This window comes from Pseudoalteromonas sp. 23_GOM-1509m (genome assembly GCF_000518425.1).
GTDB classification, from domain to species: Bacteria; Pseudomonadota; Gammaproteobacteria; order Enterobacterales; family Alteromonadaceae; genus Pseudoalteromonas; species Pseudoalteromonas tetraodonis.
The window spans coordinates 171,106-228,776 of sequence record NZ_KI912432.1; the positions used below are offsets into that span (position 1 = coordinate 171,106).

Below are 57,671 nucleotides of genomic sequence, written 5' to 3' on the forward strand. Positions count from 1 at the left end.
CGCGGTACTGCAATCGGCGCTGACGGCATGTCAGTCGGTGAAGTAGTATTCAATACGTCTATGACTGGTTATCAAGAAATTTTGACTGATCCATCGTACGCGGAACAAATCGTAACTTTGACGTACCCACATATCGGTAATACGGGTACCAACAGCGAAGACGAAGAAGCGAGTCACATTTGGGCTAAAGGCCTAGTGATCCGTGATTTGCCACTGCTAGCGAGTAATTTTCGTAACGAGCAATCGTTAGATGATTACTTAAAAGAACGTAATATTTTAGGTATTGCGGACATCGACACCAGAAAACTAACCCGTATTTTGCGTGATAAAGGCGCACAAAATGGCTGTATCGTTGCCGGTGACGAACTAGACGAGAAAAAAGCGCTTGAAGCTGCGCAAGCCTTCCCAGGCTTAAAAGGCATGGATTTAGCAAAAGTTGTCTCAACCAAGGAAAATTTTGAGTGGCGCGAATCAAGCTGGACATTAGGCGAAGGGTTTAAAACCTTACACGCTGACGATGAAAAGTTTCATGTTGTTGCCTACGACTTCGGTGTTAAACGTAATATTTTACGTATGCTTGTAGATCGTGGTTGTAAACTAACGGTTGTACCCGCACAAACCTCTGCCGCTGACGTACTAGCCTTAAACCCTGATGGTATTTTCTTATCAAATGGCCCTGGCGATCCTGAGCCATGTACTTATGCCATTGATGCAATTAAAACCTTTTTAGAAACCGATACGCCAATTTTTGGTATTTGTTTAGGGCATCAACTATTAGCGCTTGCCTCAGGTGCTAAAACAGTAAAAATGAAGTTTGGCCACCATGGTGGTAACCACCCAGTTAAAGATCTTGAGCGCGATGTCGTAATGATCACCGCACAAAACCATGGTTTTGCTGCAGATGAAGCCACATTACCAGATAACCTACGTGCAACGCATAAATCGTTATTTGACGGCACATTGCAAGGTATTCACCGTACAGATAAACCAGCATTTAGCTTCCAAGGTCACCCTGAAGCGAGTCCTGGTCCGCACGATGCAGCCCCATTATTTGACCACTTCATCGATTTGATGCAAGCGCGTAACCATTAATTTAACCGGAGTAATAATGCCAAAACGTACCGACATAAAAAGCATTCTTATCTTAGGCGCAGGCCCAATTGTAATTGGTCAAGCTTGTGAATTTGACTACTCTGGTGCTCAAGCGTGTAAAGCACTTAGAGAAGAAGGCTATCGAGTTATACTCGTTAACTCAAACCCTGCAACTATCATGACTGACCCAGAAATGGCCGATGCAACATACATCGAACCAATTCACTGGGAAGTGGTAGAAAAAATCATTGAAAAAGAAAAGCCAGATGCTGTCCTGCCTACAATGGGTGGCCAAACAGCATTAAACTGTGCGCTTGATTTAGACAAGCATGGTGTATTGGCTAAGCATGGCGTTGAGCTTATTGGCGCAACAGCCGATGCAATCGATAAAGCAGAAAACCGTGAACGCTTTGATGTTGCTATGCGTAACATCGGCCTTGAATGTCCACGTGCTGAGATTGCCCATTCAATGGATGAAGCGCGCGATACCATGACCCGTATCGGCTTACCGTGTATTATTCGTCCTTCTTTCACAATGGGCGGCACCGGCGGCGGTGTGGCTTACAACATGGAAGAGTTTGAAGAAATCTGTGAGCGCGGTTTAGACCTTTCACCAACCAGCGAGTTATTAATAGATGAGTCGTTAATTGGTTGGAAAGAATACGAAATGGAAGTTGTTCGTGACAAAAAAGACAACTGTATTATCGTCTGTTCTATTGAAAACTTTGACCCAATGGGTGTGCACACAGGTGACTCAATCACTGTGGCTCCAGCACAAACATTAACCGACAAAGAATACCAAATCATGCGTAATGCCTCTATGGCCGTATTGCGTGAAATTGGTGTTGAAACCGGTGGTTCAAACGTACAATTTGGTGTAAATCCCGTTGATGGCCGTATGGTTATCATTGAAATGAACCCACGTGTATCACGTTCATCAGCACTGGCTTCTAAAGCAACCGGTTTCCCAATTGCTAAAATCGCCGCTAAGTTAGCGGTAGGCTACACGTTAGATGAGCTTCAAAACGATATCACTGGTGGTAAAACCCCAGCATCGTTTGAACCGTCAATCGATTACGTTGTAACAAAAATTCCTCGCTTTAATTTTGAAAAATTTGCCGGTGCAAACGACCGTTTAACGACGCAAATGAAATCAGTGGGCGAAGTAATGGCGATTGGTCGTAACCAACAAGAGTCATTACAAAAAGCATTACGTGGTTTAGAAGTAGGCGCAACAGGCTTTAACCCAATTGTGGCACTTGATGACCCTAAAGCAAAAGAAAAAATCATTCGTGAATTACGTGAGCCAGGTGCAGAGCGTATTTGGTACATTGCCGATGCAATGCGCCATGGTATGAGCGTTGAAGATGTATTTGAATTAACTAAGATTGACCCTTGGTACTTAGTACAAATTGAAGATATCTTAAAAGACGAAGCTAAAATTTCAGAAGTCGGTATGGCCGGCTTAAATGCAGACTTCTTGCGTAAACTTAAACGCAAAGGGTTTGCAGATCCGCGTATTGCAGAAATTGCCGGTGTATCAGAAGCTGAAATCCGTAAAAAGCGTCATCAACTCAATATTGTACCTGTGTACAAACGCGTTGATACGTGCGCTGCCGAATTTAGCTCAGATACGGCTTACATGTACTCATCATACGATGAAGAGTGTGAAGCTAACCCATCTGATCGTGATAAAATCATGGTGATTGGTGGCGGTCCTAACCGTATCGGCCAAGGTATTGAATTTGACTACTGTTGTGTTCATGCTGCGCTTGCGCTTCGTGAAGACGGTTACGAAACTATTATGGTTAACTGTAACCCTGAAACGGTATCTACCGATTACGATACGTCAGACCGTTTATACTTCGAACCAATTACCCTAGAAGACGTGCTTGAAATTGTACGTGTTGAAAAGCCAAAAGGCGTTATCGTGCAGTACGGTGGTCAAACGCCACTTAAACTTGCGCGTGAGCTTGAAGCGAACGGCGTGCCAGTAATTGGTACTTCGCCAGATGCGATTGACCGTGCAGAAGATCGTGAACGCTTCCAACAACTTGTTGAGCGTTTGGATTTACTGCAGCCAGAAAATGCCACCGTAACCTCAACTGAAGAAGCTATTTTAAAATCAGTTGAAATTGGTTTCCCACTGGTAGTACGTCCTTCGTACGTATTAGGTGGTCGTGCGATGGAAATTGTATACGATGAGCAAGACTTACGTCGTTACATGACCGAGGCCGTATCTGCATCAAACGAAGCACCCGTGTTACTTGACCGTTTCTTAGATAACGCAATCGAAGTTGACGTTGATGCTATCTGTGATGGCGAGCAAGTCATCATCGGCGGCATCATGGAGCATATTGAACAAGCGGGCGTTCACTCTGGTGACTCAGCGTGTTCATTACCAGCTCACTCGCTAACGCAAGAAGTACAAGATGTAATGCGTAAGCAAGTAACTGATATGGCCCTTGAGCTTGGCGTAGTTGGTTTGATGAATACACAGTTTGCGGTTAAAGATGGCAAAGTGTATTTAATCGAAGTAAACCCACGTGCAGCACGTACAGTTCCATTTGTATCTAAAGCAACGGGTGTAGCACTTGCAAAAGTTGCGGCACGTTGTATGGCAGGTCAATCTTTAGCAAGCCAAGGCATTACTAAAGAAGTGATTCCACCGTACTACAGCGTAAAAGAAGTGGTATTGCCATTTGCTAAGTTCCAAGGTGTGGATCCTATCCGTGGCCCAGAAATGCGCTCTACGGGTGAAGTAATGGGTGTTGGTGATACTTTCGCCGAAGCGTTCGCAAAAGCACAATTAGGTGCAAGCAACACTTTACCACGTGGTGGTCGCGCGTTACTATCTGTACGTAATAGCGATAAGCCACGTATTGTAGAACTAGCTAAAACCATGACAGACCTTGGTTTTGAGCTAGATGCAACAGGTGGAACAGCTGCTGCACTTGAAGATGCTGGAATTACGGTTCGCCGTGTAAATAAAGTATATGAAGGTCGTCCGCACATTCTTGATAGAATCAAAAATGGCGAGTATAGCTATATCGTTAATACCACCGAAGGTCGCCAAGCGATTGAAGATTCGAAGGTGTTACGTCGTGGTGCATTGCAGCACAAAACCAATTATACTACGACATTGAATGCGGCATTTGCTAACTGTACTGCTAACCAAGCAGATGACCGCAGTAAAGTGACGTCTGTTCAAGAACTACACCTGCGATTGAACTAAGGAAATGTGCCAAGGCCGTAACCACGGCCTTGGGATTAAGTGAGAAAAGTATGCAATCAATTCCAATGACAGTTCGTGGCGCAAAATTATTGCGCGATGAACTTAACGAATTAAAAACTGTTACCCGTCCAAAAATTGTATCTGATATTGCTGATGCACGTGAACACGGTGACTTAAAAGAAAATGCTGAGTATCACGCTGCGCGTGAGCAACAGGGTTTTTGTGAAGGCCGTATTCAAGAAATTGAAGCAAAACTTTCAAACATGCAGATGATTGACGTAACAAAGATGCCTAATACAGGTAAAGTGATTTTTGGTACTACAGTAACCATCGTTAATGTTGAAACCGACGCTGAAGTTAAATATCAGATTGTTGGCGATGATGAAGCAGATATTAAAAGTAATTTAATCTCTGTTAATTCACCAATTGCTCGCGGCTTAATTGGTAAACAAGCGGATGACGCTGTGATTATCAAAACGCCAAAAGGTGATGTAGAGTACGAAATCATTGAGGTTGAGTATATTTAATTAGTTAACTCACTTTAACGTTTTATAAAAACCAGTGTTTAGCAATAAGCACTGGTTTTTTTATGTTTGGTTTTTATATTTGGTTTAGATACCGGTCAATTATTATTCATTGTTTGTAAATGTAGGCTATGTTGTTATGGTAGTAACCTATTCTTCAATAAGGAAATAATATGGCAAATATACTGTATCCAGCACCTTTAAAAGTGGGATCTAAAATCGCCGTGTGTTCTTTATCAGCGGGGATCAAATCAAAATATCACCCACGGTTAGACATCGTCATTAATGGCTTAAAACATCGAGGTTATGAGGTTGTTGAAGGGGAGTTTTTACGTCAAAACGAGCCGCGAACTCAACTTACTGCTAAGCAGCATGCCAAGCAATTAATGGACTTTTTATTGGATGATAAAATAGATGCGATTATGCCGCCAATGGGCGGAGAGCTGGCAATGGAAATATTGCCGTTACTTGATTTTGGCGCAATTAAAAATGCCAAACCTAAATGGTTGGTGGGTTATTCAGATGTCAGCACGATTGCTTGTGCACTGACAGCAAAATGTAATTGGGCAACACTGCATAGCGCCAATTTAATTCAGTTACACCCCGATGAAAAAGATCCGTATTGTTTACAAATTTTTGAAAGTCTAAGCTATGAGGCTAATAGTGAGTTTGAGCAAGCACCCTCGACTTACCATCAACATAACAAGCCTGATTATGCACAAAACCCAAACGTATTATTTGATCACAGCGCGCCAACCCAGTGGCAATGTTTAAATTACACCGATAAACGCAGTATCGAAATGTCAGGGCGATTATTTGGTGGATGTCTTGATACGGTTGGGCTGTTGCTTGATTCGCCTTTTTTAGCACTGCATGAGTTTAAAAAGCATAATGCCTCGCAAGGTATTGTGCTTTATTTAGAAAGCGCAGAGCTCACGCCTGCGACGGTTGCACGGTTTTTATTGTCACTCAAATTAGCCGGTATGTTTGATGATATAAACGGGGTGATTATTGGTCGCCATGTAACCTTACAGGGGCAAGATCCGGGGTTTGACTATCGCCAAGGCTTAAATGCCGCTTTTGGCGGGTGTTTGTTTCCGGTGATCATTGATGCCGATATTGGTCACATCCCTCCTAATTTAAATTTAATCAATGGAGCTTTATGCACTGTTACCGCAGATGTTGATCAAGGCAAAGTTATTAGTGCGTCTGTGGTCACAAAACTAGCCTAATAAAGTAAGCTGCTCACTAACAATTTAAAGTGAGCAGCTTTGACTTATAAAACCTGAATTACTTGTTCTTTGCTTAAACGTGATTTTGGCAGCTTAGCATTGTAGTCTTCTTCTGCATCATGGTAACCCAGCGCAAGTGCCACATCACAGATGTAGCCGTCTAATTCGCTTGCAAACTCTTCACTTATCAGCTGTGCATCAACGCCTTCCATAGGAGTGGTATCAATCCCTAAGCGTGCTGCTGCATGCATAGTATTGCCTAAAGCAATGTAGGTTTGTGCTTTGGTCCACGCGGCATTATTACCTTGCTCATCGGTATTTAAATCAACAAACGCAAAGGCGCCAAAAGCTTGCTCGCGGTTTTCTTTTTGAGTTCGGCCATTCTTTATATCGGCATCAATTACGTGTCCGTAATCTTCACGAGTATATTGCGGATTATGAGCAAATAAAATAATGTGCGACGCCGCTTTAATGTGTGGCTGATTAAATTGAAACTTATTAGCAAAGGTAGTGTGCATACGCTCTTTTGCAGCGTCTGATTCAATCACTACAAATTTCCAAGGCTGCGAATTAATTGACGAAGGAGAAAGACGCATAGCATCATACAATACCGTTAAATCGTCTTGAGAAATGCGCTTTGTCGCGTCGTAACGTTTAGCAGTATGGCGGCTTTCAAGGTCGCGAATAATAGGGTGAGTCATAGTCTCTCCATAATAAAAAAGGGCTAATAAACAGTGTTCACTGAGTGTATGAGCAACATAATACAATTTGCTTTATTTAAAATAAACAGCATAATTATTGAATCATTATCAAATAAAAATAGATAATATGCAGATTGATGACTTAAAACTGATTTTAAAAGTAGCAGAGTGTCGAAGTATTACTTTAGCTGCTGCTAAGTTAGATATGCGCACAGCAACCGCCAGTGCGGCTATTAAGCGCGTAGAATCAGCCCTTGGCTGCGAATTATTTATTAGAACAACTCGCCATTTGCGTTTATCCAGTGCAGGGGAGCGGTACATACCCCAATGCGAACAAGCTCTGGCTGTACTTGAAACGGCAAGGCAAAACCTCAAAGGAGAACATGATGCTATTGAGGGAGAATTGCGGGTGGCTACTTCATCTGATTTAGGGCGCAACCTAGTGATCCCCTGGATTGATGAAATTATGGATAGGTACCCAAGTGTGAGCTTGCGTACGCACATTAGCGATAGCAATATCGATTTTTTTCGTGATTCGGTTGATATTGCACTGCGTTATGGCTCCCCAAGTGATAGCAGTGTTTATGGATTTAAAATTTGCAACGTACCGCGACTACTCTGTGCTACACCTACCTATTTAGCTAAATATGGTGAGCCAGAGCACCCTGATGATTTAGCGCAGCATCACGGGTTATTTTATCAGCTGCAAGATATTATCAATAATGTATGGGAGTTTACCGATGGCCAAAAAAAATACAAAGTAAAAATGCAGGGCAGACGTGCCTCAAACGATGGCGATTTAGTAAGGCGCTGGTGTGTGGCAGATAAAGGTTTAGCAGTTAAATCGGCGTTAGATATTGCTGATGACTTATTAAATAAACGCGTTGTTACTGTGATGCCAAACTATCAGCACACCCAAGGGGAGCTGTGGCTTATTTGCCCAAGCAGACAATCGATTACTCCCGCTGTACGACTACTACGCGATGTGTGCAGAGAAAAAACCGCTCACTTATTGAATCAGCTAGTAAAAGAGGGAATTGTTGATAAACGTGTATTAATTAACGAGTAACAAATACACGCTTAGTAATGTTAACTTAAGTGGTTATTAAAAAATGCTAATGTACGCTGCCATGCAAGTTCGGCATTTTTTTCATCGTAGCGGCCAGTTGAATCGTTATGAAAACCATGATTCGCGCCTTCGTACATGTGCATAGTGTAATCAACATTGTTAGCTTTTAAGCTTTGCTCATACTCAGGCCATGTAGCGTTAACCCGTTTATCAAGTTCACCTAATTGAATCATTAACGGCGCTTTTATATTTTTGTGTAAGCTTTCACTTGCAGGTGTGCCATAAAAGGGCACGCCCGCAGTCAATAAATTACTGTCTACGGCAGCTAAATAGTTAACAATATAGCCACCAAAACAAAAACCAACGGCACCTAATTTACCATTACTATTTGGATGCGCCTTCAAAAAATGCGCGGCGGCAACAAAATCATTTTGTATTTTAACGCGATCCATCGTGCGCTGCATGGCTCGACCTTCATCGTCGTTGCCTGGGTAGCCACCCAGTGGGTGCAACGCATCAGGGGCAAAGGCAATAAAGCCGGCTTTAGCCAGTCGCCTTGCAACATCTTTTACATACGGATTTAAGCCGCGATTCTCGTGTACTACTAATACAACAGGTAGCTTGCCTTGTGTATTTTTTGGAACCACTAAATAGCCTTTGCCCGAACCATGGCCATCAGGCGAATCAAATTCTTGGTAAGTGGCTTTTATGTCATCGTCGTTAAATGAGACTTGCTCAGCTTGAGCGTAATTAGGTAATAATGCACCTGTAAGCACCGTCATCGAAAAGCCCAATGCGGCTAAGCCACCAAGCTTTTTCATGAACGTGCGTCTATCAATTAAACCATGAGCGTATTCGTCATACCAATCAAATGCTTCTTGAGGAATGTGTTCAGACTGAGGGGAGGTCATAGTTGTGCCTTATTTTATTATGATTATTAAATACCATAACGTAAAAGGTGTAAAAAACGAGCAGTTTTCCTTTAATTATTGTAATTGATATAAAACTACTCGTTAAGTAATAAAAGAATAGCCTCTCTTTGTTGCTTTGATATTAAAGCAACCATTTCAGGATGATTTAAACTTTTTACCTCGTTAATAGTTATATTTTTATTATTGAGAGTGTATAAATCACTATATGGACTTACTTTGTCAGCGTTACTTGCAAAGATGTAAGTTTTTTTAGTGTAACTAGGTGCACTAAGTATATTGAATAGATTAAGCTTGTAAGGCGGAACTCCACTTTCTTCAATTATTTTATTAGCCACTTCGTTCAAATAATCATCCCCTAAAAATGTGCTATAAATAGGGTGGGTTAACCTAGCTATAGTATTTAATGCAGTTTTAAAATTAATCATAGGAGCAATAAGTATGTGTTTATTAATATTCAGCTTGCCTATTATGTGATTGCTCGCAACTGCACCCATTGAATAGCTAACAAGAGATATATTTTCATATTTTTGCGACTTTATATATTCACTCACAATATTTGCATTTACTAAACCAAAGTCAAATGGTTCATTTTGGTTAGGCGAAGGGGCAACAACAACGTCGGCTCCTGTAAAATGAGCAAGCCAGCGTGATTGTATTCCATAGATTGTATAATCAATACCATAACCTGGAAGTAAAATGATTAAATGATTTTTTTTAACAGGGTGTTTATTTGTATGATTTAAGGTTTCCTCAAACGTTTTAATTGTTGTGCCATTTTTTAATTTAAAATTGAGTGTAACCGTTGAAATTATTTTGCCTTTATAAAGTATTGTTGGTGAGGTGTATAAAAAGTTTACACACTGTTTTTTACTTATACAGTATTGGGTTTTCTGGCCCGTTACATTGCTATTCAATACCGATTTATCAAAAATTACTGGTCTAACAGGCTTCGTTATTTGTTTGGCAATAAAGTTCTGGCATCCACTCAAAAGAACTATAAAAGACAGGATTAGTGTTATAAAGCGCATTAAAACTCCTTTTTCTATATATACAATTTTTGTAAAAAGCTAAAACCTTAATTGCCTAATATTTAAGAACCCATAGAATCTGAGTCAAAGTGAATTTGAATAATGTGAACTTATATAGCTTTGTAAGTTTTATTCATAATTAGTCCCTGATAATCCTTCATCAAACCCGAGTAAAAATCCCAATCCGGCAAATGAAAAAGAAATAGTTATTGCACCCAGCAGCGTAAAAAAACGAGCAGTTTACTATGCTCATCATAGGATCTTTTTAATCACGCAATTAAACGTTGAACAACATAGATAAAGCTAACCCAGTAATGAGTAATAAAAATCCGATAATTTGTGTTGCTATATCTCTTTTGCGAACGAGAGTTTCCGCTACAGGGCTAGTTAGTTTACGAGTAAGAAAGTTTGCAGGGATTAAGCGAATGCTTGCAAAGCCCATAAAACAAAAGCCAAAGCCAATGAGGAAGCTCGAATAGGTGGAGTCAATAATGCCACCGATAAACGTGAATAAGGCGATTAAATAAAGTGACATACTTGGCCAATGTATTACTTTTTTATTCATAGTTAGTCCTTGATAATCCTTCATCAAACCCGAGTAAAAATTCTAATCCTACAAATGCAAAAGAAATAGTTATTGCACCCAATAGCATTAAATTGCGGTTGTTCTTTTTGTAACCCAGAGTAGTCAATACGGCAAAGACGATAAATAAGATAAGCTGAAATGTGCCCATGGTTAATCCTTTAAGAGCAAAGTTTAGAGTTAAATTACCAGTAGGGAGACAAACTGGCAAATAGTTGAATGCTATTTTTTAACTATAAATAAAAAGCTCGGCATAATAATACCGAGCTTTTTTGGTTGGGATTTTACTTAATTTAGTGATTCGTCGTTGCTGGTTGGCCATCGACTAGGGCATCTTTACCGCGCCATTTGCGGATCAGGCGTTTTGCATCTTCAAGCGCAACATACTGACACGGTATAAGAATAAGCGTTATTACCGTGGCAAACAGCACACCAAAAGCGAGCGATACCGCCATAGGTATTACAATTTTTGCTTGTAAGCTGGTTTCCATAATAATCGGCATGACCCCAATAAAGGTGGTGATTGAAGTTAGTAATATGGCTCTAAAGCGACGTGCACCGGCTTGCATTACCGCTTGTTTTATTGCCACGCCTTCAGCACGCGCTTTGTTTACAAAATCTACCATCACGAGTGAGTCATTAACCACCACACCGGCTACCGCAATAATGCCAAACATCGATAAGCTGCTCATGGTCATACCTAGTACCATGTGGCCAAACATGGCGCCAACCACACCAAATGGAATGACCGACATAATAATTAATGGTTGCGAGTAAGAGCGCAGAGGAATAGCCAATAATGCAAAAATTATGATCATCGATAGCGCAAAGTCACGTAATTGCTCATCAGCGCTATCCATTTCCTCTTGAATACGACCAGCCACATTACTTTGTACCCCTGGGTAGTTTTTAAGTAATGAAGGTAAGTACTCATCACGAATTTGTTGTGCAATGGCAAAGGGTTCTACTTGGTCAGTATTTACCGCAGCCCACACGTTTACTGTACGTTTTGAATTTTCACGGCGAATACGATTAACCCCATCAACTAATGAAATATTAGCAACTTCACTTAATGGTACTTCAGCGCCTGTGGGGGTGATAATACGTACGCTGTCGATATCGCTGATTGAGTTACGCTCATCTTCTGGGTAGCGGATCATCACTTTAATTTCTTCACCTTCGCGAAGAATACGTTGTGCTTCTAAACCGTAATAACTAAAACTCACTTGTGAGGCCACATCGGCAAGGGTTAGCCCCATGCTGTAAGCAAGTGGTTTTAAATCTAGCTGTACTTCATCGGTAGCGCTTTGCATTGAGTCATTAACATCGCCTACGCCTTCCATACTTTGTAACTTGGTTTTAAGCTTACCAGCGACTTCTTTAAGTACTTGTGCATTTTTACCTTCGAGTTTGAAGCTTACATCGCCATCGTCTCGACCCCCGTTCATAATACTGTCTTGAATGGTTAGGGTTTTAACACCCGGTAAGTTAGGCATTTGTTCGCGCCATAAGGCACTCAGTGCAAAGGTATCAATAGGGCGCAGGTCGGGTTCAACTAAAATAGCCATAATGTTTGCTTGCGTTCGCCCACGTAAGCTAACTGATAAATCGCGGATCATCGGTTTACCGTATTGCTCTTTGAGCTGGTTATCAACGCTCAGTATTAGCTGCTCTACTTTTTTAGCTGTCTCAAGCGTTGCTTGCTCAGAAGACGCTAAGTTCATTTCTATATCAATGCGTGGAAAATCGTGCGGTATTTTAGGATTAGGCACAAATTTAACTAAACCACCGGCAAACATTCCCGCACTGACAATCAGTAAACACATAAAACCGACAATTACGGTATAGCGATAATGAATGCAGCGACCAACAAACGGGGTGTAGTAGTTATCAACAAAACTTTTTAGGCCGTTATCCATTACTTTACGTGCACGGTGAAGCGGGTTTTTTGGATTTGGTTTACGGTCTTTCATTGCCGCAATATGTGCCGGCAAAATAAGTTTTGATTCAATCAGTGAGAAAATTAAACATAAAATAATCACCCCACCAATGGCTTTAGAAAAAGCCGCACCAGGGCCTGTGGCAAGAGTTTGCGGTAAAAATGCCGCAATAGTGGTAAGTACGCCAAATGTGGCTGGCATTGCCACGCGTTTTACGCCGCGTACTACGTTATCGAGTGTATGGCCGTGTTTTTCTATTTCAGCACTAGCAGATTCGCCCACAACAATGGCGTCATCAACCACTATCCCAAGCACCAGTATAAAGGCAAATAACGAGGCTAAGTTAATGGTGACATCTAAAAAGCCAATTGGCATAAACAAAAAGGCACCTAAAAATGACACAGGTAAACCCATCATTACCCAAAAAGCTAAACGTAATGGTAAAAACAGCGCTAATACCAACATAACTAGTAAGCCACCCCAAATCATATTGTCGACCATCATATCGAGGCGACCTTCGAGGTAGTAAGTTAAATCAACAATAGGAGAGAGCTTAACACCTGCAGGCAGTTGCGATTCTTTTTCAGCCATATAGGTTTTAAGTACTTTAGCAACATCGGTAATATCTTGATCTTTAGAGGCGTTTACTTCAAACGACAATGAGTTTTTACCATTGTATTTTGAGTATTGCAGGCCTTCTTCAAAGCCATCATTTATGGTGGCAACGTCACCTAAATAAACTTGCGCGCCATCGGCAAGGGTGATCAGTGGTAGTTTTGCAAACTCGCTACCACGGTAGGCTTGTTTTTCAACGCGCATTGAAATGTAGCCATTTTCAGAGCGAATTTGCCCAGCTGACATATTGGCAGAAAAGCTTTGCACTGCACTGGCAATATCTCTAAACGTTAATCCATAAGCACGCAGTTTGTCTGGGCTTACTTCAATACCAATTTCGTAATTAAGGCCACCATTAAAGTTAACTAAATTAATATTAGGCAGTGCCTGAAGCTCGTCTTTTATATCGTTTCCGAGCTCTTTAAGTTGGTAGTTACTCATGTCACCGTAAAGCGCAAGTATCATTACTTCTTGTTCGTATTTATCGCGACGAACAATAGGGCGCTCCATACCCGCAGGAAACGTATTAATTGAATCTACTTGTACTTTAATTTCATCGAGTACTTCTTGCGGGTCAAACTGCTCTTCTATTTCAATCCACGCTTGTGAAGAGCCTCTATTGGAGTAGGTGATAAGGCGCTTTATTCCCTCTATACCCTCAAGGTTCTCCTCGACTTTTATGGTAATGCCCTCCTCAACCTCTTGCGGGGCTGCGCCAGGGTATACCGCGGAGACACTGATCCAGTTACTTTCAAATTGTGGAAACATTTGTTTGCGAATAGTAAACGCCGTTAAAATGCCACCAATAAGTATAAATATCATCAATAGATTTGCTGCAACAGGGTTGCGCGCAAACCATGCAATTAGGCCTTTTTCACGTGTAGACATAAGTTACTCCTGTTTCAATGCAAGTTGAGTAACGTCTGGGGTTGTTACAACGTCTTCAATTTTTACCGCCATTCCCTCGGTAGGGTATTCAAGGGCAGAAGTAATTAGCTGTTCACCTTCATTAAGCCCTTGGTCTGCGATCACCATGCCGTTTTGTTCACGTATAATATTGAGAGTTTTAAACGACAGGGTTAAATCGTCATTTAATATCGCAATTTTATTTTCTTTGACTAAATGATGTGGCACAACAATGGCGTTATTAACTGCACGACCTTCTATGCTAGCGTTAACATAGGAGCCAAAACGCAATGGTTGAGTTTTGTTAGCATATGGGGTTGGTAATTGTGCCACTAAGTAGCTCATACGGCTTTTTTGATCTATCACCCCTTCACTGCGAACAACTTCTGCCTGCCATGTGGTTTCTTTGCCCGCGAACTGCGCACTAAATAACACTGTTGCACCAATACCGCCATTATTTAAGTATTGAAGCTCTTTATCGGCAACCGGTAAACGTACTTCAGCGACCGAAGTGGCGCTGAGTGAGCCAAAGCTATTACCTGGATTTACAACAGAACCCAAACTAATGCTGCGCGCGTTTATAATTGCATCGTAGGGGGCTTTAATATAAGTGCGTTCTAAATTACGTTTAGCACGTTTTACACTTGCTTGTGCTGAGCGATAACGCGCCATTTTCTCTGCTAATTGCGGCTTACGTAAATAAAGCGCAGAAGCGGTAATATCGCTTGAGTCTGCTTTAATTCGTTCCCATTCAGCTTTAGCAACATGCGCTTGTGCACGTTCAATCTCAAGCGCTGAACTTGCTTGGGCGAGCCCGGCCTCAGCTTCAATTAAATCAGCTTCGTAATCATTTGGGTCAATTCGTGCTAAAATATCCCCTTGCTTTACGAAGGCACCTTCAACAAATTGCCCTGCAACAGAAATAACTTGGCCACTTACCTGAGCAATCAGCTCAGTGCGGTCTTTAGGTTGCACAATACCGTATGATTTAACATCGAGAGTGATTGCATCAAGGTGAATAGGTTGTGCTGCAACCAATGGGCGAGTATCTTGTTCTGGTTTTTCTTCTGGTGGTTTTTTCATTGCTGAAAAGCCCGCTGCAAGGGCGATGCCACCAACAAGGACCGCGATAGGGAGTATTATTTGTTTTTTAGTCGCCACAGGGCATTCCTTCATAAATTGTGCTGATGGGCTAATGATACGCAATAAAGTGTTTACAGTGTGTTTGAAGATGTAACAAGTCATTGCACAATGCGGTTGCAAATAGAACAAATTGCTCTGTTTAAATGCAAAGCAGCAACAATATAATTGAAATTTATTACTGAGGTTATAATGAAAACACAATCAATGGCGTGCCGTTTAGGCTGTGGAGCATGTTGTATTGCACCAAGTATTAGCTCGCCAATACCTGGTATGCCAAATGGTAAAAAGGCCGGAGAACGTTGTATTCAGCTGGATGAGCGTAATTTATGTAAGCTATTTGGTGATGAGTCGCGCCCTAAAGTGTGTAGTGATTTTAGCGCCACTTTAGATGTATGCGGGACAACCAATGAACACGCATTAACGTTAATTACAGAATTAGAGCAATTAACCTAATTTATTGTATTAAATACACATATATTTACAATTTATACGCTTGAAAAGTGTAGACACTTACTTTGTCTTTCTAAAAGTAGTACTGAGAGAGTGCAAAGAGACACTACGCTTTAAGAGTAAGTGACTTAGACACAAAATCACTTGGTTTAGTGAGTCGTGCTTTTCTCATTTTCTTCTTATTCAATCCTCTTTGTTCATACCGTTTTTAATGATAAATACACAAAGAGGGCGAAGAGGCGCTGCGCTTTTAGAGTACGTAAAGTAGGGCGAGCTGCGGTATGAAATTTTTAAGTCAGCTTGTTGCTAGTCTGTTTATTATTTCAATTTAAAAAACAAGCTCAGCGTGGGATACACCCTCGCTGAGCTAAATTGTTACCAGCTATACGTGGCGCTCAGCGTATATTGCTCACCGCGACCCGGCGTGCCTGGGATTTCTTCAAACGATTCATCCCACAAATTATCCGCTGCTAAAGTAATAAAGAAATTTTGCAGTGTAGCTGGGGTTATTTTTAACGTCAGCTGAGTAAATAGTGCCTCGTCATCTGAACGGCGAAGGGCATTTTTATGCTGCTTACGCCATTCATTATCAACACGAAACTCTAACATATCCGTCGGGTTCCAAATTGCACCGAGCGTTACACGATGATCAGGAAAATTTAAGGCATAAAAGCTAGCATCAAGATTTTCAGCGCCATAGGTTTCTGTTTTATGTAAGTAGGTATAGCTGGCAACAATTTCTGTATTATTAAATTGTTTAGTGGCTAAAAACTCAAGGCCTGTGGTGTCAATATCAACCGGCTGTGCAAATCGCGCTGAGCTTGAATCAAAGCTAAATGTCCAATCGGTTAGGTTGTTATCTTTACGATAAAAAAGTGCGGAATTAAGCTGCCAGCTTTGTTGCTCAAGCAATAAGCCCAGCTCTAAATTTTTGGTGGTTTCACGCTTAAGGTTAGCGTTACTTCTAAACAAACCACTTGATTCATTGCCACCAATGGCGGTGTAGCCTGCTACTTGGCTTGCCTCGGCATACGACAAATACAATGTACGCTCAGTGCCATCGTTATTTTGGGTATTGAAACTAACATCCCCAATTAACGATAGCTCAGAATCATCACGACTGGTGTTATCAAACGCAGCACCTAAGCGGACGGTTAGTTGCTGGTTGCTTGCTAGTGCTGTTGTGTATTCAGGCAATACACTAAGCTTAAAGTAGTTACGTGAAGTAAAGTTATTTTCAAGGGTGGTGGAGTCAATACTGTCTTCTATATATTGCGCAGAGTAATTAACCGCAACTGACTTTGTTTGCGCATGACGACCTGAAATAGCCAGTGATGTTACTTGCGTTTCATGAAATGCTTGGAACGCGCTTGGGTTTTCTCGTGAATAAACATAATGGTCGTTATGCTTGCGGTAATAAGCCGATACTTCAAATTCACTGTTGGTAGCATAGGCTTGTTTATGGTTAAGCATTAACAGTTGCGTTTCTAAGTCTTCGGTTTCATTTACACCAAAGGGGGTATAAAGGTTTGGCCAACCAAAAAACTTTTCTTGTAAGCCGTAAAATAAATCAGTTTGTGAATCGCTCCCAGTTAACTGCACTCTTCCAGAAGTACGGGTAAAGTCATGATCGCCAAAATCAATTGAACCATCACTTTGTGAGTGCGAATATTCACCTTCAAAACCAATACGCCAATTAGCGTTTGCTTCAATTGGAGTACTCACACCTGCATGAATTGTTTGTAGGTTAAAGTCATTTGAGCCAGCGCCCAAAGAGACACTGCCACCAGTTGTTATTGGTTTCCAAGCAAACGACACAGTACCTACCGAGCTATTCATGCCATAAAGTGCATTATCGGCTCCGGTTAATACGCTGGCACCCGTTAGCATTTGTGGTGCAATAGGAATTTCTGCAAAGTAGTGACCAGACTGCGGGTCTAGTAAAGTTGCACTGCCGACTCTAAAGCCGGTATTTTCAAAAATACCACCGCGTATCGTTACATCAGCTTGTGCTTCAGCCATATTGCGTGATTGCAAGTCAACACGCGGGTCGTACTCTAAATTTGAAATAGGCGAATCAAATGTACCAACAGGTAATGTATTGGCGGTGGGTGACGCTTCAATTGTTATTTGTTCTATGGTTGCTGTTTCTTTACTCTGCTCTGCATAAGCAACAGTTGAAATACTGGCTAACACGGCCGGTATAATAAGGTGCGGGGCACGATTCATATCATTATTCTCATTTTATGCAATGGCGCTAACAATTAAATACCTATCACTTTTTATCACATGATAAGGTAAGCTCACTAAGCTAGGGTGTTTTTGGGCGCTATTGTACATTAATGATAAAAAACTGCATTTGATAATCAAACCTAGCGTTACAAAATAGTAACTCTGCATCCTATAAATTATTTACATTGGTCACTTTATTATGCAAACACAACAATCGAGTCATTCATTAAATCAGCACACACTTTATTTTGCTGGTGGTTGCTTATGGGGGGTACAAGAATTTATGAGGTATTTACCTGGGGTGGTAACCACGGAGGCGGGGCGTGCCAATGGCACCAGCAATACTACACAGGGGGAATACGACGGCTACGCCGAGTGCGTTAAAGTAACCTTTGATAGCCAAGAAGTGACCTTAAATGAATTAATCGGCTATTTTTTTGAGATTATTGACCCATACAGTATCAATAAACAAGGTAACGATGTAGGCGAAAAATACCGTACCGCCATTTTTAGCCAAGACAGTAATCATTTAAACATCGCCAGAGACTATATTAGCCAGCGGGACGATGCCAAAAAAATAGCGGTACAAGTAGCGCCACTGACTAATTATGTCCCTAGCGATCCCGAGCATCAAGACCGCTTAACCAATCACCCTGATGATTATTGCCATATCCCAATTGATTTATTGCACAAGTATAAATCGTGATAGCTTTAAGGGTACTCAGGCCTTTCAAAACGATATAATTTGAACGAGCCAGTTTGAAGTGTTGTGCCTTTGTGGTTTGAGTACATATAGCCTTTAAGTTCTCGGTTGTCTTTATGAATAATTAGCTTATTTGCGAAAAGTGGATGGCTGGTGGTTATTTCCAATATCCTCTCTTTTTCTTGAATATCTTGTGGCATAAAAGAGGTGCTAATTATGTCATTGGTCCCATTTGTAAAATAATTGAAATACGACTTTTTATTGGGGTGAAATTCAATACTTGCTAGTTCTTGCTTGCCGTCTAAATTTAATAATCCTACCCAAAAACCATGTAGGCCCGTCTTTTCTATAGCAGCTAACTCATCTATTTTAGAGCGGTATTTACCTATAAATGTACGAACGGTAGATTGCCCTTTTTGTTCTTACAATCGGTACGTTTTTGACATTACAAAATTATCGTCTGCATTAGAATAAATTTCTAACACCTCGAATGAATTATCTAAAAAGGGCTTAAAATCAATGTGAATTGCAGATGTTCTTTATTAGGGCTAACAAGTTTGATAGTGCAATTAATGCGACTGCATTTGATATCATTATTGCTAAACGCAATTGATTTATTTCTATAAAATGCATTGGCGATACTTGCTATTATTAAACGGTGTTCTCCGTTTTCTTTAATTTCCAGTACATTGTACTCAAAATGATCTTTATAAATTCCTTGCCATATACCAGGCTTTAACTGTAGTTGAGTGCCGTACGCATGGAACGCACAAAGCAGGGGTAAAAATAAGCTTAGGGTTAGGAGCTTTTTAAATGTCACCGAAAAATTCCTTTTCTCACAAAAAAGCCCGCAAACATGCGGGCTTTTAAATATCAATTAAAGTTTATTGCTGAGCTTTAGGCGGAAAGTTACTTAAAATATTGGCAACCGTTTCCTTAATAGCGGCTTCACGTTGTGATGGGGTTTGTTTTTTCTTTAAACGACCATCTTTAGCACCACGCCAAATTAATTGGTTTGACTCACGATCAATAATATCGATAACTAATGTGCCTACTTCATATTCGCGTGCGCTTACATCGTGGTTAAAGCCTGTGCCCCAGTAACCCCAACGCGCACCGTAGCCTACGTTAAAGCTGTCAACTTCAAGCTCTTTATCCACACTTGCATGGTAATTAACAAGTACATCAGCTTGCGCTACGTCAACCAATTGCATACCTAACTGTTGGCTTAGTTGGTTGTTTACCGCATTGCGAACGCGTTTTTCCATAAGGCCACTGATTTGGTAGTTATTCGTGTCTTTAGTTAGGCTCGCGTTTTCTACCCAAGCAAACGTTTTGTAGTTACTAAAGTTTGCTGATTTATCGTAATCCCAATCGGGCGTTTGTGTACAGGCGGTAAGTAGCGCCAGTGCTGCGACAATAAATATATGTTTCATTACGTTTGCTCCAATAAAGTGCGTTTGTTTAAACTACCATGGGCGAGGGTAATTTAAAATCTAAAAATAAGTGTAACTGGCTAAGATGAATAGCCAATTAATTCTTAGTCCAGTAGAGAGGCTTTATGTTCAACCTCAATCCAATCTTTTTCATCTACCCAGTTTTGTGCGCCGTTTTTTACCGAACGAATTGGCACAATATAATCACAACTTATTTGCGGTTTAACCGAAGCAAATATTGGCACAAAGCCAAAGCTCAAGGCGGTTTCTATAATCGCCTTTTGGTTTTGCGGATCGATATCAGCCGCTTCATCTATGTAAATAGGTATACGGTATAAGTTTTGTTCCTGATCGCTTAATAAGTAACGAATAAATAACATGCCACATAACAGCTTAATGGTGATACGCGTACCATTTGAACCAGCCGAATCTATTTTTTCAAAGTGCTCGGTTTCGCCCGCGCGGTTAACCACTTCAAAACGAATATCAAATAAATCGGTGAGGGTCAGACCTGCTTTGTCTGAGGCGAGTTTAATTAAATGATCTTTTGCGTCGTTTACCGCACTTTCGCTGTACGGCTCTTGGCTGAGTAAATCCAGGGTGTCGCCTTGTTCAATTTGGTTAGAGGTACTGATAATAGTATCAATGCTATCTACCAACATTTTGCGCGGGATAATATTAATTTTAAACGCTTGCAGGTTTGAAATACGATGCTGGCTTATGCCTTTATTAAAGCTATTCATTTCACGGCGTAGGCGGTCTAAATCTTCACGTAAGCCTTTAATCGTGGCGGCCACTTCGGTGAGGGCAACGCGACCTTGGCGCTCAACTGCATCGCGCTCGTTATCAATATTATGAAACGCGCTAATAAGTTTTTGGTATTTACTAAACTCATCGTTTTCGTTATCGAATTTGGTAATACCTGCATTGTAAATATGCATATAAGTATTACGTACATTTATATCGAAATTACGTAGCTCTTGGCAGTCTTTATTAAAGTGGTGAATTAAATCGCTTAAATTATCAAAATCGATTTTTATATCAATCATGTAAGGCGTCACTTTACCACTGTATAAATCTAACGTGTGGTCAATACGCTCGGTTTTAACTTGGCGCAGGCGCTCTGTTTGACGATTAATTTGCGCTTGTTTTGATTTAATTAACGAGCGTCTATCAGCAATTGAGCCACTGTTTTTTTGAATATCTTGTAGGTAGTCATCAACTTGTTCGCGTTCGGCTAAAAGCTGCTCTTTTAGCATCGCTTGGGCGTCAACCGATTGTTGCATCACTTCAAATTGCTCTAAGCGTTTAAGTGCACTTTCAGCACTCATAAGCTCATCGTATAGCGCGTCTTTTTCTTTTTGCTTATCTGCAACATTGGCGGCCACTTCGCGCTGTTGTTTAAACTCTTTTAATGATTGCTCAAGTGCGGTTAATTGAGCACTCAGTTGCTCTTTGTTTTCGCCGCTTTGCATTTGCACCGGCGAGAGTTTTTTAAGCTTAATACTGGCACCGGGCAGGGTGAGTACACCGCCTTTTACGTTTTCACTAAGCTGCGCTAAAAATTCGCCGAAGGCGTCTTCGTCATCAATAGTGATATCGCCATTGCTGGTGGTAGCAAAGGAGAGAAGATCGGGGTTTAATAGTCGCGATATTTCTTCAACTTCTTTCAGTGATAAGTCTTCACGCATTCGAGTGAATAAATTAAATTCTAAGTTTTTAAGTTGTAACTTTAAGCTTTTAATTTGTTTTTGTGTTTCGCCAATGCGGTAATCAAGGGTGTGCAGGCTTTGACCTTGTGCACTCGTTATTGAGTGTGACAACGACTCGTAGTCATTTTTTAACTGCGTTAAGCTGGTTTTGAGCGTGGCTTTATTAACTAGCTCAAATTCACTTTTAAGAGCGTTGTAATCTAAAAACCACTGTTCAATTTGGGTTTGTTTGCGCTCTATATCGCGTGATTGTTGAACGTATAGGCTTTGTTTTTGTTCAAACTCGTGTTTTTCGTGCTCAATATCTTCAAGAGCGATGTTGAGTTCGCTTAGTTGCTCTTCCTGATACGTATCAAAATCAATCAGTGCTTGGTCAATTTTTGGTGCATAAGCGGCCAGTTTACCTTTAAGAACGGTTTGGTTTTCAAGCATAGATTCGAGGGCGGCTATGGGCTCTTGCATTGACTCAAGGGCTTTTAATTCACGTTTTGCGCGGTTTACTTTATCAAACGACCGGCGCCATACTTCGTAAAAGTCGACCTTTGAATTTGACATGTGGCGTTCAAACACACGTAACATAAAGCGCTTAACGTCGTTTGCGCCTAATTTATGTAAATTAAGAATACGACGAAATATTTCTTTGTATATTGCAGAGTCTTGAACGTTGTTAAGGGGGATCATTTTTAAATTGATCTCACCATCAAATTGCGTTGCACCGCCAGTAAGTAGGGCGTTTAACTCTTGCGCTTTAAGCTCTATCGGGTTGTAACCTTGCTGCTTTAAGTGATTAAACAGCTTGGTAAACTTAATAATGGTATTGCCTTGGGTGTACTGGGCTAAATCAAGTTTGCCTTGATAGCAAAAGTATTGGTGTGCATAACCGGCAATTTTACCTAAGCCTGCTACGCCAATGACAACTGAGCCATGGGGTAAATCGGCTTGCAATAAAATGTACGATTGATCTGATGAAAAATAAAACTTACGGGTTTCATCTAAATCGTGGCCATCCCACTCGGTAAGGCGTAAATCGTTAATTAGCGGAAATTGCAGTGCATTAATAACTGAGCTTTTACCTGTGTTGTTAGGCGCACAAATCGAGCTACTTTTATCAAGTGGGATCACACACTTTGCATAGCCTGCAGTATTAAGTAGGGCGAGTTTACTCAGTCCGTATAAGTTTTTCATTCCTCGTCCTCTCCTAAAAAGGTTTCTTCATTTACTTCCATTAAGGCATCAATATAGCGATGAATTGGCGCCTGTAGCATAAAGCCGCCTTCCACTTCGCGGGCAAGGCCTAAACGTACCATGCGTAAATACACATCTTTGCGTAAATCAGAACCCGAGAATATTTCAAGCTGATCAAATAAATGTTTATTAAGTTGTACCAAGGTTTGCATTAGCTCTAAATCGTTTGGCTCATCAAATAATGCACGCATTGGGTCTTTACCTGTGTTGGCAAAGTGTTCGATTAAAATATAAATAGTGAGCGCTATCGCGCGCGATATTTTGCCCATATTAGGGGTGCTTTCATCGCTAGCAAAATAATAAAAGCCACGACTGTCGTGCTTTAAATCATGGCCTAATGCTGTGAATAAGGCGCTGTAAGCTTCAATTTGTTGGTCAAGCTCTTGCCACATTAGAGTGTCTTGTTCGCAAATGTGGTAACCCGCGACTAATTTTTTATTAATGGCTTGTAAGTGAGAAAGCTCATTTAAGTTTATCTGTGTCATGGTCATTACTCGTGCTCGGCTTTGTCAGCCTTAGGCTCTGAATTAAAGGGGTACAAAGAAAAGTGCTGGCCTGCAATGTTAACGCGGGCTTTTTTATCGCTTTGGCTAATGTGTAGGGTGGTATCGCTCACTAGTTTTTGATACAAAAACAGCATTTCATCGGCTTCAAGCTCTGGGTAGCTTTCGTCTAAAAATTGCAGCAGAGGCTGTGGTTTTTTACGCTGCTTTTTGAAGCGTTTTGCAAACTGCGCTTTTACATCGTGATAGTCAGGAATGTTTGGTGTGACAAACGCAGGCACATCGTTTTGCTCTGGTAGCTGATATTCATGATGCTCAAATTCAGCCAGGCTTGCCATGTAGGCTACTATATGGCGCTGTTGACCCAATGAATACTTTTGCGCATCGCTTACAAAATGTGGCTGCACGGCGCTGAGCATATTATCTACCCCATTTTTACGTATTAGTCCTAATACTTTTGCTACTTGGCGGGTAATAAGGTTATTACGGCGCAACTCTTCACGCAGTGGCATTAACATATCGGCACTTTTACGTAAGCTTATCCGGCCAACTAGGTGCATTTCTAGAATGCGGGTACGCAATTGTTCAAGCATGCGTTTATCGTTGTACGCTTTGCCTGAACGTTCAATATGTTCTATTTGGGTGCTAATTTGTTGCTCAATAAGGGTAAAGCAGGCATGAAAGTCGCCTCTAATATCCACCATTTCCAGCATGGGTTCTATATACTCATCAAACGCTTCTATCACGGCTTTATAGCGTTTTTGTAGCGACTGCACCGCATTATTAGATTTGGCTTGCTCAACAATATTTAAAATAGCGTTTTCGTTGTGTAAAAACAGTTTGATTATTTTACGCACCCGATCATCCATAATACGGCTAAAGCGGCGTAAATCATCAAAATCTTCCATTTCACCGGCATTGGATAGCCGATTACCTAAACGGGCCAAATCATCAACCAAGACACTAATTTCTTGTGCTAAGCCTAAATGTTCTTCTTGCAGTAAAAAGGTGGCAAAGTCGGCAATGGCGCGGTTAATTTCCAGTTGTGACGATTTAGCCAGCGGAATAATAATTTCTTGATTTAATAACCGGTTGGTTTCTTTATAAATACGCTCATTATTCCACGTGGGTTGCTTTTGCTTAATGGCATTTTGAAGATCTTTAATACTAAAGTCGGCCATTTTAAAGCGCTTAAATAATAGCTCTAATACACCCCAGTGTTCATTTAGGGTATTAAGTAGCTTTTTAGCTGGGATCATAAGGCGTTGCAACTTCCTAGTATTCGTTATTTTATATTTCTCGAACTTATATGGTATTCGTTTTTGCGACGATTTAATAATAGTTTTTACACCCGCTTAGTGATAGTATCCGCGCCGAATATAGGCACATAGAGTTTGTGGGTATATTTTTTACATGGTTTCAATTTTTACTTAACCCCGAAGGTTGTTTAATATCATGGTTTCCTCGATTATCCTGACGCTGATAGCGATTGCATTTTTGCTTATCGTTATTGAGGATGTGATCCACGTAAACAAAGCAAAAACGACATTATTTTTTGGTACACTTTGTTGGATTATCTCCTTTATTTTTCCTCTTAATGGGCAAAGCCCCGAAACGATTCAAACCCTCCTAGACCACAATATTTTAGAAATTGCTTCTTTATGGCTGTTTTTAATGGCCGCAATGACCTTTGTCGCCTATTTAAACTCTAAAGGACTTATCGAAAATGTTGTGAACCGGATTATGCCAACCAGCATTAGTGAGCGTAAGCTGATGTTTTTGGTGGGGTGTTTTGCGTTTTTATTTTCATCTATTTCCGACAACGTTACGGCCACGCTAATATCACTGGCAGTGATTATGTCATTAAAGCTTGAAGCCAAAAAACTAGTTAAGTACGCCACGCTTATTGTATTTGCTGTAAACTCCGGTGGTGTATCACTTATCACGGGTGATGTAACCACACTTATGATTTTCCTTGATGGTAAAGTAACAATTAGCAATTTATTACTGTTAATTGTGCCTGCGTTATTAAGTGTATTATTACTGGCTACTTTGTTATCAATTGGTATGAACAAGCAGTTAGAGTTTAAAAAGACTAAATTCAAACGTATTGAAAAAACCGACATAACCATTGCGGTTATTTTCTTCACTACGGTTATTGCTACGCTTACATTGAGTGTTTTATACAGTGTACCGCCTCTGCTTACTTTTTTATTGGGTTTATCTATTATGTTTTTAGTCGCGCAATTTTTAATGCGCAAAAAAGACATCAACAAAGATATGATCGATTTTATACGCGACATAGAGTACGACACCTTATTGTTTTTCGTGGGTGTGTTACTGCTTGTTGGTGCGTTAAAAGAAGTTGGGGTACTGAGCCAATTTACTAATTTGTATACGGTAATGGCGCCAGAGTACGCAAACTACTTAATGGGTATTTTATCCGCAGGTGTTGATAACGTGCCACTAACGGCAGCGTTATTAAAAGCCGACATTGTAATGAGTCAACAGCATTGGTTGTCGTTTACGTATGCAACCGGTGTAGGTGGCTCTATGCTAATCATTGGCTCGGCGGCCGGTATTATAGCCATGAGTAAGGTAAAAGAGCTGACGTTTGCAAGTTACCTTCGCTTATCGCTGTATTTATTACTGTGTTACACCTTTGGTTATGCGGGCTCTTACTTAATGGGTAGTTTTATTTGATTTTATAGTAAAACGACTTGACAGCTAGACGTCTAAACGATAACTTTCAAAGCCGCACTCTTAGTGCGGTTTTGTTTTATTAGCCACAGGTTAATAATACATTCAGAAGAGGTGCGATACTTAGGTACTTAATGTGAGGCAACGACAGCCTGCGATCATTAAGGAGGGAAGTACTCGCCGAGGAAAATAATGGGTCGTTACCATTGTTTTTCGGTTTATGGGGCTGAATCCTCAAAACTGTCACCAATTTAGGTGGAGAGCTTCTGGCAGTAGATTTTTCTTATCTTTATTTCCTGCCAAGTTCTTCTTGTTTTATTGCGGTTTGGATGCCGCGAAAGGAGACGAAATGACTACCCAATCAGTGCCACAAAGTTCACAGTGCACAAAATCAGATTACATTGTTGCCAAATTTGGTGGCACCAGCGTTGCTAACTTTGAGGCGATGAGCCGTTGTAGCGAAATTATCGTAAACGATAAAAATGTACGTATTGTTGCAGTAAGCGCCAGTGCCGGAGTGACTAATCATTTAGTGGAGCTTTGCAAAGCGGGTATTGAAGCCACTAAACGCCAACAGCATATTGATGGTGTTCTTGCGATTCAGCAGGCTATTTTAAATGACCTGTCGTTAGATGAGGATTTAGCCCTTGGGTTTAATCAAACGCTTGATGCATTTCAAACGTTGGCGGCACAAACACTCAATACTGAGCAGCAGTTCGATGAGCTACTTAGCTTTGGCGAGCGTTTATCGTCGTACTTATTTACCCAAGTACTAAGGTTAAAGGGTTTAAATGCCACTCGTTTTGATGTGCGCCAGGTGCTTAAAACCGATAGCCAATTTGGTAAAGCAACACCAAATGTGGCCGCCACAGCGCAAGCCGCTAAAGCACATTTAATTCCGCTGCTTGATGATAGCGTTATTGTGACCCAAGGGTTTATTGGTAGCGATGCAAACAATTTAACGACCACGCTCGGTAGAGGCGGCTCAGATTATAGCGCTGCACTGCTTGCTGAGGCTATTAACGCTAAAAGTGTGCATATTTGGACTGACGTAGTAGGTATTTTTAGCACCGATCCTCGTTTGTGTGTAAAAGCCACTCCTATTGCGCGTTTAAGTTTTGATGAAGCAGCAGAAATGGCGACCTTTGGCGCTAAAGTATTGCATCCGGCAACTATTTTACCTGCCAGTCGCAGCCATATTAATGTGTTTGTTGGCTCAAGCACAGAGCCAGAACTTGGCGGTACGTGGATTGAACGTGAAAAATCGCAGCTACCTGGTATTCGTGCGGTAACACAACGTAAAAATCAAATATTATTAACCCTTAAAAGCCCAGAAATGCTGTTAGCCAGTGGCTTTTTAGCCCGTATATTTACTATTTTAAGTGAGTGCAATATTTCGGTAGATTTGGTCACCACTTCTGAAATTAGTGTGGCAATTACCCTTGATAATGCGCCTAATGCATCACGCCCAGAGCTAGATCAAGAGTGCTTGGATAAACTCGCTGAATTTTGCCATGTATCGGTTGAAAACAATTTAACGCTGGTAGCGTTAATTGGCTCTGAAATTGTTTTGCGCCAACATGAAATGAATTTAATGAAAGTATTAAGTGACTTTAATATTCGACTCATTTGCCATGGTGCAAGTAAACATAACTTGTGCTTTTTAGTTGAGCAAAGCGAGTCTGATGCAGTGGTTCAAGCGATTCATAGTCGATTACTAGAAAGTGATTGCGCTGCGTAAATCGTTAATAGTTATTATTGAGCACCGCCAGTCGGTGCTTTTTTTTGCCACAACGCTAATATCAAACATGTCGTTATGTGCTCCAACCACGGTATTGCTGCAAGCTGTAAGCTGAGTGTTATTAAGTTCGTTAAACACATTAGGGCTTAATAATTGAGCAATGGGGCGGCTGGTGGCTTTAGCCAGCGCTTCTTTTAATGTCCAAATCCTAAAAAAATGATGTGCTTGAGTTGTTATGTTATCTGAATCGGTTATTAAGCTCAATTCGGCTGGGTGGTAAAAGTGCTTAGCGAGTTTATTAAAAGGGCGCTTTAAACTAATTTTTTCAATATCAAAGCCAAATTGAGTTGATGCTACATTTAACGCTGCACCTACAAAACCATGAGAATGAGAAATACAGCAACTGATCACGCCTGTTGTATTTTTAATATGTAATTCTAATTTACTGTTATCGGGGTTAAATTCAGAACTAATATCACACAGCTTTAATGATGCATAAGAAGAACAAGCGGTTTTTACTAGGTATTTAAGCACTAAACGTGTGGCTAAATATTCTTGTTTAGCCTGTGGATTTTTACGCCGATTAATAACATTGAGCTCAAAAGGGCTTAAATAGTGGGGTAAATCAAATTCACCCACATTGAGGGTGGTTGCGTTAAGCAACGCAATGCAATGGCTGTTATTTGCTAAAGCGGGCGTGGCTTTTAGCTGGTTTTCAAAGTAAGTTACACTCATCATTGCTCGTTATAAATGACGACCGATTACATATTTATTACCCAAAGCTGGATAGTTTGTGAGCGGTTGTTAGTTGTTGTGAGCGCTAAGTACATTTTTATTACTCAGCCGCTCTTAAATATGGTTTAATTCGCATTCGTTAAAATAATAACAGATTTGTAGGTGTATGGCACAAGTGCGTGATGGTTTTCAAAGTCGACTAGGTTTTGTATTGGCAGCAGCCGGTGCAGCGGTAGGTTTAGGTAATATATGGGGTTTTCCTACGCAGGCTGCTAATCATGGTGGCGGCGCATTTTTACTGGTTTACTTTATCGTTATTTTTTTGCTGGCGTTACCTGCTTTGTACACCGAGCTGTATTTAGGTTACAAAGCCCAAGCTAACCCTGTTAAAGCGCTAAGCCAAGCATGGCAAGATCATGCCCCTAAAGTGGGAGCCGCAGCAGGCTATATTGGCCTTGCCGGTGCCATCGTTATGTTAAGTTTTTACTCAATTGTGGCCGGTTGGATGCTTTCCTACGCTATAGAGCCTATAAGTAGCTTTTTTGGCTTGCATAGCTTGAGTGAGTTTTTACATAGCGACTCTATGTTACGTAATTTTATTTTTACGCCGCTTATGCTTATTTTAACCGCCAGTATTATTTTAAAAGGGGTGAAGTCGGGAATAGAAACCTGGTCACGCCGTTTAATGCCGCTTTTACTTGTTCTCCTTATTGGGCTTATTATTTATATTGCAACGTTAGATGGCGCAAGCGAAGGGTTTGCTGCTTATTTAGTGCCTGATTTTAGCAAAATACTCGACCCTGATTTAATTATTGCCGCAATGGGACAGGCGTTCTTTTCGTTGTCGCTTGGGGTAGGCTGTATGATGATTTACGGCTCATATTTAAAACCTGGTGCTAACTTACCAAAATTAACCGCAAGTGTTGCGCTACTTGATACCAGCGTGGCGTTTTTAGCGGGCTTATTAATAATTCCGGCTATTTATGTTGCCCAGTACAATGGCGTTGAAGTATTTAATAACGGTAAATTAATTGGTGAGGGGCAACTTATTTTTGCCATATTACCTGAGCTATTTGGCACTATGGGTGAAATTGGTTTATTGGTTGGCTTATTATTTTTTGTATTGATGTCGATAGCTTCAGTTACCTCAACTATTTCATCAACTGAGATCCCTGTGGCATTTTTGGTTGAAAACCACAGTGTAGATAGAACCAAAGCAACATGGGCAGTCAGTGCTGTTGTGCTTATTTGTGCCAGTACCATTATTTTAAACTTTGATTGGTTATTTGGTTTAGTGATTATGGTATTTACTCAATACCAATTGCCGTTAATGGGGCTGTTTTACTTTATAACGGTAGGCTGGCTATGGCAACGTGGTAATAAACTGAACAAGGCAAGTAGTGGGCCGCACTATTGGTTTGCTCAGTACATTCGTTTTGTCTGCCCAGTGCTAATGACCTTAGTATTTGCAAATGTAGCGTTTGGTTAAAAACTTTTAAACGCGAATTTAAAAATGCAGTTTTAAAAAGCGAACTATTGGGAGTCACCCGAAAGTTCGCTTTTTACATTTTAAATGACTTGATATTACAATACTTGATTGGTTAGCGTTTGCCCTTGAGCAAGCTCGTTTGCATTTTGTAATGTTATATTAGCGATTTCGGTTAGAGCTTCTTGAGTAAAAAAGCCTTGATGCCCTGTTATTAAAACGTTTCTAAAACTTACTAAACGAGAGAATATATCGTCTTGATTTATTTCGTCACTGTGGTTTTTAAAAAACAGCTCTGATTCTTGTTCGTACACATCAAGCCCTAAATACCCCAGTTTTTGTGATTTAAGTGCTTTGATACACGCTTGGCTGTTTACCAGCGCACCGCGAGAAGTATTAATGAGCATGACCCCGGTTTTCATTTTATTAAATGCGGCGTCATCGATTAAATGGTGCGTGTCTTCGCTCAGCGGGCAGTGCAGTGAAATTATATCGCTTTGGGCAAGTAGGGTATTTAAATCGGTAATAGTGTAATTGCCTGGTTTTGCAAAAGGGTCGCACACTAAAACGTTAGCGCCAAAACCATTTAAAATGTTACACAGTGCCAAGCCTATTTTACCGCAGCCTATAATCCCTATGGTCTTGTTATGTAAGTTAAACCCAAGTAAGCCATTTAAATCAAAGTTGTCTTCGCGCACGCGGTTATAAGCTTTGTGTGTTTTACGGCTGAGGGTGAGCATAAGGGCAACACAATGCTCCGCGACTGCCTCAGGGCTGTAAGCGGGTACGCGTAATACGCTGAGGTTACGCTGTTTGGCAACAGGCAAGTCAACGTTATTAAACCCCGCACAGCGTAATAAAATAGCGCTAACACCCAATGTGGCAAGTTGCTCAATCACTGCTTTATCTACTGTATCGTTTACAAATACGCACACAGCGTCAAAGTTTTTAGCTAATATTGCCGTCTGCGCCGATAAACTTTGCTCAAAATAAGTAATAGTGATGTTAGAAAAGCCATTTAAACTTTGCTCAAAAAAAGGGCGCTCATATTTCTGAGCACTAAAAAAAGCAATATCCATTAACTAGCTCCAAGTAATCAATTATTTTATTACCATAAACTATTCTTACTATAGATGCTTCACTCTTGTTGTTTTAATTACGACAGGATTATTTTAATGCAGCCGAACGGACTCCTAAACGAGCGGTCGTCGGTTTTATAACGGGCACTGATTCTAAGCAGCTTGTTATTACATTATGTAATGACTCCGGTTTAGTTCGCGGTGCATAGCGAGCAACCAGCTGCCCTTGTGCATTAACTAAAAACTTAGTGAAGTTCCATTTTATTGCTCGGTTTTGTGCAATACCCCGTGTATGAGACTTTAAATAACCAAACAGTGGATGCGTATCTGGGCCATTTACCATGACCTTATTAAACACCTCAAAATTAATTGAAAAATGTTTTTGATAATAGTCTTTAATGGCCATTCCCTCTAATGGCTCATTTTTATCAAATTGATTACACGGAAAGGCTAAAATAGTAAACCCATCGTTTTTGTATTGTTGATATAGCTTTTCTAGCGCGCATAATTGCGCAGAAAAATGACATTTACTGGCGGTATTAACAATAAGAACCGTTTTTCCTTTTAGCTGACTCAAAGAAAAATCATCGTTATTACAAAGTGGTGCGTTAAATTGATAAATACTATCCATAGATTACCTACCTAATTTCCGTATGAGGGAAATTTTAAAAGACTTTCATTCGCTTTTTTAGCGGCCGATTGACATAATCGAGCTTATGTTTCTAAGTTATCAGTTAAATAGGTCATTTTTATGTCAGTAAAAATTGCATTTATAGGTTTAGGCGTAATGGGTTACCCAATGGCAGGGCATCTAGCAAAAGCGGGGCACAGCGTATGTGTTTATAACCGCACAGCAGCTAAAGCACAAAAATGGGTTGAAGATTTTAACGGCAGTTTTGCACCTACCCCGCGTGAAGCTGCAAGTGGTGCCGATATGGTATTTATGTGTGTTGGCAATGACGACGACTTACGGTCAGTGGTATACGGCGATGATGGCGTTTTAGCTGGTATGGACAAAAACACGATTTTAATCGATCACACAACTACTTCTGCTGAGGTAGCGCGTGAAGTTGCGGCAAAAGCGGCTTTACAGCATATCGATTTTATTGATGCGCCAGTATCGGGCGGTCAAGCAGGTGCTGAAAACGGGGTATTAACCGTAATGGCTGGTGGCAACGAAGCGGTATTTGCTAAAGCACAACCTATCATGGCGGCGTTTAGCCGTTTTAGCCAGTTATTAGGGGAAGTTGGATCTGGACAATTATGTAAAATGGTCAACCAAATTTGTATTGCTGGTGTAGTGCAAGGCTTAGCTGAGGGCTTACATTTTGCTAAACAAGCAGGGCTTGATGGCGAAAAAGTAATAGAAACCATTTCTAAAGGCGCAGCTGGTTCGTGGCAAATGGAAAACCGCTACAAAACAATGTGGGCAGGCGAGTACGAGTTTGGTTTTGCTGTAGATTGGATGCGTAAAGATTTAGGTATTGCACTCGATGAAGCTAAAAATAACGGTGCAACGCTGCCAATGACTGCAACGGTCGATCAATACTACGCCGATGTACAGGCTCTTGGCGGCGGCAGATACGATACCTCAAGTTTACTAGCGCGTATTGAAGCACTGCATAAAAAGTAATGTAATTGGTAAAAGTAAACTTTTCACAAAAAGGGTAAGAGGTGCTGCGCTTTTAGAGAAAGTGATAAACATAAACAGTAAATGTTGGTTTTATGCGTTTCTCATTTACGCCTCATTTGCTTCTCTTTGTGAAATAAATTTTACTTTGTTTGTAGTGGTACAGTTACTTAAAACAAAAAACGCGACACTTTATTGCTAAAGTGTCGCGTTTTTCATGGGTTATATACACTAAAGCAAATTACATACTTTGCGCGTAGTTATATAAGGCCTTTAAAATTGTAAGATTTTTTTCGCTGTCGTCATGCTCGTGCGCTAGGTTTTCAAGAGTGATCATAAAATCTTGTGCGCTGATTGAGGGTTGATCTTCGCCGTGCATTAACTTGCTTTGGCAATATTGACGCCATTGATCAAGCTCTTGTTGGTTTAGTGTTTGTGGCCAGTTACGGGCGCGGTATCTAAACAACAAAGTATTAAATTTAGGATCTTCAAATTCAAGCTTTAAACTTGCCAAGTCTTCAGGTTTTGCGTCACGAATAATCGCAAATTTAGCTTTATCAGCATGGCTAGTAAACCCATCGTAAAGTAAATAATCCACGTTCGTGGTAGCGCTGTAATCGCCTTGCTCATTAAATACTTCAGTGACTTTATCGCGAAGCTCGGTATTGGCTTTTAAAATGGCTAAATTAGCCAAGCATTGTTCACGGTCAATACCCAAGCGAGCAGCGTTTTCAGGCAGTAGCGTTTTAGCAGGTGCTAAAATAGGGCACTTGTTTAAATGCACCAGTTTTAAACCTACCGGTAAATCACCCTCTGCTAAATCTATACGTTTGGTGTATAAACGCTTGCGTAGCTCTTCTACATTTAAATCAAGTAATACCTGTGGGTTTTGGGTTAAATCAAAACAAATAACTGCGTTTTTATTAACAGGATGAAAGCTCATAGGTGCCACCCACGTGGTACAACCCTGGGTTGCTGGAATACGTGATGAGGTATGCACTAATGGGGTCATGTTAAATACATCAACCAATTCAGCGAGTGCTTTTTTACCACGCAAACTAAAAAAGAAGTGATACAGCTTAGGCTGCTTTTCTTTTATTAATTTAGCCAGTGCAATGGTAGCCGTTACATCGCTTAGTGCATCATGAGCAGCGGCATGTTCAATGCCATTAGCTACGGTTAAATGCTCAAGTTTAAAACTTGGGCTGCCATCTTCTTTTAATGGCCACTCAATACCCTCAGGGCGCAGTGCATAGCAGGCACGCACTAAATCTATAATGTCCCAACGGCTGTTATTGTTTTTATATTCACGCTCGTACGGGTCGTAAAAGTTACGATAAAAGCTATATCGGCTTACTTCATCATCAAAGCGAATACTGTTATAACCAGCCACACAGGTATTGGGCACGCTAAATTCGGCATGAATTTTAGCAATAAACTCTGCCTCAACTAAGCCTTTTTGCATCGCCACTTGTGGGGTAATACCGGTAATTAAACACGCCTCAGGATGCGGTAAATAATCCGCTTGAGGCTTACAGTATTCAATAAGCGGCTCGCCAATAATATTTAAATCAAGATCGGTGCGCACACCTGCAAATTGGCTCGGCTTATCCTTTTGCGGGCTTGCCCCCCAGGTCTCGTAGTCGTGCCAATAGATTGTTGCTTGGTTTTGCTCTTGATAAGCCATTAAAAAACCCTATAAGTTAGCTTGAAACGGTTTATATACCGCCAAGTTACTAAATTTATGAATTATTTAGATTATGGCATAGGGTGACAGGAGTTTATAGGTTTGGGTGTTAAAACGAGTTTTATTATAAAAAAGCCCTTAAAAGCGTTTACTGACTAGATCGTTTACTTTTGAGAGGAATTAAGTATTCCCACCTTCATGAATGCACGCATGAGCAAGACTTTCAAAAGCAGAGGTAGATATGAAATCCAGGGTTAAATGAAAGTAAATTATGCTGAATAATGTAAAGCCCGCTAATAAATGCGGACTTCTGAGTACTACTGGTCTACCAAGTTTTTGAACTTACAATATTCCATAATTTGAGAGTTTTGCCCAAAAGCAGACTTAATGAGCTTACCACTACTATCTTTTGAAAGGTACTGGTCTATTTCATTACTAGTCAACTGCAGGGTTGGGTTATTTATTGTGAAAGTTGCGATGTTATCAGTATCTAAAGAGTAGGTAATATCTAAATGTTCGAGTAGCTCGAAATAAATTACTAGCTTTTTGAATTGACCATTGCCAACACTAGAGCATAAACAATTCAAAAGTAGAAGTGTTAGCTCTTGGTTTGATAGTTGAGCTCTTAAGATATTGCTGTACTTCTTTTGAGCTGGATAATTTGAAATACTCGTTTTTATAAGTTTAAGAACTTGATAAAGGTTTCTAAAATAGCTGCCAAATTCTTTGTTTTCATATAACAGAAAAGCATTGAAAATATGTACAACTGATGAATTGTAACCAACCTGCTCGTGAGCATTTTTCATTTAAATCAGTAGCTTATTTAAACTAAACACTCCATGTTTTTGTAAGTTACCACTGACAGTTTGAAAGTAAGGGATTTTTAGTTCAGAACTTATAGCATCGTGTGAATCACTATAACTATAATTGAATCTATCAAGTAGGCGACTATGCAATTTCAACATATTAAAAAACGTAGTTTCAAAGCTTTGAAGTGCTAATAAAGTAGCTTGTTCTTTTAATGCATTTGAGGAGTTGGCAAGTTCGTCATGAGTTAGTCTAAGTTCTTCATTGCTTACTTGAAGTGCTCTTTCATTTTGCTCTATAGCTTAAGTGCCTTGTTGTATTGCTTTTTCACTTTGCTCTAGCGCTTTTTTATTTTGCATTAACGTATAGGCAATTAAAATTAAGCTGAATAGGGCGAACATAGGGTTTAGTACACCACCAAAGAAGTCCCCAACCGCACCCCAATTACCAATATTAGATGCAAAACCAAAACCAAAGTGAGAAATAAAAGCAGTAATTGCAATTACCGCACTCATTACTGCGATTATACAAATTATTTTAATGAGCTTTTCCATGCTATCCCTTACCTTTAAGTGTGCTAAGCAGTTTACCTATCTGATCCATGCCATCAAATGTGCTAGGGAGATTTTCAGCATCGCTAATAATCCCGCTAAATATAAGATTTTCGAACTTTTCTAAAACAGCAGGATCATCTTTTTTAATTTCTTTCGAGTAATCAGCGTAGTTTTGAATAAATTGACAAAGAGTTTGTCTAAGCTCTACCTGAAGAACTTGAGCCTTTATTGATTTATAGTTGTGTAGCACAACTCTGAAAAAGTAGAGCAAGATTATCTCTAACGAGATAAGCGGTAATAAGTTTAGTAGGTGTATCGAAATAGCAGGGCTCTGATTAATATCGTTAGGGTTGTATATGGAGATCATAGCGGACAAAGGAAATACAACTAATGAAAATGCTAATACAATAAGAAAATAAAAAGTATTAGTAGCTTCTTTTTGTTTACGCTTTGCAAGCTCATTAAAGCCCTTGTATAAACCAACAAAGTTAAATGCAGTTTCTTGTTTATCTAACGTTTCTTTTAAGTTATTTACGGTTTGCTCTTTCTCACTTAGTTCATCTTTAAACTTTTTTATTCTTTCCATAATTGTATCTTCATAAGATTCAATTTTTTCAAATGTAGAGTTGGCAACCTTGTTTTTTTCATCGAACTCAGAGAATAACTTTATTTCTTCTGAATTGAATAGGTTCTTTAACATATCATAGGGGACAGAAAACACTATATCATTCACTTTTTTTCTGAAGTGAGAACTGAAATATTCATTTTTTGAATTATCAGCAGTATTAACTCTTATTCTTTCTAAAGATTGCTCATTGAAAATGGCGCTATACACGAGCTCTTCATTTCTTCTAAAATCGACCTCGTAAAATAACCTTATACAGCAGAGGTATATTACTTCTGTAGGGTTCTGTAAATTTTGAACATTATCAGCACTCAATTTATTGAAATAACTGCATATCTTTATTAATTCAGTTGATAGCTGCGTTTGACCTAAAGTAAATTCATCCCAAGTTTTAGGATAGTTAACAATCTCTCTAATAATCGATAATGAGTCTGTAAAAAGACTAAAGTTATTATCGTTAATATTAAAATCATTCTTAAGTTTTAATCTATCATCATTACCCCAAAACTTCCTTAGAGTAAGCTCTAGCACTGCGCTATTATCTTTGTTTTCAAAAAACATGTATTAGTCCTTTAATTATCTAATGTTATAGAGACTTACCTATAAATATAACTTTTCCCACTAACGTACAATTACCATTAATCGGTATTAACTGTTCTGGCCAGTTGGGGTTGGCGGCTTTTAGGAATTTGTGGCCACCTTTGATTATTAGCTGTTTAAATGTGGCTTGATTGTCGTCTAGGCGGGCTACTACGTACGAACCATGGATGCATTCAACTACAGGTATATAAAAATCAAATCACCTTCATCAAACTTTAGTTCTATGCTAATGCCATGTACTTTTAATACAAACGTAAACACAACGAGCGTTCAAGTATTTCGAAATCGAAGACTCTAATCTTGAATCTATCAGAGAACACTTTCACTAAAAAATATCAAAAAGCACAACGCCAAGTTACTAAATTTATGAATTATTTAGATTATGGCATAGGGTGACAGGAGTTTATAGGTTTATACTAATTTTGGTATTAAGAGTATGGGGGGCTACAAACTTAACATTACATATAAAAGGGTAGCCTTATGCCAGAAAGTTACATTTTGATGATATGGGCCAAGCTTGCTTTGAAGTATTGTTTTGTATGAAGAGTAATACTTAAATAACCTATCACGTTAAATAAATTTAAACTTATTAATGGGGATAAGTTAATTCCTTTGCCATAAATAAAGGGGGACGAATAAGTTAAGTACCGATAAAGCGATTGATCCTGTTATTTAAGGCACGTAGTATGATTAACCGACAATCCATTTTTAACAAGGATATTTTAATGAAAGCTAAACTTTTAATCACATCAGTAGTAAGTGTATTTTTACTTGCAGGTTGCGGTGTTGCCAACGAAACCACTCAATGTACGAGTGAGCCAAACGAAAATTGGATGGAGCAACAGGAATTTAAAAATAGCTTAACCGCGCAAGGTTATAAAATTAAAGAGTTTAAAGTTACCGAAGGCAATTGTTACGAGCTATACGGTAGCGATGTTAAAGGAAGCAAAGTAGAAATTTACTTTAACCCCGTTGATGGTAGCGTAGTTAAACAGGAAAACCATTAATTTGCGATCTACATTAGTAATTTGGGATCCCCTTGTTAGGGGGATCCATTGGCTTTTAGTGATTGCTTTTTGCTTGAATTATTTTTTACTTGAATCGGGCAGCGACGAGCATCAAATTGTGGGTTATGTTGCCTTTGTGGCCGTACTAATTCGCCTTGTTTGGGCTTTTTTTCGTTCTGGTTTTGCTAGTATTAAACAGATTAAATTGCGACCTAGTGATTTTAAATCGCACTTTAAACACTTAAAAAACAGAAATGTGCCGGAAAACTCTGGCCATAATCCGTTAGGCTGGTTAATGGTGTTGGCAACATGGTTATTATTTATTGCACTTGCCACAACGGGTTTTTTACTAGAAGAGACAGATTACTTTTTTGGTAGTTCACTTGTTGAAAATATTCATTCAATACTCGCTAACAGTTTGTATTCAATTGTAATAGTACATATTGCCGCAATTGTATTGGTTGGTTGGTGGGGGAGAGTTTCTTTGATAACTCCTATGATTACCGGCAAGCGAAAACCCTAGTACCAAAGCTGGAGCATCTGTGTACTTTTTTTAAACTTTAATTTTTGGCAGTGTGTTTGGTTTGAAGGTGCTAAATAGTATTTGATGGGTGGGTATAACTCGTTAATAGATGATGAAACCTTATTTACTAGGCATACGCTGCCCACATAGCTTTCCTTAGGTACGTTTAAGTTAAGCCAGAAGAATAAATAAAAACCAACAAAGATTGCTGTAAAATGAAACTAGCTAAAAGTGAAAAGCACTGCAGGTATACTGGAGTGCTTTGTTTAGGGTAATGATATTGTCTATTTTGCAGTAGCGACAAGCTTAACCCAGTCATAACTGAGCATACCTAGTAAGCCGATTTGTAATGATTGACCAGCACTAACGGCTAGAGTGCAGCTTTCGTTGTTGCCGGTGTTTTTTGATAGGCAATCATATTGTGTTTGCGTGACAGCACCATCTGCTTTTACGTACAGGCTGATATCTCCTTGGCTACCTGTTGTGTTTATTGTTACAGATGTTTTTCCTGTAGGAACCACATAGCTATATCGTTGCCAAAAACCAGGAAATCCATAGGCGCGAGAAGCAATAATGGTGCTATCTCCCGTCGGTGGTGTGCTGTTTTCATAATCAGCCATAATAGTGACATTACTGTAGCTGCTATAGGCTTTAAGCATAACGTAATAGCGACCTTCTCCTTGACTCACGTTACAGCTTTCAGTATTACCATTTCTAAATGGTCGGCAGTCGTAATCGTTTGTGCTCGGTACTGTACTCTTTTTAACGTATAGGTCTGCATCACCTGAGCCACCTGATATGCTCATTGTAATGTTCGTGGTATTTGCAGGCACATCAATATAGTAGATACTCTCTTGATTTATTGCTGCACTTTGGCCTGTTAATGCTTGGCCTTTAGTTAATTCAATTTCTGTTGAGGAACCATCGGAAACACTAATAGTTTGGGTTAGTGTATTTGTATTATTATTACTATCTTGAACGGTAACAGAAACGTCGTAGTCACCCGCAGAGACAAAACTATGCATCACAGTTGCGCCTGTATCGGTTTGATTATCGCCAAAGTTCCAACTGTAGTTAATGATTGTACCTGCGGAGCTGGAACCAGTTGCATCAAAATTACACTGTAATTGTTCACAGCTGTATTCAAAACGTGCGGTAGGTGGCAGTGGTGTAGTACCGTCGTTATCGCCAACAGGCACTGTGTTATTAAAGTAAGTTGCGACTTGGGGCCAAATCTTACTTATTTTGGCGCCTTTATTGTAGCATCCGCCTAAGTGATGAAGTGCAATAACACGATTACTTGATGCTGCAACAACAGGAGAACCGGAAGAGCCACCTATAGTGTCACAATAGTATCCAATATCAGTATTACTTCCACGCCCATTCGTTGAGGGGGCATTAACTTGGCACAAACCATTGGTGTCTTGATCCGATTCAATCGACAGCTCCTTAGGATTACCTGAACCATGTTGCGGAATATAAATACGTTCACTTTGCTGTGCGTTTCGCACATCAAGCCCTAAGTAGCCAAACTGTTCAATATTGGCAAAGTCATTAACACTAAATAGGGTGTAATCTAACGTGTAGTCAGTTTTAAAAAACTCCTTGCCTGTCACTTTTACAATGGTTTCTTTAGTTGTTCCATTACAACTTTTATTTTGGTAGTTAAACCACACTTCAGTAGAGGCAAGCTCAGATGCAGTCTCTATACAGTGGTTATTGGTAAATAACTTATTATCGCTGCCAACGCGCCAACCGGTACATAAGCTGCGGCCACCAATTACTAAGCGTGCTACCGGGCGGCTGCGGTCAAACTCTGTTGGATTGGAATTAGCCCAACACTGCACATCTTTGCGCTCATTAATACCGCAGGTAGACAAAGGGGCTGGTTTATTTTGTTCATTGATATTTATATTGGCGCTTTCAGTGCCGTAATAATAGCTATCAATAACACCAAACTGGTGTTGCTGCTTACTGTTTTTTGGATCAGGGTAATACTCAATGATAACGCTGTCATTTGAAACCGACATAGAAGAAAATGAATGCACACCATCATCCCCGTTTAAGCTATCGATCGTTGCAGCGCCCATATTGTCATTACTATATTCATAACGTTCTGAGTTGTCTTCACTTCTGACTACTAACTTTGCGCTACCATTTAGGTCCACCTGACTAAAGTGCAGTTTTATATAATCAGCATTGGGATGAGATACAGTTTGAGTGATTACGTGTCCTTGCGCAGTTTCGATAGCAAATTGCTTAGAAAGTTTTATATTAGTGTCAGCCTGTTTGGCGATTGTAGTTTTCTTTGCTTCTTGAGTGTGTTGTAAAATAGTGAGCTCATCGATTGCAGCAAAACTGTATTGTCCATAGATAGCTGTAGCGAGCAATGCTGCGTATTTACATTTATTCATCTTTATATCCTTTTCACTAATAAGTGGTTTGATGTAACGTAAATGATCAACTGCATGCCCATGTGATTTAATTTTGAGCAAATAACCAGTACCTAATTTACATACTAAGGGTAGGTCGCATTTTAATCTTCGCCAGTAAAAAATTTAAATTTTTTTAACTTTACTCGGAAATTATTGCAATTTTCACTTTGAGATCAGCTCATTTTAAAAAGAATAAATGGCTTAGTATTCAATGTGAAAGTTTAAATACAAGATGTTCACTGTTGAGTCTAAAAGGCTGTTACCAATACAGGTAATAACTTTTACTAACACTCACTAAAAGTAATATTGTAGATATTGAGACTTCTGATATTGAACTTTTATCTAATTTAATTTTTACAAAAATATACACAAGCCAAGTTTTAATTCTGTTATTTGGGTCGTTATTCTGTAAAATTATCGGCTTAACACCTGTGACCTAGCCGTTACATTTGTTGTTGGGGTTAATTATTCAATTAATATAAGCAGACGTTATGATTTTTTATATTATTGGGTTAAGTACGCTTGTTATTATTTTGTGTGTGGCGCTTTATGTGATTTACAGCAACATACGAAAGAGCCGAGTAAGAAAGTCAAAAGAATATAATGTGTTATTTGATAAAGACACCATTATTGATGAACTCATTGCTCAACTTAGCGAGAAAAACCAAACCCAAGAAAACCAAGAAAAAACAATTAAAGGCAAACAAGAGATCCTTGCAACTTTTATAGACTTGCATCGCTCGGGTAGTTTTTGTGCGCATTTAAGCGAACAAGAAATTACGTATTTTGTTAAAAAGAAACTAAACATGGAGAGTACTAAAAATGGATAGCGAGCAACAAGCAGTCGCTGAGGCAAAAAATACCTCATTTATGGCACGTTTTGGCCGTCGTAATGTGATTTTACTAACATCCGTTGTTGTGGTGTTAGCCGTGATTGCAACATTAACGTCGCAGGTTATTTCATGGAATGAAGCCGATGAACGGCTAGTTCATCAGTCAGCTTTTACCGGTAATTTAACGGTAATAAATCAAGCGGGCCCTTACTTAAAAGCATTTGGTACGACATCAGCCTATAAAAAAGTTATTTCAATTAACTTTACCGGCGATAGCAGCGCAACAGCCAGTGCCATTGTACCACTCATTCCTATTCGGTTCTTAGATACCACGACCGGTGGGGCACGCGGTGTTTCCCGCTTTAGATTACCTGGCAACGTACCCGCTAGTGAATCGGGTGCTTTGCGTGGTTTATTAAAAATTCATGAAGAATTTGGCTCCCAAGAAACCCTAATTTCTAACCTTTTAATGCGTGCAACAACAGAAAATGTAAAAGCGTCGGCTCGTATGATGTCGGTGGAGCAACATTATTCAGGTGGTAATGGTCAATTAAGCCAAGATTTTTCTGATCAACTTACGAATGGTATTTTTGTTACTGAGCAAATTATTAGTACCGGTGAGCGTGATAAGTCAGATGATTTAAGTAATTTAAGTAAGCAACAACGCGTTACCATTAATATAAAGAAGGATGCTGAAGGTAATCCGCTACGTAATGCGCCTATTTTAGGCTCTTATGGGATCACAGTCGTTGATGCGAGTATTATTGATATTGATTACGAAAATAAAGTAAATGCACGTTTAGAGGCGCAAAAACAAGCGGCTGCTGATGAAGCGCTGGCAAGACAAAACCTTAAAAAAGCAGAGCAACAAGCACGTACTGAAGTGGCATTAGGCGAACAAGCGATTGCAAAGCAAAGAGCTGAGTCTGAAAAGCTAAAAATTAAAGAGCAAATTGATGCAGAACGAATAAAAGCGAATGCGATTATTTCTGCCCAGCAACGTGTAGCTGTTAAAGCGGAGCTTGCAAAAGAGCAAGAAGAAATTTTAAAACAGCAACGCTTAGAAGCATTAGGTATGGACGTTTTAGCTGAAGCACGTTTACGCGCAAAATCAGCAGCGCTTGATCCTAAGTATGTATTTGATGAAACACTTAAAGCAGAAGTTAAAATTCAAACGGCTTTATTTAATAGCTTAGGTAACAGTCGCTTAGTGCCTGAAATTGTTATAGGTGCAGGGCAGGGTGAGCAAAATAATGGTTCTGAATTTATGCGCTTACTGGCGGCCGACGCGGCATTGAGCCTTAAGAAGCGTTTAGAAAAAGAGAAAAAATAAACGTTAAAAATCATTATAAAGCCCTAGCTTTAATTGCTAGGGCTTTTTTTGTGGTATCGCTTTGTAAGTGGTGAGTTTAAAACTTAGGACACAAAGCGTGGCTAAAGCCTTTTTCGGTTAGCAAAAAAGTGGCGCTGGGCGTCGAAAATATATATTCCTCATGAAGAAGAAACGCAATTGTTCCTTTTATTTGCTCACCTTGATGATCTGAGGCATCGCTAATTAATTGTTCAGGATCTAACTGGCTTGGGCTTGGAAAATTATTATAAAGATGCTTAAAAATTAACGTAGCAATTGTGTTAAAGGTATCGTTATTTTTCATTTTTGGAGAATCCTTAATTTATATATGTAGCAACAAACTGGCTGTTTTAAATATGATTTTTAAATAATAACACATTAAAAATAGGTACATGATCATCCTACTATTTTTTTAAGCTTTAATTTTGCAAGCTGCTGCTTTCATTTATTAAAATGATGATTAATTGTCATGCTTACCCTGCTAAAAAGTAGTGTGTGTTGCTGGTGTGTTGCGCAAAATCATAAAGTGTAATTGAAGAGTTGTAAAAATACGTTATCATTGTAAAACAACATGTAAAATCAAGCAGGTACTTAGCTCACGCTGACCAAGTTCGAGTTAATAACATCAACAAGGCAAGCAAGGACAAATTATGACACCTATGAAACCTTTAGCACTGGCAGTGGCTATGGTTGTTTTTTCACATCCGGCACATGCAGATACAGATCTTGATAAAGTAAAGCAGCAATTAAGCAGCTTACAAAAACAAGTGGAAATGCTGCAAAAGCAACTTGCAAAAGCAGAGCAAAAAAGTGAAAAGACAATCGAGCGCACCATTGAACAGAAAGAAGATATAGCTGAAGTTAAAGTAGCTAAACATGAACACAAGCCTCAGGGAATTAAAATTGGCGGTGCTGTTCGAACCAACTATAGCCACACCTCGTATGATGACGACAATAAAAATCGCGGCGGCGATTTTGACTTTGATATTTTTCGCTTAAATTTCTCAGGCGATGTGGGTGATGTAAAACTAAACGCTGAAATTCGTTTTTTTGATTACATGACAGCTGTTAAATACGCCTATGCTGCTTACGATTTTGCTGATGATTGGCAAGTTCAAGCAGGTATTACTCAGGTTCCTTTTGGTAACTGGCCTTACAATTCACATAACTACTTTTTCAGCACTAACTATTACGTAGGCCTTGAAGACGACCACGATTTAGGGGTGTTATTTAAGCGTAAAATTGCCGATAACTGGCAGCTTGATTTAGGCTTTTTCAAAAATGATGAATTAGGTGGTGTTGATGGTTATGTAGATAACCGCAGCGATCGCTACTCATACGATATTGTTGGTTTTAGAGAAGCTGGTGATGGTGTTTACGCTGAGCCGACCAATCCAATTGGCGAATATAATACGTTCTCAGGTCGTTACGGCTACCACATAGAGCATGAGGGTGGTAAAACTGAAATTGGTGTGTCAGCGCTTGCTGGTGGCTTGCATGATGGTGTTGACCGCGCAGGTGACTATAACGCATGGGCGCTTCACTTAAACAGTAATATGGGCCCTTGGAACTTGCAATTACAACATGGCGAATACAACTACGATATTGATAACGTAAACCGTATTGCTGTAGGCGCTTACTCGTTTTACGATAGCATGGCAGCGGAAGCAACTATGTCGAGTGCAAACGTAGCATACAGTGTGCCGGTGCAATGGGGCGCAGTAACAAACTTACAGTTTTATAATGACTACAGCGCTATTTACGACAAATCAGACAACAGCAGAGATACCTGGATGAACGTAACCGGTTTTTCGGTTGCTGCAGGTGGTTTATTTACATACTTTGACTTAGTTCATGGTAAAAACATGCCGTTTGTTGGTGGTTCATTAGCGGGCGATAGCAGCGAAACTGAACGCCGCTTCAACATTAATATTGGCTATTACTTCTAATAAGCTAGTATTCAAAGCACACGTCTATATACCGGGCGTGTGCTGCTTTGGTTTTAAAAATTATTTTTACCCTACCAATTTCAGCACCTACAAATTGATAAATCTCTAATCAACTTCTAGTATAAAAGTTCAAATGGAATTAAATAAATAATCCATATAGCTTAGCTGGAGGCTAGACATCGATGTTTGTCGTTAATGAGCAGGTATTATCTGATGTAAACAAAAACTTTATTATTCCCCCAAAACCGCAAATTTTAGATGATCTTGATAGATTAGCACATCAAAATGAGCCGTCTTTAATGGCTGCTGCAGATATAGTTGCTAAAGATGTGGCCATATCGTCTGCTATTTTAAAAATTGTTAATTCACCCGCTTACGGCTTAGTGCGAAGCATTGCTGACATAAAACAAGCCATCATGTATTTAGGTTGGAATGGTATAGAAGCACTTATTCCTGCGCTTAAATTAAAGCAAATGTTTTTACAAAAAACATGTTGTATTAGTTTAGAGCGTTTTTGGGATAACGCGTCTGAAATTGCTAATGTAAACATGATTGTTGGACAGCGAGTAAAAAATAAAATTCCAGTTGAATATTTATACACACTCGGTTTATTTCATGATTGCGGCATAGTTCCGATGGCGATTAAATATGACGACTACGTCAATGTGCTGCATGGTTCAAATAGAAGCAGTAAAGAAAGTTTAGTTGATATTGAAGATCGTGTTTATGGCGCTAATCATGCCATTATCGGCTATTACTTAGCATCGAGTTGGCATTTACCAAGAGATATTTGCCAGCTTATTCTACGCCATCATGATTTAAGTTTACTTGAGGACACATCCGATCCTAATCAACAGCTCTGTTTTTGTGTGTTAAAGCTCTCTGAAAGCATAGTAAATAGTATTTTACGTGATGAAAAAATTAAAGATTGGGAGCGCCTTGAACCGTTTATACTTAAAAAGTTAAATATGTCTGAAGATGAATATATTGATTTACAAGAAGAAGTTATTGATTACTTAAATCAGTAAATAATCATGCCGGGTTTGCAGCCTAGTTAAACGAGCGGTTATTTGTCGCTTTTATTAAAACGAATATGCTCAGTTTAATTAGACTAAAGTCTATAGGTTAGTTTTTTTCACTTATTGGTTTGTTTTTAATCGTTTGTCGAGATTAAGTAAACACTCTAAAGTTTAGTTGTCGGCAACAAGCACGACTAACCAAATAGGAAACTAATCATGAAACGCTCACTTATCAAAACCATCGCTCTTGGCTCTTTATTAACTTGCTCAGCTGCTGTAATGGCTGATCAAAGTGACTACAAGTTAATGGTTATTGAAGAGGCTGCAACAGCCCCACAAGAATTCGAAGTTGCATTTAACAGTTGCGCATTAAATGTAAAATCAAAAAACTACAGCCAAGCTGAAGAAATTTGTTCAAAAGCAATTACATTATTACAGCAAAGTACAGGCCCACGTTTTAAAGTACGTGAGCTGACCTCATTTGCTTTAAGTAACCGCGGTGTTGGCCGTTTAATGGCTAAAAACGAAACCGCAGCGTTATCTGACTTTTACGAAGCACAGCAAATATCAGGTAACGAGTTAGTGTCGCACAATTTAACACGTGCTAAGCAAGATCTTGCTCTATAAAATCTATTAGTGATTAAAAAAGCCCATGCTAATTTAGTTAGCATGGGCTTTTGCATTTATGTAGTTGGCTTATTTCATGTCTGTAAATTATTGTCGATTAAAAGTTGAGTCAATTTTTTTAATCCTTTACCTTTGTTGGTTATTTTCCATGCAAGGTATAAGTCTTGAATAGGACGTGGTTCAATGAGCTCCACAACATGAAGTTTTTTAGCTTTAATATGTTCAGCAATAAGGTTTACTGGTAAATAACCAATCCCGATTCCCGATAAAATAGCGGTAATTTTTTGTTTTACGGAGCTTACATAAAAACGTTGACTACCTTCGATTAAATTAGCTGACCACGGAATACTTTGTTTTGCAGAGTCATGAACTATCACTGTGGTGTATTGACCAAGCTCACTAGGCTTGATGGGTTTTTGCTCTTTTGCTAAAGGGTGGGTTGGGTGAACCACAAGTACATTTTGAATATCCGTTATTTTCACTGCCCTGATCCCTTTTTGAGCAGGCACGGGGGCGGGTGCACCAATCACTAAGTCAACATTGTCTTCTATTAACGCCTCCCATGTACCGCTCATGACCTCTTCTTTTACATCAATTTCAATGCTTTTATGTTCAATTAAAAATTGTTGCAAAGCAGCAAAAACATTAGTTACGTCAATAATTGAGTCACAAGCAATCCGTATTCTAGGCTCCCAGCCATTAGCTATGGTTTGTGTTTGCTCCGATAAATTATTTATAGCATTGAGCACTTTACGCCCCTCGCTCAGTAAATGTTTACCTGCGGGGGTTAAAACTGCTCGCCGACCTTGGCGCTGAAATAAAGTTACATTTAATTGCTCTTCAAGTTTATTAACAATATACGACAGGGCTGATGGCACTTTATTAAGTTGTTCTGCAGCGGCTGCATAACTGCCACGATGCTCAATGGCGTCTAATACCAGTAAAGCTTCTATGCTAATAGGGGGTGTATTCATCATCATACCAAATATTAACTGTTCAAAATATTTGAACATATAAAGCAAATAATAGGAGTTATTTAATTTTAATTCAACTTATATAATAGCTGCATAATCAACAGAAACAATACAGGTAAACATTATGACGATTAAAAATATCACAGCTGCCATCACAAAAACTGAACAGTCTTTTGCAACACTACCATTAAGGCTTATTGCAGGATTAGTGTTTAGTGCTCATGGGGCACAAAAACTGTTTGCGTGGTTTGGTGGCTATGGCTTGGAAGGCACAGGGCAATGGATGGAGTCGATTGGCTTAGCACCGGGCTATTTAATGGCATTAATGGCGGGTGGCGCTGAATTTTTTGGTGGGTTACTACTCATCGTTGGTTTTTTGGTGCGTCCTGCGAGTTTTGTACTGGCTATCACTATGGTGGTTGCTATTTTTACCGTACATATAGATAACGGCTTATTTATGAGCAACAACGGTTACGAGTTTGGTTTATCGTTGTTGGCAATTACCTTGGCCTTATTTATTCAAGGAGCTGGAAAGCTATCCCTTGATGGAAAAATTCATAACAGATTAAACCAATAAGCTGATCATATAACTGATTGAACTTTAAGCTGCCAATCTGCGTAAGGTTGGCACATTCTACATACTTAGGAGACGGACATGGGATTACTTGTTAACGGTGAATGGGTCGATAAATGGTACGACACCGAAAAAAGCGACGGTAAATTTGTACGTCAAGACAGCCGTTTTAGGGATACTATTTCATCTGCGCCACAAAGCAAATTTACCCCTGAGGCGGGGCGTTATCATTTATATGTATCGCTGGCGTGCCCATGGGCGCACAGAACGATTATTTTTCGTAAATTAAAGCAGCTCGAAGATATTATTTCTATGAGTATTGTTGAAGCCCCCATGATGGAAAACGGCTGGGAATTTGGCGAGCAGGGCGATCCACTTTATAACTTAGATTACGCCTATCAATTGTATTTAAAAGCCGATCCTAGTTATGAAGGGCGGGTTACTGTGCCGATTTTATGGGATAAAAAAACGCAAACTATTGTAAATAATGAATCAATAGAGATCATTCGTATGCTTAATAGTGCGTTTAATGAGCTCACTGGCAATACTGATGACTATTATCCAGAGCCACTTCGTGAAGAAATCGAAGCCGTGAATAACCGTGTCTATAACACCATTAATAATGGCGTATATAAAGCCGGTTTTGCTACTACACAAGAAGCTTACAATGAGGCTTACACCGCACTATTTGATAGTTTAGACTGGCTAGAAGCGCGTTTAGCTAAGCAGCGCTATCTCGTTGGTGATGTTATTACAGAAGCTGATTGGCGTTTATTTACAACCCTTATTCGCTTTGATGCGGTGTATCACGGGCATTTTAAGTGTAACCGTCAAAAATTAAGCGAGTTTCACCATATTAGCAATTACGTTAACGAGCTGTACCAAGTACCGGGTGTTAAAGAAACAGTCGATTTAGAGTACACAAAGGTGCATTACTATGTAAGCCACTTAACGATTAATCCAACACAAATAGTACCGCTGGGTGCAAAGCATCATTTTGATGCTCCACACGACCGTGAACGTCCATATTAATTAATTAATGTTTATTCTTTTTGAGGAAAGACCATGATCAATCATTATCCAAAGAATAGTTTAGGCAGTGCCGATCACGGTTGGCTTAAATCTAAACATCATTTTAGTTTTGCACATTACTATAATCCGGCACGTATGGGCTTTGGTACATTACGCGTTGTTAATGATGATTGGGTTGCACCTGAAATGGGATTTGGAGCGCATCCACACAAAAATATGGAAATTATTAGTTTCATACGCAGTGGTGCCATTACTCATCAAGATAGTATGGGTAATAAAGGCATAACCGAGCAAGGTGAAGTGCAGGTAATGAGTGCAGGCACAGGCATTGTGCATTCTGAGTATAACCGTACGAATGAGCCACTTACTTTTTATCAAATTTGGATTCAAAGTAATAAACAAGATGTGCCGCCGCGTTGGGAAAGTAAAAAATTTCCGACCGACGTAGCTAACGAGCTTACGCTTTTAGTGTCGGGTTATGCAGAAGATGCGGGTAACACCTTATTTATCAATCAACAAGCACGTATTTATGGTGGAAAGCTTGCAAAAGGTACCACCATCACTCAGCGTATTGATCATCAAGCTTATGTACTTGCATCTGATGGTGTATTTACTGTAGATGACAAAAGCAGTGTAATTACCATGAACAAAGGGGATGGTGCTGAGGTCACTCATGCTGATTTTATCACGCTAACTGCAACAACAGAGTGTGAAATAATTATTATTGATACACTAGCCTAGGCTATTCGGCTTAGTTGGGTTTATCTTAATGGCGCAGTAAACACTGCGCCATTGTTTTACAAACATACAGCACTATACCTTAAAGCTATCTACTTGCGATTTCATTTGCTTGTAAAGCGCTGATACATTTTTTGACTGCAATGTTGTTTGCTCAGAGATTTGTTTCATTTGTGCTGACTGTTCTTTTAACGATACCAAATTTTTATTAATCTCGTTTGCTACATGGGATTGTTCTTGTGTTGCTTGTGCGGTTTCGGCCGACATTTGCTGCACTTTTTCAAAGGCGTGAGTTAGGTTGCTAAAAATACTAATAACGGCATCAAAATTACTGAGTGTGGCATTAGCATTTGTTTGACTGTTTTTAATAGAATCTGATGACGCTTTTACATTGTTATTTAAGCGTTGGATCATTGTATCTATTTCATCGGTGCTTTGTTGTGTGCGGGTGGCCAACGTTCTAACCTCATCAGCGACAACGGCAAACCCTCGGCCTTGCTCGCCAGCTCTGGCAGCCTCAATCGCGGCATTTAACGCTAATAAGTTAGTTTGTTCGGCAATATTTCTAATGACCTCAAGTACAGACGTAATATCGGTTGAGCTGCTTTCTAATTCAATAGAATTTGATAAAGCCGATTGAATATCATTGATTAAATCTTCAATTGCTTTACTCGATACATCAATGGCTTGAACTCCTTGCTGTACCTGCTCGCTAGAAATATCAGCTTCGTGGGCGGTATTTTTAGCCAGCTCAGCCATTTGCTGGTTTGCCATATCCATTTCATGACCAGCGCTTACAATAGAGTCAGACGCATTAGCAAGTTGCTGGGTCACGTCCATCGCGGTATCAGAGACATTATTAAGATCGCCGGTCACAGTACCTAGTTGAATGGATTGCTGCTGAATGTTTTTTATTATTTGCTGCAGGTGCGCTAAAAAGTTATCAAACTCATTACTCAGCTCACCGAGCTCGTCATGTGATGTAGTATTAATTCTTTGCGTTAAATCACCATCACCAGCGGCAATTTCTTGGATTCGTAGAGTAATATTATTTATATTGTCGGTGAGTTTTTTAGGGATGTAATAACCCACAGCTAAAGCAACAATAAAGGCAATAATAATGATAACAAACACAATTTTTTCAAAAAGTTGAATGCTAGCTTGCACTTCATGTTTTACTTTTCGGGCATAGGATCGCGCTTCTTCGCCCGCTATATCAAGTATTTCTCTCAATTCATTAAAGCTTTTATCTGCTTGCGCTAAATTATCATCAATTAAGGCTATTTGATTAGCCGAACTTGAGTAAACTAACGCTTTTCCTTTCTCGTACCACTGTTGATAAAGTTGATCAAAATTAGCGTATTTTTGTGTCAGTTGTGGCTCATCAATTAAGTAGCTGCGGTAACTATTAAAGCGACGAATAACCTGAGCTGCATTTTCTTCAAATAGTTTTTGGTTTTGTGCCAATTCGCCATGTTGGTTTACAATTTTTTGTTTTGCTAGTCGAGCTTGGTATATATCTCTATCTGCATTGAGCACCTCGGCCATTGCTTCTACATAGCGACTTAATAATTCTGAGCCGACTTTATCTTGCTGCTGTTTATTGGTATGGATGCGAAGCTCTTCACCTGCTTGATCCATCATTTCTCGTATTTGTAAAAATTCAGATTCAGTTTGATTCAAATCACTTTGCATTTTACTTTGTGAGTGACTGGAATCCATTAACGTTTTACTGTGGTCTAGCCATTGATTGTATAAAGGCTCAAAACGAGAAAAAGAGTCATGTTTTGACAATAGTGCTTGTTCATCTTTTAAGTACGTTAAGTATTTGTTGAAGCGGTCTTTGACTTGTTCAGCGTTTTCTAAAAACTCTGCTTTATTGGTCTCATTATCGCCTGTGGCACTGAGTAGATTTTCAAGTGCAATACGTGCTTGATATATGTCTCTGTCAGCATTTAAAATAACGGTAACGGCTTCAAAAAAGGTTTCGGTTTGCCTTTTCATCGCGTTGTCTTGTATGTAAGTAATTGATGCAATTGAAATAAGTAAACCTGCAAGGATCAGTGCTAAAAAAGCAATAGGTAAAATAACTTTGGTTCTAATTGAGTTAATTCGCATGTTTCAATCCTTGTTAAATCACTGTATGTAGAGTAAATATTAGTCACAATAGGGAGTTATGCCAAGGAAATGGATAAATTGGTTGGTTGTTTTTTGTTCTACTTTAACGCGTTGAAAATTTTACCGCCAGATTTATTATCCTTACAGCGCGTATTACCTTAAAATAGCGTTAATTGGTTCATTTTTATAAAGGAATTCTGCTATTAATGAATTCTATTTTCCCCAGCGTATTTGGCCGCCTGTTTACCCCACACCTCGCTGTTGATATTAATCAACAAGGTTTAGTCATTAACAACAACAAGCACACAGATACACTGAATTGGTGCGATTTAACCTCGCCTATTTGTTATGAATATGGGGTGCTTGGACAAACACTACGTTTTTCAACACAGTCTGGGCAGTATCGAGTGTGGATGAGGGCTTATGGCAGTCACCGAATACTTAAAGCCAAGACGGATCAGCTATGGGTCAATAATAATATTGAACCATTAAATGAGCTGCTAGAAAATATTAACCAATTTGCACATCATCAATTTTTGCGTCAATCCTATGTGGCAGATATAAAACAGCGCGTTAAACAACAATACAACCGCTGGTTACCTTGGATAAAAAAGAGTGAGGCATTGGCAGTTGTTAGCACGCAAATAAAACTGCTCGAACAATATAGTCAGTGGAGCGATTCATTAACTCGCTTTTTACAGCATAAATACACACAGACCCAGTTGCAGCGTTATGCTGGTTTTTTCGATAACGTTGAAGCAAACCCACTTACTGAAAATCAAAGACGGGCATGCATTATCGATGACGATAATAACCTCGTATTAGCCGGAGCCGGCACAGGTAAAACCAGTGTAATGGTGGCGCGAGCGGGCTATTTAGTAAACAGTGAGCAAGCTAATTACGATGATATTTTATTACTCGCCTATGGTAAGCAAGCTGCCAGTGAAATGGACGAACGTATTAAAGCTAAGCTGAATACACAGGCTATAAAAACCGCCACTTTTCACAGCTTAGGTTTAACAATTATTAGTGAGGTTGAGAGAAAAACGCCTAAAATATCTAAACTTGCTGAAAACGAAAAAGCTAAAATAAAATGGGTTGAAGGGTGTTTTGAATCGCTTGCTAATGCTAAGCCACAGTATGCTAAAGCATTGGTAAACTATATAAATAACAATCTTAATGACGTTAAAAGTGGGTTTGAATTAAGCACTGCAAAGCCTAATAATATAGCGCTTCTACAAGAGATAAAAGCTGGCGGTTATTTAACCAAATTAGCGACTTTATTTAGTCAATTAATTAGCGTGTATAAAATAGCAAATATAACGCTTGAGAACGATTCAAAGCAGATACAGCAGGCTTGGAAATTATTAAAGCCATTATTAGCCAACTATAACCATTATTTACATACTCAAGGTGAAATAGACTTTGATGATATGATCCTCAAAGCCCTCGATTATGTTAATACAGGAAAGTTTATATCACCTTGGCGTTATATCATGGTTGATGAATTTCAAGATATATCGCCTACGCGTGCGGCGTTGGTTAAAGCGCTGCGCGATAGTAAGCCTAGAAGCTCATTGTTTGTAGTAGGCGATGACTGGCAAGCTATTTACCGTTTTAGTGGTGCTGATATGCGCCTTACCACAGAATTTGCCGCACATTTTGGTTTTACCACACAAACCATACTGGATGTTACGTTTCGTTTTAATAATAAAATTAGTGAGGTTGCTTCATGTTTTATCATGAAAAACCCTGCCCAGTTAGCTAAGCAAATTAACTCATTATCACAAGTGACAAAGTCCGCTATTAGCGTATTAAAAACAGCGAATGTTGTCTCAAGCAAAAATACAAAAATAGCTGAGCTAAATAATGGGGCACTTGCCCATGTACTTGGCGCTATCAACACAAATAAGCCCGCTGTTGTGTATTTACTGGCACGCTATCGCTTTCAGTTACCTACTAAAGCCGATATTAACGCCTTGCAGCACACCTTTTCTTCATTACAAATTGAGTGTGATACCTTTCATGGTTCAAAGGGTAAAGAAGCCGATTACGTAGTTATATTAGGTATGCATGGCGGGCAATTTGGATTTCCGAGCACTAAGCCATCGCCTGCAATGTTAGAAGCTCTGTTACCCGCTAAAGATTTGTATGCCCATAGCGAAGAGCGACGCTTATTTTATGTGGCGCTCACTCGTGCTAAACACAAGGTGTTTATCATAAGTGATGACAACAACCGCAGCTGTTTTGTTGACGAGCTCATAAACGAGTATCAAATTGAGCTAAAAGAGTTAAAAAACATAGCTAGTAAAGTGGTAGCGCAGGTATAAACCGCTTAGTGGCAAACGAATAAGCTTAAGCGGTTTATTGCGTTAATTAACCTGCAACAGGGGTGTTACCTGTGGGTATTTTTTTCATACTTTTTATGAGCATATAAATACAGGTGGTAATTAAACAACCACCTAAATAAATAAGCACACCATGGCTTGCATCAGAAAAATGCGTTGCCAACAACGGGCCTAATACAGAGCCGACACTGTAGCTGAGCAGCATTATTTCAGTTGCTGACACTATTTTTGCCATAGGTAAGGAGTCGCACGCTAAAGTAATTGCAATCGGATAAAGTGCAAAACTACACGCACCTAATACAAAGTAACTTACAACTAATCCGCCAAAGCTATGTGCGTTTAATATTCCCATTACGCTGGCAGCACCAACAAAACAAAAAATAGCCATAAGTAAGCTTTTTATAATACGGGTTGATAAATAACTCACTAAAGGTTGCACCAGCATACCACCTAAAATAATCACCGCCATAAGTAAGCCGGTATATTGGGCTTGATCAGTTTGCGCGGCTATATAAACAGGTAATAACCCGTAAATAGGGCCTAGTAATAATCCTGATACTAAACAGCCTAAAATAGCAGGGCGGCTGAGAGTTTTTAACTCTTTAAGTGGCAGCTTTTGTAATTGCTGAGCATTAGGTTGGCCTGTGGTAATTAATAATGGAGCTAAAATAGCCAACGCCAAAAGGGCCACGACAAATAAATACGGTACGGCACCTTCAGTGCCAAGCGGTGTGATTGCTAATTGCCCCACAGCGCTGCCACCATATAAAGAGGTCATATATAAACCTAAGCGTTTAGCTCGCGCCTTAGGTGTATTCGCCATTAACAACCACGACTCGACCACTACAAATACTCCCGCAACAGCAATACCAGCAACAAAGCGAGCAATTAACCACATTGTGGCTGTAGGGGAAATGATCTGTGCAATAACACTGATGATCAGCAACATTAAAAATGCGATAAATGCCATACGGTGGCCAATTTTTACTACCACACGCTCAATACACAGCGCGCCAATAAGTAAACCAAAATAAAAGACGCTGGCAAGCCAAGGCGCAAGATCAATACTTAACTTAAAAGCAATCAGTGATAACGGGATCAGGCTCATTAAAAAGCCCGAAGCAATAGCAAAAAAAGATAAACCAATAACAGGGGCTAAAGGATTATTTGATTTACTATTAGCGGCAAGTTCCACCATTAGATTATTCCGATAAAAAGGGTTTAAATAATTGCTGATTTAGGTGTGATAGTGGCGCGATTATTTGAAGCAGGTTAATTTGGCTGCGAATTTATGCTGCTTTTTATACCAAGTAAAGTGTTTTTTAATTGCTCAATCAAAATAATTTTTAAAATGTTTTTTTACGTAAACTAATCGCTTAATTGCAATCTGATTGTAGAAATAAGTTAGCGTTTTTGTTTTATATTTGTTGATTTTTTAAAGAGGGTGATAACGTAGTAATGGCGGGGTATAGTTAAAAAATAAAAGCCCATGTTGGGCTTTTATTGGTGTTTATTTTAGTGCATGGCAAGCGCAAGCTTATGGTACAAACCAATACCAACAATCACATTAAACGGAAACGTTACCCCTAAAGAGCTGAGCATAGCTAGGCCAATATCAGCCTTGGGAACGGCTGCTTTAATTGCCGCAGGGGCTGCAATATAAGACGCACTAGCCACTAAACTACCGAGTATCACCACCGAGCCTAATTCTAATTTTAATAGTGTGCCTACAGCCACGCCGATAGTACCTAAAAATAGCGGAGTAATAATAGCAAATGCAGCGAGTCTCCAATGCTGCCAAGGAAATGGGCGCAGAGTTTGCGCAGCCACTAAACCCATTTCAAGTAAAAACAATGCCAGTACTACTTTAAAACTACTGGTTAAAAGACTGGTTACTTGGCTGCCTTGCTGTGTGCCATACATCATTCCGATGATCACACCGCCTACCAATAAAATCACGCTTTTGTTAGTGAGTGTTTCGTGCCAAAGCGCTTTGAGCGACAGTGTATTACTTTGGCTATGTTGTTTGTCGAGTTTACGATACAGCATTAAACCGACAATAATGGCAGGTAATTCGAGCATCACTAAATACAGTGTAACCTCAGCACCTACCTCTAATTTAGCTGACTCTGCATAAGCCAATGCAACTGCAAAGGTACCTGCGCTTACCGAGCCATAATGCGCAGCAATACTGGCGCTATTGGCCACACTGAGTCTAACAACATATTTTAAAATAGGGTAAAGAGTAAGGGGAATAAGGCCACCGAGTAACATAACCGAGGCCATTTCAGGAAGAAGTTGCCAGCTTAAGTTACCATGCAGCACCATGCCACCTTTTAACCCTATGGTGAGCATTAACAATAGACTTAGTGTGTCATAAGTGGCTTTAGGTATCGCTAAATCAGAACGTAAAATCCCCGCCACTAATCCTAAAATAAAAAACATTACGACGATATCAGGCACACTGTTCTCCTTTTTGTTTTTAGTTACTCAATTTGTTAAGCGGCGCTATTGTAAGCCTATCTTTGTATAGTAAATAATAAAATGAATGATAGTATCTTATAGATAAAAATCTATGAGGTGAATAATGAACACAAGGCAGCTATCATTTAGGCTACTCGAAGTCTTTATGAGTGTAGTTAAAACCGGCTCCATTAGCGAAACAGCTCGGCAATTGCATTTAACCCAGCCTACCGTTTCTTTGCAAATTAAGCGCTTACAAGAAGCCGTTAATGAGCCTTTAATTGTTATGCAACAGCAAAAATTACAGGTTACCGAGGCTGGCTTACAATTATTTAGAACTTGTGAGCAAGTGTTTGGGCACTTTGATGATTACCAAGACTATTTAGCCGAGCTTAAAGGCGGGGAGCGCGGGCGCTGTAAAATTGCCATGGTAAACACTGCACAATATATTTTGCCTAAGTTACTTGGGCCTTACAGTAATGCCCATCCCCATGTAGAGCTGCCATTGGAAATTGGCAACCGCTCTGCAGTGTTAGCGCGTTTTGAGCGTGGAGAAGACGATATTTATGTGTTTAGCCACCCACCATCACTTGAACATGCCCAAGCTGCGCGTTTTTTACATAACCCCTTAGTTTTTATTGTGCCGCTTGATCATCCGCTTGCCGATGTAAAAGCATTAACATTAGCTGATTTAATGCCATATCGATTTTTATTAAGAGAGCCAGGCTCTGCTACGCGTATGCTTTTTGAAAGCG

General features: G+C 39.7%; 51 protein-coding genes and 1 riboswitch (2 of these 52 only partly in view). Of the genes, 23 read left to right on the forward strand and 28 right to left on the reverse strand.

Annotated elements, in window-relative coordinates; genetic code table 11:
* The 4 genes from carA to N523_RS0111370 form a co-directional block, all read left to right on the forward strand.
* Positions 1 to 1,092, forward strand: the 3' portion of a protein-coding gene (gene carA / locus N523_RS0111355) for a glutamine-hydrolyzing carbamoyl-phosphate synthase small subunit (RefSeq protein ID WP_016900401.1). The gene continues 45 nt to the left of window position 1, outside the view; the window shows 1,092 of its 1,137 coding nt (coding positions 46–1,137); the start codon falls outside the window, past its left edge; the stop codon is at positions 1,090 to 1,092.
* Between the two features lie 16 nt (positions 1,093 to 1,108).
* The gene (carB, locus tag N523_RS0111360) at positions 1,109 to 4,327 is read left to right on the forward strand and encodes a carbamoyl-phosphate synthase large subunit (RefSeq protein WP_028835084.1); all 3,219 of its coding nucleotides are present in this window, start codon (positions 1,109 to 1,111) and stop codon (positions 4,325 to 4,327) included.
* Between the two features lie 50 nt (positions 4,328 to 4,377).
* Positions 4,378 to 4,854 carry a transcription elongation factor GreA gene (greA, locus tag N523_RS0111365; RefSeq protein ID WP_010388635.1) on the forward strand — a complete coding sequence of 159 codons (477 nt, stop codon included), beginning with the start codon at positions 4,378 to 4,380 and terminating at the stop codon, positions 4,852 to 4,854.
* A 170-nt stretch (positions 4,855 to 5,024) separates the two neighbouring features.
* On the forward strand, positions 5,025 to 6,083 hold the full coding sequence (locus N523_RS0111370) for a S66 family peptidase (protein ID WP_028835085.1): 1,059 nt from the start codon (positions 5,025 to 5,027) through the stop codon (positions 6,081 to 6,083).
* Positions 6,084 to 6,127: 44 nt separating this feature from the next.
* On the opposite strand, the gene N523_RS0111375 is transcribed toward N523_RS0111370, so the two are convergent.
* Positions 6,128 to 6,784 carry a nitroreductase family protein gene (locus tag N523_RS0111375; RefSeq protein WP_028835086.1) on the reverse strand — a complete coding sequence of 219 codons (657 nt, stop codon included), beginning with the start codon at positions 6,782 to 6,784 and terminating at the stop codon, positions 6,128 to 6,130.
* 127 nt (positions 6,785 to 6,911) lie between these two features.
* On the opposite strand from N523_RS0111375, the gene N523_RS0111380 reads away from it, so the two are divergent.
* A complete protein-coding gene (locus N523_RS0111380; RefSeq protein ID WP_028835087.1) occupies positions 6,912 to 7,853 on the forward strand; it encodes a LysR family transcriptional regulator in 942 nt (313 codons plus the stop codon).
* 20 nt (positions 7,854 to 7,873) lie between these two features.
* Here N523_RS0111380 and N523_RS0111385 read toward each other — a convergent pair whose 3' ends face one another.
* From N523_RS0111385 to N523_RS0111410, 6 genes are all read right to left on the reverse strand, one after another.
* Positions 7,874 to 8,764, reverse strand: coding sequence for a dienelactone hydrolase family protein (locus N523_RS0111385; RefSeq protein ID WP_028835088.1), 891 nt, complete (start codon positions 8,762 to 8,764; stop codon positions 7,874 to 7,876).
* A gap of 95 nt (positions 8,765 to 8,859) precedes the next feature.
* The gene (locus tag N523_RS0111390) at positions 8,860 to 9,813 is read right to left on the reverse strand and encodes a hypothetical protein (RefSeq protein ID WP_028835089.1); all 954 of its coding nucleotides are present in this window, start codon (positions 9,811 to 9,813) and stop codon (positions 8,860 to 8,862) included.
* Positions 9,814 to 10,090: 277 nt separating this feature from the next.
* Positions 10,091 to 10,378, reverse strand: a complete 288-nt coding sequence (locus tag N523_RS0111395; RefSeq protein WP_028835090.1) for a hypothetical protein — start codon at positions 10,376 to 10,378, stop codon at positions 10,091 to 10,093.
* Positions 10,371 to 10,547: a hypothetical protein gene (locus N523_RS19555; protein WP_013465151.1), complete on the reverse strand. Its 177-nt coding sequence runs from the start codon at positions 10,545 to 10,547 to the stop codon at positions 10,371 to 10,373. Before N523_RS19555 ends, N523_RS0111395 begins: the two co-directional genes overlap by 8 nt.
* A gap of 142 nt (positions 10,548 to 10,689) precedes the next feature.
* A complete protein-coding gene (locus N523_RS0111405) occupies positions 10,690 to 13,839 on the reverse strand; it encodes an efflux RND transporter permease subunit (RefSeq protein ID WP_028835091.1) in 3,150 nt (1,049 codons plus the stop codon).
* Between the two features lie 3 nt (positions 13,840 to 13,842).
* Positions 13,843 to 15,018, reverse strand: a complete 1,176-nt coding sequence (locus N523_RS0111410; protein ID WP_013465149.1) for an efflux RND transporter periplasmic adaptor subunit — start codon at positions 15,016 to 15,018, stop codon at positions 13,843 to 13,845.
* Between the two features lie 171 nt (positions 15,019 to 15,189).
* Here N523_RS0111410 and N523_RS0111415 point away from each other — a divergent pair, with 171 nt between their 5' ends.
* The gene (locus tag N523_RS0111415; RefSeq protein ID WP_008109286.1) at positions 15,190 to 15,453 is read left to right on the forward strand and encodes a YkgJ family cysteine cluster protein; all 264 of its coding nucleotides are present in this window, start codon (positions 15,190 to 15,192) and stop codon (positions 15,451 to 15,453) included.
* A 372-nt stretch (positions 15,454 to 15,825) separates the two neighbouring features.
* Here the strand turns inward: N523_RS0111415 and N523_RS0111420 are convergent, their stop codons facing one another.
* Entirely contained in the window at positions 15,826 to 17,679 is a 1,854-nt protein-coding gene (locus N523_RS0111420) for a TonB-dependent receptor plug domain-containing protein (protein WP_028835092.1), read from the reverse strand.
* A gap of 202 nt (positions 17,680 to 17,881) precedes the next feature.
* Between N523_RS0111420 and N523_RS0111425 the strand changes: the two genes are divergently transcribed.
* Complete coding sequence (locus tag N523_RS0111425; protein ID WP_028835093.1) at positions 17,882 to 18,388, forward strand: peptide-methionine (S)-S-oxide reductase; 507 nt, start codon at positions 17,882 to 17,884, stop codon at positions 18,386 to 18,388.
* Between the two features lie 5 nt (positions 18,389 to 18,393).
* Here the strand turns inward: N523_RS0111425 and N523_RS19670 are convergent, their stop codons facing one another.
* From N523_RS19670 to N523_RS0111450, 6 genes are all read right to left on the reverse strand, one after another.
* On the reverse strand, positions 18,394 to 18,585 hold the full coding sequence (locus N523_RS19670; protein ID WP_231485820.1) for a hypothetical protein: 192 nt from the start codon (positions 18,583 to 18,585) through the stop codon (positions 18,394 to 18,396).
* A 299-nt stretch (positions 18,586 to 18,884) separates the two neighbouring features.
* Positions 18,885 to 19,205, reverse strand: coding sequence for a hypothetical protein (locus N523_RS19675; RefSeq protein ID WP_231485821.1), 321 nt, complete (start codon positions 19,203 to 19,205; stop codon positions 18,885 to 18,887).
* 64 nt (positions 19,206 to 19,269) lie between these two features.
* A complete protein-coding gene (locus N523_RS0111435) occupies positions 19,270 to 19,821 on the reverse strand; it encodes a DUF4136 domain-containing protein (RefSeq protein WP_008109277.1) in 552 nt (183 codons plus the stop codon).
* A gap of 104 nt (positions 19,822 to 19,925) precedes the next feature.
* Positions 19,926 to 22,718, reverse strand: coding sequence for a hypothetical protein (locus N523_RS0111440; protein WP_028835094.1), 2,793 nt, complete (start codon positions 22,716 to 22,718; stop codon positions 19,926 to 19,928).
* Complete coding sequence (locus N523_RS0111445) at positions 22,715 to 23,263, reverse strand: condensin complex protein MksE (RefSeq protein WP_028835095.1); 549 nt, start codon at positions 23,261 to 23,263, stop codon at positions 22,715 to 22,717. Before N523_RS0111445 ends, N523_RS0111440 begins: the two co-directional genes overlap by 4 nt.
* 5 nt (positions 23,264 to 23,268) lie before the next feature.
* The gene (locus tag N523_RS0111450; RefSeq protein WP_028835096.1) at positions 23,269 to 24,540 is read right to left on the reverse strand and encodes a hypothetical protein; all 1,272 of its coding nucleotides are present in this window, start codon (positions 24,538 to 24,540) and stop codon (positions 23,269 to 23,271) included.
* A 196-nt stretch (positions 24,541 to 24,736) separates the two neighbouring features.
* Here N523_RS0111450 and nhaD point away from each other — a divergent pair, with 196 nt between their 5' ends.
* Together nhaD and lysC are read left to right on the forward strand one after the other, a co-directional pair.
* Positions 24,737 to 25,984, forward strand: a complete 1,248-nt coding sequence (nhaD, locus tag N523_RS0111455; RefSeq protein ID WP_013465139.1) for a sodium:proton antiporter NhaD — start codon at positions 24,737 to 24,739, stop codon at positions 25,982 to 25,984.
* Between the two features lie 98 nt (positions 25,985 to 26,082).
* Positions 26,083 to 26,255: riboswitch (Lysine riboswitch) on the forward strand.
* A 75-nt stretch (positions 26,256 to 26,330) separates the two neighbouring features.
* On the forward strand, positions 26,331 to 27,722 hold the full coding sequence (lysC, locus tag N523_RS0111460; RefSeq protein ID WP_028835097.1) for a lysine-sensitive aspartokinase 3: 1,392 nt from the start codon (positions 26,331 to 26,333) through the stop codon (positions 27,720 to 27,722).
* Here the strand turns inward: lysC and N523_RS0111465 are convergent.
* Positions 27,699 to 28,457, reverse strand: a complete 759-nt coding sequence (locus N523_RS0111465; RefSeq protein WP_028835098.1) for a 4'-phosphopantetheinyl transferase family protein — start codon at positions 28,455 to 28,457, stop codon at positions 27,699 to 27,701. The genes lysC and N523_RS0111465 overlap by 24 nt on opposite strands.
* Before the next feature lie 166 nt (positions 28,458 to 28,623).
* Between N523_RS0111465 and N523_RS0111470 the strand changes: the two genes are divergently transcribed.
* A complete protein-coding gene (locus N523_RS0111470; protein ID WP_028835099.1) occupies positions 28,624 to 29,946 on the forward strand; it encodes a sodium-dependent transporter in 1,323 nt (440 codons plus the stop codon).
* A gap of 95 nt (positions 29,947 to 30,041) precedes the next feature.
* On the opposite strand, the gene N523_RS0111475 is transcribed toward N523_RS0111470, so the two are convergent.
* Both N523_RS0111475 and N523_RS0111480 read right to left on the reverse strand, forming a co-directional pair.
* Positions 30,042 to 31,022, reverse strand: coding sequence for a 2-hydroxyacid dehydrogenase (locus N523_RS0111475; RefSeq protein ID WP_028835100.1), 981 nt, complete (start codon positions 31,020 to 31,022; stop codon positions 30,042 to 30,044).
* An 88-nt stretch (positions 31,023 to 31,110) separates the two neighbouring features.
* On the reverse strand, positions 31,111 to 31,653 hold the full coding sequence (locus tag N523_RS0111480; protein ID WP_028835101.1) for a glutathione peroxidase: 543 nt from the start codon (positions 31,651 to 31,653) through the stop codon (positions 31,111 to 31,113).
* Positions 31,654 to 31,773: 120 nt separating this feature from the next.
* Here N523_RS0111480 and N523_RS0111485 point away from each other — a divergent pair, with 120 nt between their 5' ends.
* Complete coding sequence (locus tag N523_RS0111485) at positions 31,774 to 32,655, forward strand: NAD(P)-dependent oxidoreductase (RefSeq protein WP_028835102.1); 882 nt, start codon at positions 31,774 to 31,776, stop codon at positions 32,653 to 32,655.
* A gap of 238 nt (positions 32,656 to 32,893) precedes the next feature.
* Here N523_RS0111485 and sbcB read toward each other — a convergent pair whose 3' ends face one another.
* The 5 genes from sbcB to N523_RS19365 form a co-directional block, all read right to left on the reverse strand.
* A complete protein-coding gene (gene sbcB / locus N523_RS0111490) occupies positions 32,894 to 34,339 on the reverse strand; it encodes an exodeoxyribonuclease I (RefSeq protein WP_028835103.1) in 1,446 nt (481 codons plus the stop codon).
* A 317-nt stretch (positions 34,340 to 34,656) separates the two neighbouring features.
* Complete coding sequence (locus tag N523_RS0111495) at positions 34,657 to 35,145, reverse strand: putative phage abortive infection protein (protein ID WP_028835104.1); 489 nt, start codon at positions 35,143 to 35,145, stop codon at positions 34,657 to 34,659.
* Positions 35,146 to 35,448: 303 nt separating this feature from the next.
* Positions 35,449 to 35,700: a hypothetical protein gene (locus N523_RS0111500; protein ID WP_028835105.1), complete on the reverse strand. Its 252-nt coding sequence runs from the start codon at positions 35,698 to 35,700 to the stop codon at positions 35,449 to 35,451.
* A gap of 1 nt (position 35,701) precedes the next feature.
* Entirely contained in the window at positions 35,702 to 36,886 is a 1,185-nt protein-coding gene (locus tag N523_RS19560; protein WP_197019872.1) for a hypothetical protein, read from the reverse strand.
* A gap of 25 nt (positions 36,887 to 36,911) precedes the next feature.
* A complete protein-coding gene (locus tag N523_RS19365) occupies positions 36,912 to 37,112 on the reverse strand; it encodes a S24 family peptidase (protein WP_331280068.1) in 201 nt (66 codons plus the stop codon).
* Between the two features lie 538 nt (positions 37,113 to 37,650).
* On the opposite strand from N523_RS19365, the gene N523_RS0111510 reads away from it, so the two are divergent.
* Complete coding sequence (locus N523_RS0111510) at positions 37,651 to 37,932, forward strand: PepSY domain-containing protein (RefSeq protein WP_028835106.1); 282 nt, start codon at positions 37,651 to 37,653, stop codon at positions 37,930 to 37,932.
* 1 nt (position 37,933) lies between these two features.
* On the forward strand, positions 37,934 to 38,455 hold the full coding sequence (locus N523_RS0111515; protein ID WP_036950451.1) for a cytochrome b/b6 domain-containing protein: 522 nt from the start codon (positions 37,934 to 37,936) through the stop codon (positions 38,453 to 38,455).
* A 284-nt stretch (positions 38,456 to 38,739) separates the two neighbouring features.
* Here the strand turns inward: N523_RS0111515 and N523_RS0111520 are convergent, their stop codons facing one another.
* Positions 38,740 to 40,869 (reverse strand): pre-peptidase C-terminal domain-containing protein, encoded by a 2,130-nt coding sequence (locus N523_RS0111520; protein ID WP_028835108.1) that lies wholly within the window; start codon positions 40,867 to 40,869, stop codon positions 38,740 to 38,742.
* 512 nt (positions 40,870 to 41,381) lie between these two features.
* On the opposite strand from N523_RS0111520, the gene N523_RS0111525 reads away from it, so the two are divergent.
* Together N523_RS0111525 and N523_RS0111530 are read left to right on the forward strand one after the other, a co-directional pair.
* Positions 41,382 to 41,720 carry a hypothetical protein gene (locus tag N523_RS0111525; RefSeq protein ID WP_028835109.1) on the forward strand — a complete coding sequence of 113 codons (339 nt, stop codon included), beginning with the start codon at positions 41,382 to 41,384 and terminating at the stop codon, positions 41,718 to 41,720.
* Entirely contained in the window at positions 41,713 to 43,056 is a 1,344-nt protein-coding gene (locus N523_RS0111530; RefSeq protein ID WP_013465129.1) for an SPFH domain-containing protein, read from the forward strand. The genes N523_RS0111525 and N523_RS0111530 overlap by 8 nt, the downstream gene beginning before the upstream one ends.
* A gap of 76 nt (positions 43,057 to 43,132) precedes the next feature.
* On the opposite strand, the gene N523_RS0111535 is transcribed toward N523_RS0111530, so the two are convergent.
* Positions 43,133 to 43,378 (reverse strand): hypothetical protein, encoded by a 246-nt coding sequence (locus N523_RS0111535; RefSeq protein ID WP_013465128.1) that lies wholly within the window; start codon positions 43,376 to 43,378, stop codon positions 43,133 to 43,135.
* A 346-nt stretch (positions 43,379 to 43,724) separates the two neighbouring features.
* Here N523_RS0111535 and N523_RS0111540 point away from each other — a divergent pair, with 346 nt between their 5' ends.
* From N523_RS0111540 to N523_RS0111550, 3 genes are all read left to right on the forward strand, one after another.
* Positions 43,725 to 45,023 (forward strand): porin, encoded by a 1,299-nt coding sequence (locus tag N523_RS0111540; protein WP_028835110.1) that lies wholly within the window; start codon positions 43,725 to 43,727, stop codon positions 45,021 to 45,023.
* 182 nt (positions 45,024 to 45,205) lie between these two features.
* A complete protein-coding gene (locus N523_RS0111545; protein ID WP_028835111.1) occupies positions 45,206 to 46,051 on the forward strand; it encodes an HDOD domain-containing protein in 846 nt (281 codons plus the stop codon).
* 207 nt (positions 46,052 to 46,258) lie between these two features.
* Complete coding sequence (locus N523_RS0111550; protein WP_013465125.1) at positions 46,259 to 46,669, forward strand: hypothetical protein; 411 nt, start codon at positions 46,259 to 46,261, stop codon at positions 46,667 to 46,669.
* A gap of 74 nt (positions 46,670 to 46,743) precedes the next feature.
* On the opposite strand, the gene N523_RS0111555 is transcribed toward N523_RS0111550, so the two are convergent.
* The gene (locus N523_RS0111555; protein WP_024601610.1) at positions 46,744 to 47,643 is read right to left on the reverse strand and encodes a LysR substrate-binding domain-containing protein; all 900 of its coding nucleotides are present in this window, start codon (positions 47,641 to 47,643) and stop codon (positions 46,744 to 46,746) included.
* 124 nt (positions 47,644 to 47,767) lie between these two features.
* Between N523_RS0111555 and N523_RS0111560 the strand changes: the two genes are divergently transcribed.
* The 3 genes from N523_RS0111560 to N523_RS0111570 all read left to right on the forward strand — a co-directional run bounded on the left by N523_RS0111560 (position 47,768) and on the right by N523_RS0111570 (position 49,990).
* The gene (locus tag N523_RS0111560) at positions 47,768 to 48,220 is read left to right on the forward strand and encodes a DoxX family protein (RefSeq protein ID WP_028835112.1); all 453 of its coding nucleotides are present in this window, start codon (positions 47,768 to 47,770) and stop codon (positions 48,218 to 48,220) included.
* Positions 48,221 to 48,298: 78 nt separating this feature from the next.
* Positions 48,299 to 49,249, forward strand: a complete 951-nt coding sequence (locus N523_RS0111565) for a glutathione S-transferase family protein (protein WP_024601612.1) — start codon at positions 48,299 to 48,301, stop codon at positions 49,247 to 49,249.
* A gap of 33 nt (positions 49,250 to 49,282) precedes the next feature.
* Positions 49,283 to 49,990: a pirin family protein gene (locus N523_RS0111570; RefSeq protein ID WP_013465121.1), complete on the forward strand. Its 708-nt coding sequence runs from the start codon at positions 49,283 to 49,285 to the stop codon at positions 49,988 to 49,990.
* 72 nt (positions 49,991 to 50,062) lie between these two features.
* Here N523_RS0111570 and N523_RS0111575 read toward each other — a convergent pair whose 3' ends face one another.
* Positions 50,063 to 52,105, reverse strand: coding sequence for a methyl-accepting chemotaxis protein (locus tag N523_RS0111575; RefSeq protein ID WP_028835113.1), 2,043 nt, complete (start codon positions 52,103 to 52,105; stop codon positions 50,063 to 50,065).
* Between the two features lie 206 nt (positions 52,106 to 52,311).
* Here N523_RS0111575 and helD point away from each other — a divergent pair, with 206 nt between their 5' ends.
* Positions 52,312 to 54,435: a DNA helicase IV gene (helD, locus tag N523_RS0111580; protein ID WP_028835114.1), complete on the forward strand. Its 2,124-nt coding sequence runs from the start codon at positions 52,312 to 52,314 to the stop codon at positions 54,433 to 54,435.
* Between the two features lie 46 nt (positions 54,436 to 54,481).
* Here the strand turns inward: helD and N523_RS0111585 are convergent, their stop codons facing one another.
* Both N523_RS0111585 and N523_RS0111590 read right to left on the reverse strand, forming a co-directional pair.
* Positions 54,482 to 55,651: an MFS transporter gene (locus N523_RS0111585; RefSeq protein ID WP_028835115.1), complete on the reverse strand. Its 1,170-nt coding sequence runs from the start codon at positions 55,649 to 55,651 to the stop codon at positions 54,482 to 54,484.
* Between the two features lie 317 nt (positions 55,652 to 55,968).
* Complete coding sequence (locus N523_RS0111590) at positions 55,969 to 56,916, reverse strand: sodium-dependent bicarbonate transport family permease (RefSeq protein ID WP_024603122.1); 948 nt, start codon at positions 56,914 to 56,916, stop codon at positions 55,969 to 55,971.
* A gap of 124 nt (positions 56,917 to 57,040) precedes the next feature.
* Between N523_RS0111590 and N523_RS0111595 the strand changes: the two genes are divergently transcribed.
* Positions 57,041 to 57,671, forward strand: the 5' portion of a protein-coding gene (locus N523_RS0111595) for a LysR family transcriptional regulator (RefSeq protein ID WP_028835116.1). It continues 314 nt past the right edge of the window; only the first 631 of its 945 coding nucleotides appear in the window; its start codon is at positions 57,041 to 57,043; its stop codon lies beyond the right edge, outside the window.

Coding starts and splice junctions, on each gene's coding strand:
- carB (WP_028835084.1), top strand. CDS start 1,109: ATGCCAAAACGTACCGACATAAAAAGCATTCTTATCTTAGGCGCAGGC.
- greA (WP_010388635.1), top strand. CDS start 4,378: ATGCAATCAATTCCAATGACAGTTCGTGGCGCAAAATTATTGCGCGAT.
- N523_RS0111370 (WP_028835085.1), top strand. CDS start 5,025: ATGGCAAATATACTGTATCCAGCACCTTTAAAAGTGGGATCTAAAATC.
- N523_RS0111375 (WP_028835086.1), bottom strand. CDS start 6,784: ATGACTCACCCTATTATTCGCGACCTTGAAAGCCGCCATACTGCTAAA.
- N523_RS0111380 (WP_028835087.1), top strand. CDS start 6,912: ATGCAGATTGATGACTTAAAACTGATTTTAAAAGTAGCAGAGTGTCGA.
- N523_RS0111385 (WP_028835088.1), bottom strand. CDS start 8,764: ATGACCTCCCCTCAGTCTGAACACATTCCTCAAGAAGCATTTGATTGG.
- N523_RS0111390 (WP_028835089.1), bottom strand. CDS start 9,813: ATGCGCTTTATAACACTAATCCTGTCTTTTATAGTTCTTTTGAGTGGA.
- N523_RS0111395 (WP_028835090.1), bottom strand. CDS start 10,378: ATGAATAAAAAAGTAATACATTGGCCAAGTATGTCACTTTATTTAATC.
- N523_RS19555 (WP_013465151.1), bottom strand. CDS start 10,547: ATGGGCACATTTCAGCTTATCTTATTTATCGTCTTTGCCGTATTGACT.
- N523_RS0111405 (WP_028835091.1), bottom strand. CDS start 13,839: ATGTCTACACGTGAAAAAGGCCTAATTGCATGGTTTGCGCGCAACCCT.
- N523_RS0111415 (WP_008109286.1), top strand. CDS start 15,190: ATGAAAACACAATCAATGGCGTGCCGTTTAGGCTGTGGAGCATGTTGT.
- N523_RS0111420 (WP_028835092.1), bottom strand. CDS start 17,679: ATGAATCGTGCCCCGCACCTTATTATACCGGCCGTGTTAGCCAGTATT.
- N523_RS0111425 (WP_028835093.1), top strand. CDS start 17,882: ATGCAAACACAACAATCGAGTCATTCATTAAATCAGCACACACTTTAT.
- N523_RS19670 (WP_231485820.1), bottom strand. CDS start 18,585: ATGCCACAAGATATTCAAGAAAAAGAGAGGATATTGGAAATAACCACC.
- N523_RS0111435 (WP_008109277.1), bottom strand. CDS start 19,821: ATGAAACATATATTTATTGTCGCAGCACTGGCGCTACTTACCGCCTGT.
- N523_RS0111440 (WP_028835094.1), bottom strand. CDS start 22,718: ATGAAAAACTTATACGGACTGAGTAAACTCGCCCTACTTAATACTGCA.
- N523_RS0111445 (WP_028835095.1), bottom strand. CDS start 23,263: ATGACACAGATAAACTTAAATGAGCTTTCTCACTTACAAGCCATTAAT.
- N523_RS0111450 (WP_028835096.1), bottom strand. CDS start 24,540: ATGATCCCAGCTAAAAAGCTACTTAATACCCTAAATGAACACTGGGGT.
- nhaD (WP_013465139.1), top strand. CDS start 24,737: ATGGTTTCCTCGATTATCCTGACGCTGATAGCGATTGCATTTTTGCTT.
- lysC (WP_028835097.1), top strand. CDS start 26,331: ATGACTACCCAATCAGTGCCACAAAGTTCACAGTGCACAAAATCAGAT.
- N523_RS0111465 (WP_028835098.1), bottom strand. CDS start 28,457: ATGAGTGTAACTTACTTTGAAAACCAGCTAAAAGCCACGCCCGCTTTA.
- N523_RS0111470 (WP_028835099.1), top strand. CDS start 28,624: ATGGCACAAGTGCGTGATGGTTTTCAAAGTCGACTAGGTTTTGTATTG.
- N523_RS0111475 (WP_028835100.1), bottom strand. CDS start 31,022: ATGGATATTGCTTTTTTTAGTGCTCAGAAATATGAGCGCCCTTTTTTT.
- N523_RS0111480 (WP_028835101.1), bottom strand. CDS start 31,653: ATGGATAGTATTTATCAATTTAACGCACCACTTTGTAATAACGATGAT.
- N523_RS0111485 (WP_028835102.1), top strand. CDS start 31,774: ATGTCAGTAAAAATTGCATTTATAGGTTTAGGCGTAATGGGTTACCCA.
- sbcB (WP_028835103.1), bottom strand. CDS start 34,339: ATGGCTTATCAAGAGCAAAACCAAGCAACAATCTATTGGCACGACTAC.
- N523_RS0111495 (WP_028835104.1), bottom strand. CDS start 35,145: ATGAAAAATGCTCACGAGCAGGTTGGTTACAATTCATCAGTTGTACAT.
- N523_RS0111500 (WP_028835105.1), bottom strand. CDS start 35,700: ATGGAAAAGCTCATTAAAATAATTTGTATAATCGCAGTAATGAGTGCG.
- N523_RS19560 (WP_197019872.1), bottom strand. CDS start 36,886: ATGTTTTTTGAAAACAAAGATAATAGCGCAGTGCTAGAGCTTACTCTA.
- N523_RS0111510 (WP_028835106.1), top strand. CDS start 37,651: ATGAAAGCTAAACTTTTAATCACATCAGTAGTAAGTGTATTTTTACTT.
- N523_RS0111520 (WP_028835108.1), bottom strand. CDS start 40,869: ATGAATAAATGTAAATACGCAGCATTGCTCGCTACAGCTATCTATGGA.
- N523_RS0111525 (WP_028835109.1), top strand. CDS start 41,382: ATGATTTTTTATATTATTGGGTTAAGTACGCTTGTTATTATTTTGTGT.
- N523_RS0111530 (WP_013465129.1), top strand. CDS start 41,713: ATGGATAGCGAGCAACAAGCAGTCGCTGAGGCAAAAAATACCTCATTT.
- N523_RS0111535 (WP_013465128.1), bottom strand. CDS start 43,378: ATGAAAAATAACGATACCTTTAACACAATTGCTACGTTAATTTTTAAG.
- N523_RS0111540 (WP_028835110.1), top strand. CDS start 43,725: ATGACACCTATGAAACCTTTAGCACTGGCAGTGGCTATGGTTGTTTTT.
- N523_RS0111545 (WP_028835111.1), top strand. CDS start 45,206: ATGTTTGTCGTTAATGAGCAGGTATTATCTGATGTAAACAAAAACTTT.
- N523_RS0111550 (WP_013465125.1), top strand. CDS start 46,259: ATGAAACGCTCACTTATCAAAACCATCGCTCTTGGCTCTTTATTAACT.
- N523_RS0111555 (WP_024601610.1), bottom strand. CDS start 47,643: ATGAATACACCCCCTATTAGCATAGAAGCTTTACTGGTATTAGACGCC.
- N523_RS0111560 (WP_028835112.1), top strand. CDS start 47,768: ATGACGATTAAAAATATCACAGCTGCCATCACAAAAACTGAACAGTCT.
- N523_RS0111565 (WP_024601612.1), top strand. CDS start 48,299: ATGGGATTACTTGTTAACGGTGAATGGGTCGATAAATGGTACGACACC.
- N523_RS0111570 (WP_013465121.1), top strand. CDS start 49,283: ATGATCAATCATTATCCAAAGAATAGTTTAGGCAGTGCCGATCACGGT.
- N523_RS0111575 (WP_028835113.1), bottom strand. CDS start 52,105: ATGCGAATTAACTCAATTAGAACCAAAGTTATTTTACCTATTGCTTTT.
- helD (WP_028835114.1), top strand. CDS start 52,312: ATGAATTCTATTTTCCCCAGCGTATTTGGCCGCCTGTTTACCCCACAC.
- N523_RS0111585 (WP_028835115.1), bottom strand. CDS start 55,651: ATGGTGGAACTTGCCGCTAATAGTAAATCAAATAATCCTTTAGCCCCT.